Source organism: Ciceribacter sp. T2.26MG-112.2, assembly GCF_900492205.1.
Classification (GTDB): Bacteria; Pseudomonadota; Alphaproteobacteria; order Rhizobiales; family Rhizobiaceae; genus Allorhizobium; species Allorhizobium naphthalenivorans_A.
This window is the reverse complement of sequence record NZ_UEYQ01000006.1, coordinates 167702-211819: the sequence shown is the minus strand read 5'-3', so window position 1 is coordinate 211819 and position 44118 is coordinate 167702. Positions and strand designations below refer to the sequence as shown.

At 64.7% G+C, this 44118-nt stretch carries 42 protein-coding genes and 1 pseudogene (1 of these 43 running past the window's edge); 7 read left to right on the top strand and 36 right to left on the bottom strand.

Annotation, left to right across the window (positions count from 1 at the left end):
- From gndA to ccoN, 9 genes are all read right to left on the bottom strand, one after another.
- Positions 1–1405, bottom strand: a 1405-nt coding sequence (gndA, locus tag DYZ14_RS12430; protein ID WP_154720963.1) for an NADP-dependent phosphogluconate dehydrogenase, incomplete at its 3' end; no start/stop codon positions are given.
- Between the two features lie 104 nt (positions 1406–1509).
- Positions 1510–1665, bottom strand: a complete 156-nt coding sequence (ccoS, locus tag DYZ14_RS12425; RefSeq protein ID WP_115670047.1) for a cbb3-type cytochrome oxidase assembly protein CcoS — start codon at positions 1663–1665, stop codon at positions 1510–1512.
- The gene (locus tag DYZ14_RS12420) at positions 1662–3968 is read right to left on the bottom strand and encodes a cation-translocating P-type ATPase (RefSeq protein WP_154720962.1); all 2307 of its coding nucleotides are present in this window, start codon (positions 3966–3968) and stop codon (positions 1662–1664) included. The genes ccoS and DYZ14_RS12420 overlap by 4 nt, the downstream gene beginning before the upstream one ends.
- On the bottom strand, positions 3965–4462 hold the full coding sequence (locus DYZ14_RS12415) for a FixH family protein (protein ID WP_154720961.1): 498 nt from the start codon (positions 4460–4462) through the stop codon (positions 3965–3967). The genes DYZ14_RS12420 and DYZ14_RS12415 overlap by 4 nt, the downstream gene beginning before the upstream one ends.
- Positions 4459–6045 carry a cytochrome c oxidase accessory protein CcoG gene (gene ccoG, locus DYZ14_RS12410; RefSeq protein WP_154720960.1) on the bottom strand — a complete coding sequence of 529 codons (1587 nt, stop codon included), beginning with the start codon at positions 6043–6045 and terminating at the stop codon, positions 4459–4461. Before ccoG ends, DYZ14_RS12415 begins: the two co-directional genes overlap by 4 nt.
- A 270-nt stretch (positions 6046–6315) precedes the next feature.
- Positions 6316–7179, bottom strand: a complete 864-nt coding sequence (ccoP, locus tag DYZ14_RS12405; RefSeq protein WP_154720959.1) for a cytochrome-c oxidase, cbb3-type subunit III — start codon at positions 7177–7179, stop codon at positions 6316–6318.
- A gap of 3 nt (positions 7180–7182) precedes the next feature.
- Positions 7183–7335 (bottom strand): cbb3-type cytochrome c oxidase subunit 3, encoded by a 153-nt coding sequence (locus tag DYZ14_RS12400; RefSeq protein WP_115670052.1) that lies wholly within the window; start codon positions 7333–7335, stop codon positions 7183–7185.
- Positions 7336–7347: 12 nt separating this feature from the next.
- Positions 7348–8079: a cytochrome-c oxidase, cbb3-type subunit II gene (ccoO, locus tag DYZ14_RS12395; RefSeq protein ID WP_154720958.1), complete on the bottom strand. Its 732-nt coding sequence runs from the start codon at positions 8077–8079 to the stop codon at positions 7348–7350.
- 14 nt (positions 8080–8093) lie between these two features.
- Positions 8094–9722 (bottom strand): cytochrome-c oxidase, cbb3-type subunit I, encoded by a 1629-nt coding sequence (ccoN, locus tag DYZ14_RS12390; protein ID WP_154720957.1) that lies wholly within the window; start codon positions 9720–9722, stop codon positions 8094–8096.
- 286 nt (positions 9723–10008) lie between these two features.
- Here ccoN and DYZ14_RS12385 point away from each other — a divergent pair, with 286 nt between their 5' ends.
- Positions 10009–10533 (top strand): hemerythrin domain-containing protein, encoded by a 525-nt coding sequence (locus DYZ14_RS12385; protein WP_232365522.1) that lies wholly within the window; start codon positions 10009–10011, stop codon positions 10531–10533.
- A 65-nt stretch (positions 10534–10598) separates the two neighbouring features.
- Here the strand turns inward: DYZ14_RS12385 and DYZ14_RS12380 are convergent, their stop codons facing one another.
- From DYZ14_RS12380 to hemN, 8 genes are all read right to left on the bottom strand, one after another.
- Positions 10599–11333: a PAS domain-containing protein gene (locus DYZ14_RS12380; RefSeq protein WP_154720956.1), complete on the bottom strand. Its 735-nt coding sequence runs from the start codon at positions 11331–11333 to the stop codon at positions 10599–10601.
- 280 nt (positions 11334–11613) lie between these two features.
- On the bottom strand, positions 11614–12543 hold the full coding sequence (locus DYZ14_RS12375) for a lipid A biosynthesis lauroyl acyltransferase (protein WP_154720955.1): 930 nt from the start codon (positions 12541–12543) through the stop codon (positions 11614–11616).
- A 2-nt stretch (positions 12544–12545) separates the two neighbouring features.
- Entirely contained in the window at positions 12546–13574 is a 1029-nt protein-coding gene (locus tag DYZ14_RS12370; RefSeq protein WP_154720954.1) for a zinc-binding dehydrogenase, read from the bottom strand.
- A 58-nt stretch (positions 13575–13632) separates the two neighbouring features.
- On the bottom strand, positions 13633–14919 hold the full coding sequence (locus DYZ14_RS12365) for a beta-ketoacyl-ACP synthase (RefSeq protein ID WP_154720953.1): 1287 nt from the start codon (positions 14917–14919) through the stop codon (positions 13633–13635).
- 12 nt (positions 14920–14931) lie between these two features.
- The gene (locus DYZ14_RS12360; protein ID WP_154720952.1) at positions 14932–16137 is read right to left on the bottom strand and encodes a beta-ketoacyl-ACP synthase; all 1206 of its coding nucleotides are present in this window, start codon (positions 16135–16137) and stop codon (positions 14932–14934) included.
- A 104-nt stretch (positions 16138–16241) separates the two neighbouring features.
- Positions 16242–16715 (bottom strand): 3-hydroxyacyl-ACP dehydratase FabZ family protein, encoded by a 474-nt coding sequence (locus DYZ14_RS12355; protein WP_154720951.1) that lies wholly within the window; start codon positions 16713–16715, stop codon positions 16242–16244.
- Positions 16716–16740: 25 nt separating this feature from the next.
- Positions 16741–17019 carry an acyl carrier protein gene (locus DYZ14_RS12350; protein WP_003502893.1) on the bottom strand — a complete coding sequence of 93 codons (279 nt, stop codon included), beginning with the start codon at positions 17017–17019 and terminating at the stop codon, positions 16741–16743.
- A 105-nt stretch (positions 17020–17124) separates the two neighbouring features.
- Positions 17125–18474 (bottom strand): oxygen-independent coproporphyrinogen III oxidase, encoded by a 1350-nt coding sequence (hemN, locus tag DYZ14_RS12345; protein WP_154720950.1) that lies wholly within the window; start codon positions 18472–18474, stop codon positions 17125–17127.
- Between the two features lie 201 nt (positions 18475–18675).
- Between hemN and DYZ14_RS12340 the strand changes: the two genes are divergently transcribed.
- Entirely contained in the window at positions 18676–19404 is a 729-nt protein-coding gene (locus tag DYZ14_RS12340; protein ID WP_154720949.1) for a Crp/Fnr family transcriptional regulator, read from the top strand.
- A 51-nt stretch (positions 19405–19455) separates the two neighbouring features.
- On the opposite strand, the gene DYZ14_RS12335 is transcribed toward DYZ14_RS12340, so the two are convergent.
- The 5 genes from DYZ14_RS12335 to cobA form a co-directional block, all read right to left on the bottom strand.
- On the bottom strand, positions 19456–19884 hold the full coding sequence (locus tag DYZ14_RS12335) for a L,D-transpeptidase (protein ID WP_154720948.1): 429 nt from the start codon (positions 19882–19884) through the stop codon (positions 19456–19458).
- Positions 19885–20028: 144 nt separating this feature from the next.
- Positions 20029–21012: an adenosylcobinamide-phosphate synthase CbiB gene (gene cbiB / locus DYZ14_RS12330; protein ID WP_154720947.1), complete on the bottom strand. Its 984-nt coding sequence runs from the start codon at positions 21010–21012 to the stop codon at positions 20029–20031.
- Complete coding sequence (gene cobD / locus DYZ14_RS12325) at positions 21009–22013, bottom strand: threonine-phosphate decarboxylase CobD (protein ID WP_154720946.1); 1005 nt, start codon at positions 22011–22013, stop codon at positions 21009–21011. Before cobD ends, cbiB begins: the two co-directional genes overlap by 4 nt.
- A complete protein-coding gene (locus DYZ14_RS12320; RefSeq protein WP_154720945.1) occupies positions 22010–23317 on the bottom strand; it encodes a cobyrinate a,c-diamide synthase in 1308 nt (435 codons plus the stop codon). Before DYZ14_RS12320 ends, cobD begins: the two co-directional genes overlap by 4 nt.
- On the bottom strand, positions 23314–24156 hold the full coding sequence (gene cobA, locus DYZ14_RS12315; RefSeq protein WP_154720972.1) for a uroporphyrinogen-III C-methyltransferase: 843 nt from the start codon (positions 24154–24156) through the stop codon (positions 23314–23316). Before cobA ends, DYZ14_RS12320 begins: the two co-directional genes overlap by 4 nt.
- Before the next feature lie 20 nt (positions 24157–24176).
- Between cobA and DYZ14_RS12310 the strand changes: the two genes are divergently transcribed.
- Positions 24177–25379, top strand: a complete 1203-nt coding sequence (locus tag DYZ14_RS12310; protein WP_232365521.1) for a cobalt-precorrin-5B (C(1))-methyltransferase — start codon at positions 24177–24179, stop codon at positions 25377–25379.
- A complete protein-coding gene (locus DYZ14_RS12305) occupies positions 25369–26052 on the top strand; it encodes a cobalt-precorrin-6A reductase (RefSeq protein ID WP_154720971.1) in 684 nt (227 codons plus the stop codon). The genes DYZ14_RS12310 and DYZ14_RS12305 overlap by 11 nt, the downstream gene beginning before the upstream one ends.
- On the opposite strand, the gene DYZ14_RS12300 is transcribed toward DYZ14_RS12305, so the two are convergent.
- The 9 genes from DYZ14_RS12300 to DYZ14_RS12260 all read right to left on the bottom strand — a co-directional run bounded on the left by DYZ14_RS12300 (position 26053) and on the right by DYZ14_RS12260 (position 35185).
- Positions 26053–27015 carry a nucleoside hydrolase gene (locus tag DYZ14_RS12300; RefSeq protein ID WP_154720944.1) on the bottom strand — a complete coding sequence of 321 codons (963 nt, stop codon included), beginning with the start codon at positions 27013–27015 and terminating at the stop codon, positions 26053–26055.
- Positions 27016–27091: 76 nt separating this feature from the next.
- The gene (locus DYZ14_RS12295; RefSeq protein WP_154720943.1) at positions 27092–27547 is read right to left on the bottom strand and encodes a GFA family protein; all 456 of its coding nucleotides are present in this window, start codon (positions 27545–27547) and stop codon (positions 27092–27094) included.
- Between the two features lie 84 nt (positions 27548–27631).
- Positions 27632–27928, bottom strand: coding sequence for a DUF1905 domain-containing protein (locus DYZ14_RS12290; RefSeq protein WP_154720942.1), 297 nt, complete (start codon positions 27926–27928; stop codon positions 27632–27634).
- A 14-nt stretch (positions 27929–27942) separates the two neighbouring features.
- A complete protein-coding gene (gene cobM / locus DYZ14_RS12285) occupies positions 27943–28725 on the bottom strand; it encodes a precorrin-4 C(11)-methyltransferase (protein WP_154720941.1) in 783 nt (260 codons plus the stop codon).
- Between the two features lie 60 nt (positions 28726–28785).
- Positions 28786–30738, bottom strand: a complete 1953-nt coding sequence (cobJ, locus tag DYZ14_RS12280; protein WP_154720940.1) for a precorrin-3B C(17)-methyltransferase — start codon at positions 30736–30738, stop codon at positions 28786–28788.
- Entirely contained in the window at positions 30735–31484 is a 750-nt protein-coding gene (gene cobI / locus DYZ14_RS12275) for a precorrin-2 C(20)-methyltransferase (protein WP_154720939.1), read from the bottom strand. Before cobI ends, cobJ begins: the two co-directional genes overlap by 4 nt.
- 241 nt (positions 31485–31725) lie before the next feature.
- Positions 31726–32973: a precorrin-6y C5,15-methyltransferase (decarboxylating) subunit CbiE gene (gene cbiE, locus DYZ14_RS12270; RefSeq protein WP_154720938.1), complete on the bottom strand. Its 1248-nt coding sequence runs from the start codon at positions 32971–32973 to the stop codon at positions 31726–31728.
- Positions 32966–33601, bottom strand: coding sequence for a precorrin-8X methylmutase (locus tag DYZ14_RS12265; RefSeq protein ID WP_154720969.1), 636 nt, complete (start codon positions 33599–33601; stop codon positions 32966–32968). The genes cbiE and DYZ14_RS12265 overlap by 8 nt, the downstream gene beginning before the upstream one ends.
- Before the next feature lie 171 nt (positions 33602–33772).
- Positions 33773–35185: a sirohydrochlorin chelatase gene (locus DYZ14_RS12260; protein ID WP_154720937.1), complete on the bottom strand. Its 1413-nt coding sequence runs from the start codon at positions 35183–35185 to the stop codon at positions 33773–33775.
- Positions 35186–35522: 337 nt separating this feature from the next.
- Here DYZ14_RS12260 and DYZ14_RS12255 point away from each other — a divergent pair, with 337 nt between their 5' ends.
- The 3 genes from DYZ14_RS12255 (at position 35523) to DYZ14_RS12245 (ending at position 37595) form a co-directional block, all read left to right on the top strand.
- A complete protein-coding gene (locus tag DYZ14_RS12255) occupies positions 35523–36308 on the top strand; it encodes a TSUP family transporter (RefSeq protein ID WP_154720936.1) in 786 nt (261 codons plus the stop codon).
- Positions 36309–36420: 112 nt separating this feature from the next.
- Complete coding sequence (locus DYZ14_RS12250) at positions 36421–36783, top strand: nuclear transport factor 2 family protein (RefSeq protein ID WP_154720935.1); 363 nt, start codon at positions 36421–36423, stop codon at positions 36781–36783.
- On the top strand, positions 36780–37595 hold the full coding sequence (locus DYZ14_RS12245; RefSeq protein WP_154720934.1) for a helix-turn-helix domain-containing protein: 816 nt from the start codon (positions 36780–36782) through the stop codon (positions 37593–37595). The genes DYZ14_RS12250 and DYZ14_RS12245 overlap by 4 nt, the downstream gene beginning before the upstream one ends.
- A gap of 12 nt (positions 37596–37607) precedes the next feature.
- Here the strand turns inward: DYZ14_RS12245 and cobO are convergent, their stop codons facing one another.
- The 5 genes and pseudogenes from cobO to cobW form a co-directional block, all read right to left on the bottom strand.
- Positions 37608–38237 (bottom strand): cob(I)yrinic acid a,c-diamide adenosyltransferase, encoded by a 630-nt coding sequence (gene cobO / locus DYZ14_RS12240; protein ID WP_154720933.1) that lies wholly within the window; start codon positions 38235–38237, stop codon positions 37608–37610.
- Positions 38238–38253: 16 nt separating this feature from the next.
- Positions 38254–38523 carry a Txe/YoeB family addiction module toxin gene (locus DYZ14_RS12235; RefSeq protein WP_154720932.1) on the bottom strand — a complete coding sequence of 90 codons (270 nt, stop codon included), beginning with the start codon at positions 38521–38523 and terminating at the stop codon, positions 38254–38256.
- Positions 38520–38780: a type II toxin-antitoxin system Phd/YefM family antitoxin gene (locus DYZ14_RS12230; protein ID WP_154720931.1), complete on the bottom strand. Its 261-nt coding sequence runs from the start codon at positions 38778–38780 to the stop codon at positions 38520–38522. Before DYZ14_RS12230 ends, DYZ14_RS12235 begins: the two co-directional genes overlap by 4 nt.
- 48 nt (positions 38781–38828) lie before the next feature.
- A pseudogene (gene cobN, locus DYZ14_RS12225) lies at positions 38829–42907 on the bottom strand (cobaltochelatase subunit CobN).
- A gap of 281 nt (positions 42908–43188) precedes the next feature.
- On the bottom strand, positions 43189–44118 hold the 3' portion of the coding sequence (gene cobW / locus DYZ14_RS12210; protein ID WP_154720930.1) for a cobalamin biosynthesis protein CobW. 144 nt of this gene lie beyond the right edge of the window; only the last 930 of its 1074 coding nucleotides appear in the window; the start codon falls outside the window, past its right edge — the gene reads right to left on this strand; it ends in the stop codon at positions 43189–43191.

Here is a 44118-nt window from a genome sequence, read left to right as displayed (position 1 = left end):
GCCCGTGGTGGATGGGAAGGCCGTCGATGCGGTCGAAGCCGTGGGCGCCGAAGAAGTCGCGCTGCGCCTGGATGAGGTTGGCGGTTCCGCGAGCCTGGCGGTAGGCGTCGAAATAGGACAGCGCCGAAGAGAGCGCCGGCACCGGGATCCCGGCCATGACGGCCGCGGCGACGATGCGGCGCAGCGACGGCAGACTTTCCTTCACCATGGCGGAGAAGGCCGGCGTGACGATCAGGTTGGCGACGTCGGGTTGCTCGGTGAACGCCTTGGTGATCTCGTCGAGGAATTGCGAACGGATGATGCAGCCGGCGCGCCAGATGCGGGCAATGGTCGGCATGGGGAGAGACCAGGCGAATTCGCGCGAGGCCTCGGCCATCACGGCAAAGCCCTGCGCGTAAGCCGCGATCTTGGCGGCAAACAGCGCCAGTTCAAGGTCTTTCAGCAAGGGTGCACCGTCGGCCATGGGGAAGGCGTAGCGCGGTGTGCCGAAGATCGCCTCGGCCGCCTCACGTTCGGCTTTCATCGACGACAAGCTGCGGGCGGCGACGGCGGCCTCAATCGCGGTTGCCGGAACGCCCATCTGCTGCGCCTCGATCACCGACCACTTGCCGGTGCCCTTCTGGCCGGCGCGGTCGAGGATCATGTCGACCAGCGGCATTCCGGTTTGAGGATCGGCCGCGGCGAGCACCTTTTCGGTGATCTCGATCAGGTAGGAATTGAGCCGGCCGGTGTTCCATTGGCCGAAGATTGCGCCGATATCGCCGGCCGACTTGCCGAGCCCGTCGCGCAGGACGCCGTAGATCTCGGCGATCATCTGCATGTCGGCATATTCGATGCCGTTGTGGATGGTCTTGACGAAATGCCCTGCCCCGCCCTCGCCCAGCCAGGCGCAGCATGGATCTCCTTCGTAGCGGGCGGCAATCGAGGTGAGCACCTTCTCGACGCGGGCATAGGATTGCCGGGTGCCGCCGACCATGATCGAGGGACCGTGCCGCGCGCCCTCTTCGCCACCGGAAACACCCATGCCGATGAAGGTCAGACCGGTATCCTTGAGGCGCTCGAAGCGCGCGATGGTGTCGCGGAAATTGGCGTTGCCGGCATCGATGACGATGTCGCCGCCGGACAGCAGAGGCCTCAGCGCATCGATCTGCTGGTCGACCGCCTCGCCGGCCTTGATCATGATGATGATCGGCCTCGGCGGACGGATGGCAGCGACGAAGGCTTCGATCGTCTCGCAGCCGACGATATTTTCCGCCAGCGATCCGGCTTCGGAGACGAATTCCGCCGTGCGCGACGGCGTGCGGTTGAACACCGCGATCCGGCTGCCCTTCTCGGCGATGTTGAGCGCCAGGTTGGAGCCCATCACGCCAAGACCGATCAGTCCGATTTCCGCAAGTTCCGTCATGTGTTCCTCGTCGCATGCTATAGATGAGGAACACCTTTTGGCACTCCCAAACGACGCGGACAAGCCGCCGGCGATTGACGGAGGTCAAAATTCCGTGGGCGATATCAATCGCCCGGCTTGTCGTCGTCGTCGGAGAGCACCCGCCAGGCCGCGCCGTCGAGATCCTCGTATTGGCCGCTCTTCAACGACCAGAGAAAGGCGAACAGTCCGAGCCCGCCCAGGAAAAGGGCGATCGGGATCAGGTAGATCAGCATGTTCATGAGGCAAGCCTCGCATTCGGGGCGGCAAAGCTGCCACCCGCCGCCGGCTGGACGACGCCTGCATCCTCCTTCAGCGCCAGCCGATTGAGTCGCAACGCGTTGACGACGACGATGATGGACGAGGTCGACATGGCGACGGCGGCAATCAGCGGCGTTGCATAGCCAAGAATGGCGACCGGCACGGCGATGACGTTGTAGCCGATCGCCAGCGCGAAGTTCTCGCGAATGAGGCGGCCGGCACGGCGCGAGGCTTCGATGGCGAAGGCGACCGAATCGAGGTTCTGCCGCATGAAGACGAAGTCCGCCGCCTGGCGGCCGATATCGGCGGCCGTCGCCGGTGCGATCGATACATGGGCGGCGGCAAGCGCCGGGGCATCATTGATACCGTCGCCGACCATCAGCAGCTTGTGGCCCTCGGCCTGAACCCTGGTGCAGAATTCCGCCTTGTCGCGCGGCGCAAGCTCGGCCTTCCAGTTGTCGATGCCGAGGCGGTTGGCCAGCGCGGACACGACACCGACGCGGTCGCCGGACAGGATGCCCAGCGAGAACCCCTCGCCCTTGAGCCGCGCGATTGCCTTTTCAGCCCCCGGTCGCAGCGTGTCTTCGAAACGGAACGCCTGGAGTTCGCGGCCGTCCAGCGAAAGCACGACCTCGGAATAGCCGTGATCGCCCGCCTCGCAGGCGGTTTCGGCGCAGGCGAACTTGCGGCTGCCGAGGCGGTAGACGCCTTCCGGACCTTCGGCCTCGACACCGGCGCCGGGAATTTCGCGAACGGAATCAATCATTCGCACGGGTCCGGTTGCCGCGCGCCACAGGGCTTGCGACAAAGGATGGCGGGAATGTCGGGCAAGTCCGGCGGCGATCGCGAAGGAGGCGGCATCGATCGCGGAGGCGTCGACGAGTTGCGGCCTGCCGAGCGTCAGCGTGCCGGTCTTGTCGAAGGCGATCGAATCGATCTCGGCCAAGCGCTCCATGGCGGAGCCGTCCTTGACCATGATGCCGGCCTTGAACAGGCGGCCGGCCGCAACGACCTGCACCACCGGCACGGCGAGACCCAGCGCGCAAGGGCAGGTAATGATCAGCACCGCCACGGCCACCAGAAGCGCATGCTTCCAGTCGCCGTCGTAGAAGCCCCAACCGAAGAAGGTGAAAAGCGCGGTCAGATGCACGGCGGGCGCATAATATTGCGCGGCGCGGTCGGCGATCCGGCGATAGCGCGCCCGGCCACCTTCCGCCGCCTCCATCAGGTTGATGACCTCGGCCAGGAAGGAATTCTTCGCCGTCGCCGTGGCCTCGATGACCAGGGAACCGGTGAGGCTCAATGTCCCCGCCTGGACAGGATCGCCGATGGCGACCTGCTGGGGCGCACTCTCGCCGTTGATGATCGACACATCCATGTCGCTGGCGCCGATGACGATCATGCCGTCAACCGGGATACGGTCGCCGGCCGCGACCGCGACGCGATCTCCCACGCGCACCTCTTCCAGCGCCCGGTATTCGCGCGAACCGTCTTTGGCCACGACCATGGCGCCGCGTGGAGAAAGCCGCGCCAGACCGCTGATGGCCGAGCGGGCGCGGTCGCGCATGATGTGGTCGAGCGTGCGGCCGATCAGCAGGAAAAACAGCAAGGAGGCCGTCGCGTCGAAATAGGCGTGCTCACCGTGGTGGATCGTCTCCCACAGCGAGATGAAATAGGAGAGCGTGATGCCGATGGCGATCGGCACGTCCATGTTGCTGCGGCCGTGTTTCAGGGCATTCCAGGCGGACTGGTAGAAGAACCGCCCGGCATAGATCAGGGCCGGTGCAGCGATCATCGCCGAAATCCAGTGGAACATGTCGCGGGTCGAGGCGTCGGCGCCCGACCAGACCGAAACCGACAAGAGCATGATGTTGGTCGCGGCGAAACCCGAGACGGCGACGGCGCGGATCAACTGGTTGCGCAGCGAGTCGGAGGCCTCCTCCGCCGCGGTGAACAGATGCGATTCATAGCCGGTCGCCGCGATGGCACGGGCGAACTCGACCGGGTCGGTCGCGGCTCCCTCCATCTGATCCTTCCAGACGACGGAGACGCGCTTGGTCGACAGATTGACCCGGGCGCGTTCCACTTCCGGCCGGGCGCGCAGCGCCCGCTCGATCGTGCTGATGCAGGTGCCGCAATGCACGGCGGGAACACTGAGGTCGGTCTGAAGCAGCCCCTGCCCCAGATCCCGGCTTGCAAGCCTCAACTCCTCCGCCGTCGGAAGGGCATGGCCCGCACGCTCCATGTCGAGCGCGCCTTCGGTTCCCGCTGCGCAGCAGCTCATTTCCCCTCTCCGATCACAGCGATGCGGTTGGCTTCGTGCATGATGGTCTCACCATCCTTGACGGCGATGATCTCGACGATCCAGTGGCCGGGCAGGATCTGGCGAGACGCCTCGTAGATGCCCGCGCCGGCCGGTTCGAGCTCCGTGACGAAATCCTGATGCTCGCCGACCGGCCGCTTGAAGTGGGCGGTCACCTTGTCGGCCAGCACCGGCGCATCGCCCGGCATGGCGAGACCGTAGCGGATGTTGTCGCCCGTGACCTCGAGCGTGCCCTTGATGCCCGTGGACAGCATGGCGCGGATGCCCGCCGCCTTGCCGTTGAATTCCTGGCTCGCGATGTAGGTGTTCTTCACCACCAGCCCGCTCCAGGTCGAGGTCGCGAGGTAGGCCATGGTGAAGTTGACGGTGATGATCGTGCCGAAGAACAGCAGCATCGCCGCCAGCATGTGCCAACCGGTGAAGACGAAGGATGGCTTGTCGCTCTGCATGGTCATTTCCTTGCTGCCGGGCCGAAGAAGACGGCGTCATAGGTGTCCTGCTCGTCGCCGCCTTCGTCCTTCACGACGAATTCGAAGTCCTCGGCCTGCTCCTCCAGCCGGCCGGCCGGAAGGGTGACGAAGACCTTGAGAGTGGTGGCCTGGTCCGGTTCGGCCGAGACCGAGAACGTGCGGACCTGTTCTTCCGTCACACCATTCACCTTCATCGTCGCATCCGGCAAACCATCGAGCGACACGCTGATAGTGCGCGGTTGCGGGATCATGTTCAAGATGCGGACGGTGTAGCCATTGCGAATGGAACCATCGGACTCCAGCACAAATTGCGGGTTGCGGTCGTGCAGGACATTGACCTCGAGCCGGTCGCGGCTGAGCAGCGCCACGAGCAGGCCGATACCGACCGCGCTCCAGACGCCCATGTAAAGGAGCGTGCGCGGGCGGAAGATGATCTTCCAGTCGAAGTGACGAATGGTATCGACGAAGTTGCCGTTGGCGTCACGCACCTTGTGCGGGTCGATCGGCGTGGTGCCGCCGGCGGTGGCGAGCGCCATATTGCCCTGGTATTCGTCGAGTGTCGCATAGGCGATCAGACCACGCGGCTTGCCGATCTTGTCCATGACGCTGTCGCAGGCGTCGATGCACAGGGCGCAGGTAATGCATTCGAGCTGCTGGCCGTCGCGGATGTCGATGCCCATCGGACAGACGGCCACGCAGGCATTGCAGTCGACGCAGTCGCCGACGGCAAGGCCCGCGGCCGCCGCCTTCTTCGACCCGCGGGTGCGCGGCTCGCCGCGCCAGTCGTTATAGGTGACGACCAGCGAATTCTCATCCAGCATGGCCGCCTGGATGCGCGGCCAGGGGCACATGTAGACGCACACCTGCTCGCGCATCAGACCGCCGAAGACATAGGTCGTGGCCGTGAGCACGGCGACGGTGATGTAGGCGACTGGCTGCGCATAGCCGGTGGCAAAGTCGACGGCCAGCGTCGGCGCATCGGCGAAATAGAAGATCCAGGCACCACCGGTGGCGACCGCGATCACCAGCCATATGGCGTGCTTGGAAACGCGCTTGGCGATCTTGTCGAAGGTCCAGGGCGCGGTCTCCAGCTTCATCCGGGCGTTGCGATCACCTTCGATGGCACGTTCCACCACCAGGAAGAGATCGACCCAGACCGTCTGCGGACAGGTATAGCCGCACCAGGCGCGGCCGACGGCGGAGGTAATCAGGAACAAGCCGAAGCCCGCCATCACCAGCAGGCCGGCGACGAAAAAGAACTCCTGCGGCCAGATTTCGATGAAGAAGAAGTAGAAGCGCCGGTGGGCGAGATCGATGAGGACCGCCTGGTCCGGAGCATAGGGGCCACGATCCCAGCGCAGCCACGGCGTCAGGTAGTAGATGCCCAGCGTGACCAGCATGACCAGCCACTTGAACTGGCGAAAACGCCCCTCGGCCCGTTTCGGAAAAATCTTCTTGCGCGCCTCGTAGAGCGGGCGGCGCACCTTTGCCGACATGACCGGTTCGGCCTCGTGGCGCTCGACTTCGACGGGTTCGCCCGCCCTGTTGTTCTCAGATTGAAGATTCATCGATGGACCTCTATTCCTAGGGCTCTTCTCCCATGCGCCACCATACCCTACCTTGACTTATATCAAGCAGCGGCGAAGCGTCGCAATGCGAACTGTTTGCATTAAAAATCACGGTTCGTGGGCTGTTCCTGCCCGGATCTGCGGGCTCGGCTCTTTTATCCGGGTGTTTATCCGCGAAACAAAAGACCACGCCGGCCGGCGTGGTCGATTGCGGCATATTGCCCGGCGGTCGAAGGACGACGGCCTCGAAAGGCCGTCGCCCGTGTCGCTTTATTCGCCGCCGCCGAGCGAGTGAACGTAGACGGCCAGCTGCTTGACGGTCGCATCGCCGAGGCGGGCGCCCCAGGCGGGCATGACGCCATGCTTGGGAGCCGCGACCTGCTGGGCAATGCCGGCCTCGTCGCCCACCCTCAGCCAGATGGCATCGGCGAGATTGGGCGCACCGAAATCGCGACCGCCCTTGGCGTCTTCGCCGTGACAGGAGGCGCAGTTTTCGGCGAACACGGTCTTGCCGGGTTCGACCATGGCGGCATCGGCCGGCGTACCCGTCAGGCTGATGACATAGGCCGCAACCTGCTTGATCTGCTCGGCATCCAGAATGTCGGCAAAGGCCGGCATTTCGGAGACGCGCGTGTCGGCATCGCCTTCATAGCGAATGCCATGGGCAAGCGTGGTCTGGATCGCTTCGAGATCGCCACCCCACAGCCAGTCGTCGTCGTTGAGGTTCGGATAGCCGGCACCGCCCTGCGCGCCCGAGCCGTGGCACGGCGAGCAGTTGACCTTGAAGGCGGCAGCGCCGCCGGCCGTTGCGAACTGGGCCAATGCCGGATCAGCAACGATCTCGGCAAGCGGCATGGCGGCGATCTTCTCCAGATAGACCGACTGGGCGGCCTTGGCATCGCCAAGCTCGGCTGCCACCTCTGCACGGCTGGAATAGCCGAGCAAGCCCTTGGTGTTTTCCTTGAGCAACGGCCAGGCCGGATAGGCGATCGTGTAGCCAATCGCCCAGACGATGGTCATGTAGAAGGTCCACACCCACCAGCGCGGCATCGGGTTGTTGAGTTCGCGGATTCCGTCCCACTCATGGCCAGTGGTTTCGACGCCACTGATTTCGTCAATATGTTTCTCAGACATCTCTTAGTCCTCCTTGAGGGGGATGCTTGCCGCTTCGTCGGCGGATTTCTTGCCGCCGGGCCGGAAGGTGAAGACGATGACGCCGACAAAGAACAATGCCATCGCCAGCAGGCCCCAGCTGTCCGCGAAGTGACGCATGGCCGTATAGGTTTCCATGTTCGTCCCTCCTCAGCGATAGCCGGTGGCGTCGTCATAGGTGGTGAAATCGACCAGCGTGCCGAGCATCTGGAGATAGGCGACGAGCGCGTCCATCTCCGTCAGTGCGGCGGGATTGCCGTCGAAGTCGCCGACCTTGGCCTTCGGATAGCGAGCCAGCAGGCCCTCGGTGTCCGCGTTCGGATCGGCCTGGGCGGCAAGGTCCGCCTCGGCATTTTCCAGCATCTCGTCGCTATAGGGTACACCGACGGTGCGGTTGGCCTTCAGCTCCATCTGGACGTTGGAGATCTTGAGCGGCGTCGTCTTGAGGAAGGCGTAGCTCGGCATGATCGATTCCGGCACGACGTCGCGCGGCTCGGTCAAGTGCTGGACGTGCCACTCGTTCGAATAGCGATCGCCGACACGGGCCAGATCCGGACCCGTACGCTTGGAACCCCACTGGAACGGATGGTCGTACATCGATTCCGCGGCCAGCGAATAGTGACCATAGCGCTCCACTTCGTCGCGGAACGGACGGATCATCTGGCTGTGACAGACGTAGCAGCCCTCGCGGATGTAGATGTTGCGGCCGGCCAGTTCGAGCGGCGCGTAGGGTCGCATGCCCTCTACCTTTTCGATGGTGTTCTCAAGGTAGAAGAGCGGTGCGATTTCCACGATGCCGCCGATCGAGACGACCAGCAGGGAGCCGAGAAGGAGAAGGCTGGAGTTCTTCTCGAGGATTTGGTGTTTATCAAGAATAGACATGGATAGCCTTCCTCTCATTCAGCCGGCTGGACGGCGGCGGGGGCGACGGAGCCCGGGATCGGCGATTCCTGACGCTCGTAGCCGAGGATCGTCATGAGCACGTTGTAGGCCATGATGATCCCACCGACGAGGTACATGGCACCGCCGACGGCGCGCAGCACGTAGTAGGGGTACATGGCGGCGACCGACTCGGCGAACGAATAGACCAGGAAGCCCTGCTCGTCGTATTCACGCCACATCAGACCCTGCTGGATGCCGGCGACCCACAGAACGGCCGCGTAGATGACGATGCCGAGGGTTGCGAGCCAGAAGTGCCAGTTGACCATGCGCATCGAGTAGAGCCGGTTGCGGTTCCACAGCTTCGGCGTCAGGTAGTAGACGGCACCGAAGGTGATCATGCCGACCCAGCCGAGAGCGCCGGAATGGACGTGACCGATCGTCCAGTCGGTGTAGTGGCTGAGCGAGTTGACGGCCTTGATCGACATCATCGGACCTTCGAAGGTCGACATGCCGTAGAAGGCGATGGCGATGACCATCATGCGGATGATCGGGTCGGTGCGGATCTTGTCCCAGGCGCCCGAGAGCGTCATCAGACCGTTGATCATGCCGCCCCAGGAGGGCATCCACAGCATGATGGAGAAGACCATGCCGAGCGTCTGCGCCCAGTCCGGCAGAGCCGTGTAGTGCAGGTGGTGCGGGCCGGCCCAGATGTACATGAAGATCAGTGCCCAGAAGTGGATGATCGACAGGCGGTAGGAATAGACCGGGCGACCGGCCTGCTTGGGCACGAAATAATACATCATGCCGAGGAAGCCGGCCGTGAGGAAGAAGCCCACCGCGTTATGGCCGTACCACCACTGGGTCAGCGCGTCCTGAACGCCGGAGAAGGCCGAGTAGCTCTTCACGCCGAGGAACGAGACAGGGATCGCCAGGTTGTTGACGATATGCAGCATGGCGATGGTGACGATGAATGACAGGTAGAACCAGTTGGCCACATAGATGTGGCTTTCGCGCCGGGTCATGATCGTGCCGAGGAAGCTGATCAGGTAGGCGACCCAGACGATGGTCAGCCAGATGTCGACATACCATTCCGGTTCGGCATATTCGCGGCTCTGGGTAATGCCGAGAAGATAGCCGGTCGCCGCCATGACGATGAACAGCTGATAGCCCCAGAAGACGAACCAGCCGAGCGAACCGCCGAACAGCCGCTGGCGCGAGGTGCGCTGCACGACATAGAAGGAGGTGGCGATCAGCGCGTTGCCGCCAAAGGCGAAAATGACGGCCGAGGTGTGCAGCGGACGCATCCGGCCGAAGTTGAACCACGGCTCGAGGTTGAGATCCGGGAAGGCGAGTTGCAGCGCCACCACGACGCCGACAAGGAAGCCGACCACGCCCCAGAACACCGTGGCGATCACGCCGTACTTGACGACTTCGTCAAAGTATTCCGACTTGATCTGTGCGGTAGTCTTGACGTTGACCGGTGCGAACTTCATGCGACGAAGCATGACGATGGTGCCGGCGGCCAGCACGAAGAACGCGACCCACATGTGAGCCGCGAACAGGCTGTCGTGGGCAAAGGCGACCCCGAGCAGCGCGGCGAAGGCAAGAACCGCCATCACCATTGTTTCTAACGTGTAATTCATTGTTGGTATCCCCCAACGCTTGCTGATCATTCACGAACGGACCCCCCGCAGGGATTCCCTCCGCTTCGTGTGCAGAGTTCGCATTCCGGCTGACAATCCACCTTGATCCAAATCAATGCAAGCGGGGACTGAATTACGGAACAATGCGATTAAGCTTTCCAATCTGCGATTTGCAGCCTCGATACCATGCGTCATCACATCGCATCCCGAGGGGACAGACTATTTTTGGGCAGGAGCGTCCGGCGGATTCCGACCCGGACGAGAACGAAAGCTCGGGAGAACGGCAATGCAGGCGAAATCAATGGACAAACACCCGGAAAACATCGCGAAACAGTTTGTTCCGGACGGCATCGCCAATCCCTGCCGCCGTTCCCTTGCCTGGCTGCGCGGGGCGCACGAGGAGCAGTTGGCGCTGTGCGGCGAGCTGGAGGAGATCGCCGATTCACTACCGGCCAACGTCAACAGGCAAAAATGCATCTACGCGGCAAAATCGCTCGGCCCGCTGATCAAGGGCGTGCATCACTATGAGGAGAACATCCTCTACCCCTGGCTCGAAAGCTCCAGCCAGAACCTGGACCACCTGCGCGAGACCCTCGACCGACTGAAATTCGAGCATTTCGAGGACGAATGTTTCGCCGAGGAACTGACCGACGCCTTGTTGAAACTCGGTTCCGGCAGCGCCGTGAACATGGAAGCCGTGGGTTACATGCTGCGCGGATTCTTCGAGGGCATCCGGCGCCACATCGCCTTTGAGCGCGAATACCTCCTGCAGCGCCTGCCAGACGATATCGGGCTTAACGGCCAAAACTGACCTTAATACCCTCCCCCGAAAAAGTGCTTGTCCCAATGGCGAGCGCGAATCCCCGGCCCGCAGGCTCAGGCAGCGATGCCGTCCGCCAGGCGATGCTCGTCCAGCAGCGTCATGATCGCACCGATCACGTCGCCCCGCGGTGAGCGCAAGGGCGCGGCGCGCCCCTGAACGGCCAACCCCTGTCCAACCTCTCTCCACCCAAAGGAGACTTCCGACCGTTCACCGGAGAAGCACCGGCCGAGCTGTTGGCGAATTTCCTGGGCAACCGTCCCATCGTCGACGAAATCGAACAGATTGCGCCCGACCAGTTCGAGTTGGGTCGCCGCCAGCAGGTCTGCATGGGCGCGATTGGCATAGAGATAGCGATAGTCGAGCGTGACCACCGCGACACGGTCGGGCATGCTGTCGAGAATCGACTCGTTGAGGTAACCGTCCTCGCCTTCCAAACGCGCGGTGAAACCGACGTTTTCCGCCGCAGTTTGCGGTAGCGCCTGCCGCTCGCTGTCGCCGAAATAGCGATCCAGAAGAATGGAAAGTACGGCCGCGTGCCGCTGGACGCAGGATCGGTCGTCGGCGTCCTCGCGAATGAGGTTCCCGACGAAGCGCAACTGCATATGGATCTCCGCCATGTCGCGGGCGTGATAATCGACGACGGACGCGATCAGCGGATCAAGTTCCCGGTCGAGGAGCCTGACGAGATGATCGTCACCGACGCGGATGGCCTGCTGAAGCTGCGCGTTCTTCAGGGAAACCGCCTCGAACAATGGAAGAAGATTGGGATAAGAGAGGTCGGATGCCACTTTGACAGCTGTCCTGTTGAACGCGAACGAAGACATTCGATATCGGCAGCCGTCCGGACATACAGCCACGACGCGTATCGACATGGAAACATTGCCCGGCTGGTAACATGAATGACTCTCACATTCAATCACCTAACTTTCAGGTATCAAAGTCACCATGCGCCCGCAGAAGCGCCAATATCGGGGAAATCTGCCGTCAAAACCGCCGTATTCGGAAGAAGTGCCTACCATCGCCGAACGCATGCCCGGAAAGTACCAATAAAAGTCGGCACAACCGTAACTACAGTTCGCGCTTGATGCTCCAGCGGTCGTGATACCAGAGCCATTGCTCCGGATATTCCCTGACCCAGGCTTCGACCTTGTTGTTCAAGAGCTGCGCGGTCGCGGTGACGTCGAGCTGTCCTGCCGCATTGCGCGGCAGATCGACCCGCGGCTCGATCTCGAGACGGAAGCGGTTGCCCGGCAGGCGGATGCAGCGCGCCGGGTAGACGTCGCAATCGAACTGACGCGCCAGCTTGGCGAGCAGAGGATTGGTCTTGACGTCACGCCCGAAGAACTTGGTCGACACACCCTTCTTGAACTTCTGGTCCACCAGCACGCCGACGCCCCCGCCGGCTTCCAGCTGGCGGGCCAGCGCAAAGGACGAGCCGGCATGGGACGGTACGAGCTTGCCCATGCGCTTGGCGCGGAATTCGAAGACCTTCTCGCCGATATAGGGGTTGTTCGGCGGGCGGAAGAGTACGGAGACGTACAGCCCGAAGGCGGCGCCGGCCACGGGCAGCAGCTCGAAATTGCCGGTATGGGCGGAAAAGACGATGAACGGGCGCGGATTGTCGCGCAGGTCGAGGAACAGAGGAATGCCGCTGACCTCGATGCGCCCCTCGCCCGGCTTGTCCGGATCGAAATCAAACAGGCGGTCGAGAAAGACATACTCCGCCGCAAGCCGCCCCATATGGCCCCAGCTGCCGAGCGCGATCGCCTCGATCTCGGCCTCGCTCTTTTCCGGGAAGGCGTTGCGCAGATTGGTCAGCATCAGCGTATGACGCTTGGTCTTCGGTCCGACATAACGCATCAGACGATCGGCGAAATTGATCGCCGGATCGGCCGGAAAGATTTTCAGCAGCGTCAGGAAGCCGAAGGCCAATTGCGCCACCGCCCACTGCGAGAAGTGGCGAGACTTTAGGACGATCCGGGTGATGAAGAGCTTCACGCTCAATCCATCCTGAGGATGATCTTGCCGAACACCTGGCGGCCTTCCATGCGCGACAGGGCCCGGTCGATGTCTTCGAAACGCACCTCGGTGTCGATCACGGGATGGACGATGCCGCGCGCCATCTTCTGCATGGCGTTCGCCATGTTCTCCATCCGGCAGCCGAACGAGCCCAAAAGCTTCAGCTGCTGCTGGAACAGCATCATCAGGTTCATGTCGGTCGAGACGCCGGACGTCGAACCGCAGGTGACCAGGCGGCCGCCGCGCTTCAGGCACAGCATGGAACCGGCCCAGGTGTCCTTGCCGACATGTTCGAAGACGACGTCGACCCCCTTCTTCTTGGTGAGCTTGCGCACCACGCCCTCGAAACGGTCGGTGCGGTAGTTGATGACGTGATCGGCACCGAGCGCCTTGGCGGGCTCGATCTTGTCGTCGGAACCGACGGTGGTGATGACGGTGCAGCCGATCTTCTTGGCGAGCTGGATCGCCGCCGTACCGATGCCCGAGCCTCCGGCGTGGACGAGGATGGTTTCACCGGGTTCGAGCTTGGCATTGTCGAACAGCATGTGCTCGACCGTACCGAAGGTGACCGGAGCAAGGGCGGCCGCGACCGCATCGACGCCCGGAGGGGCCGGCACCAGAAGGCGGGCCGGCAGATTGATCTTTTCCTGGGCGAAACCGTCGAGGTGGAAGCCGTGCACGCCCGAGACGTTTTCGCAGAGATTGTCGCGACCCTCGCGGCAGGGCTTGCACAGGCCGCAGGTGCGCGCGCCATAGACGGCAGCGAGCTGGCCGGGCAGGATGTTGCCGACACCGGGGCCGATCGCCTCGACGACGCCCGAGGCTTCCGCGCCGATGACGAGCGGCATCTTGCGCTTGGCAAATGCCATGCCGCGCCAGCCCCAGACGTCGATGTGGTTCAGCGCCACGGCCTTGACGCGAAGCGTCACTTCACCGGGGCCCGGTGCTTCCGGCTCCGGAAGATCGACGATTTCGAGCTTGCGGTCTTCGACGAGTTGCAGTGCGCGCATTGGTCTTTCCTCGCCCTCAAGGCGTTCATTTCACGGTGACTGGAATTCGATCCGTCGCTTAAGCCGGTTCTCGCGTCATGACAAGGCTGGCATTCTGCCCGCCGAAGCCGAACGAGTTCGACAGGACGGCCGAGACATTGGCCGAGCGCTTCACGTTCGGCACCACGTCGAGTTCCATCGCCGGATCCGGATTGGTATAGTTGATGGTCGGCGGCAGCGTGCCGGTCAGCATGGTCTGGATCGAGAACACCGCCTCGACCGCGCCTGCCGCCGTCAGCGTGTGGCCGATCATCGACTTGTTGGACGAGACCGGAATGCTCTTCAAGCGCTCGCCGAACACCGCAAGCATGGCGCCGTATTCCATCTTGTCGTTTTCCGGCGTCGAGGTGCCGTGGGCGTTGATGTAGCCGATCGCGCCTTCGGAAAGGCCGGCATCATCGAGGGCCGCATGGATGGTGGCGATCGCCGGGCCGCCGTCCGGCGAGGAGCGCGTGCGGTGGAAATGGTCGGCCTTTTCGCCGCAGCCCTGGACGATGCCGAGCACGATTGCCCCGCGGGCGATGGCTGATTCCAGCGATTCCAGCACCAGCGTGGCCGCGCCTTCGGCGATGACGAAACCGTCGCGATCCTTGCTGAACGGCTTGGAGGCCTTTTCCGGCGGGTCGTTCTGGGTCGAGAGCGCCGACAGAAGCGAAAAGCGGATGACCGATTCGGCGCTGACGGAACCGTCAGTGGCGATGGTCAGCGCCCGGTCGGTGCGGCCCTGGCGGATGGCTTCGACGCCGAGCTGGATGGCGGTGGCGCCGGAGGCGCAGGCGGTCGACAGCGTCACCGGCAGGCCGCGCGTACCGAAGCGGTCGGCGAGCCGTTCCGAGATCGAGCCGAACTGCACGGCCTCGAGGAACACCGGATCGGCCTTCTGCCGCATGGCGGTGAGGAAGCGCTCATAGGCGTCGCCGGGATGGCTGGCCGGCGGCGAGCGCTCGGCAAGGGCGAAGCGGTCGGCCCATTCGGGTTCGACCGGCGGGGCGGCGAGGAAGAGCGGGCCGTTGAAGTCGCCGGTGAGGCCGGCCTGGGCCAGCGCCTCGATCGTGGTTTCGCGCGCCATGGCGTAGGAGCGCTCGACCGAATTCGGTGCCGGAATGTCGATGAAGTCGACGGTGCCGCCGATGCGGGTCGACATGCCCTCGGTGTCGAAGCGATTGATATAGTGGATGCCGGACTTGCCGGACGTCAGCGCGTCCCAGTTGTCGGAGAGGCCCTGGCCGAGCGAGGTGATGACGCCCATGCCGGTGACGGCGACGATCGGGCGGCCGAGATGGTCTTTGAAACGGTTGTCAGTCATGCTCTCAACTCCTCACGCATCGGCCGAGACGAGGGCGATGCCCTCGCCGCGCGTATAGCCGACCGTGGTCACGACGGCGTGGCGGGCGGGCGCGGTCATGGCGGCTTCGTGCGCCGGATCGAAGGGCGGCACCTTCGCGCCGGAATCGATGGCGAGCGCCGCAAGCGCCAGACCGAGCGGGAACTGGGCCTCAAGCCCGTGGCCGGTCGAGCCGCCGTAGCCGCGGACCGGCATGCCGGGGAATTTTTCCGCCAGCACGGCCTGTTCTCTCACGGCCAGGTCATGCAGGCCGCTTGAACCGGAAAACACCACCGTGTCTGCGGCGCTTACGTCGTCGGCGAGCTTGGCCAGGCGGCCGAGCCGCTTCTCCAGACCGCCCTCGTCCCGCTTGCCGCGGTCGCCTTCGACAGCTTCGAGAACCGCATAGATATGGGCACCGCGCGCTTCGGCATGGGCCCGGCTTTCCAGCATGAGGAAGGCGCCGACCGTGCCGAGGACCATGCCGCCGCCCTCGCCCGACTGCCGCGACCACAAGGGCTTCCATTCGCCGGTCGAATGGGCCTGGATGCCTTCGACCAGAAGCAGGATGTCGGCACGTTCGGCGATGAAGGCGCCGCCGACCAGGGTGTGCGTCGACTGGCCGGCGCGGATGCGGGAAAAGGCCGTCTCGATCGCCGAAATGCCGGCCGATTCCTCGCCCATGAAGGTGCGCGACGAGCCGGTGACCTTGTGGACGATGGAAATATTGCCGGCCATGAGGTTGGAGAGCTGGGCAAGGAACAGCGTCGGGCGCAGCTCGGTGGTCAGCTTCTCGATCAGCAGGCGCTCGCGGTCATTGCGCTTCAGCGCCTCGTCGACGATCAGGCTGTCGACCGCGATGTCGCGCTCGCCGCCGCCAGCCGCCACGATCAGATCCATCGATCCGCACGCGTCCAGGTCGTCCTTCATGCCGGCGTCATCGAGGGCCAACCCGGCTGCATAGACGCCGAGGCGCTGCCAGTTCTCCATCTGCCGCTGATCGCCGCGCTTGGCGATCTGCTGCGACCAGTCGATTTCCGGCAGGCGGTGCACCGGATAGGGCTTGAACTTTTCCATCTCGAGCACCGGCGGCGGCGCCACGGCGGAAGACAGGAGCGCCACATGCGCCTCCTTGCCGGTGCCATGGCAGGTTACGATGCCAACTCCGGTGATCACCACATCGTTCGGCTTCTTGATCATTTGCTGTCCTCTCGCCGGCGACACGGCCAGCGCATCGAACCCTTATGCGGGCTCGCATCCATCAGAATAAAGGTCTCAGAGCCGGGCGCTCCGATGCCGCAGTCTTAGCGGGCGGCGGCGATGGCGTCCATCAGGCCGACTTCCCCGGCGCGCTTGCGCACGATATCGGCCAGCGGCACTTCGCTGAATGGCATGGTTCGCAGCTTCAGCTGCGCGTCGCAGATCTTCTTGCCGGCCGAAACGATCTTCGTCTTGGTCACGGCGAAACCGGAGCCGTCATGTTCGAGCTCGGCCTCGATCTCGAGCACAGCGCCCGGTTCGACGAAAGCGCGCATCTTGGCGCCGTCGACCGACATGAGGAACGGCATGGCCGAAAAATCCTTGACGGCAAGCACGAGCATGCCGGAGGCCTGGGCCATGGTCTCGATCAAGAGGACGCCCGGAACGAGCGGCATGCCGGGAAAATGGCCTTCGAAAACCGGGCTCTTTTCCGGCACGACGGAGCGGGCCTTCAACGTGCCGCGGTCGAGGTCAACGGCCTCGACCTTGTCGATCATCTGGAAATATTCGAGCAGCATGAAAGACCTTCGCCCTGCCGGCGGTTCAGCCCTTGGCTGCCCGCAGTTCGTCGATCTTGGCGCAGAGGTTCTTCAGGACGAAGTATTCCTCGGTCGAAACCTTGCCTTCGTTGACTTCCTGGGTCCACTGCTCGAGCGGGATCTTGATGCCGAATTCCTTGTCGATCGCAAAGACGATGTCGAGGAAGTCCAGGCTGTCGATGCCAAGGTCGTCGATCGTATGGCTTTCCGGCGTTATCGTCTCGCGATCGATTTCGCTCGTCTCAGCAATGATGTCGGCAACTTTGTCGAATGTAGCGGTCACGCCAATTACCTCATGTATCGAGAATCTTGGTTCCACATAGGGAAAACGTTTCCAAATGCCAATGGTAAGTTTGGCCGCCTAAGAAAATTGCTGCCGAAGTGTTGCTCAAACAGCAATCGAATGGCGGCCCTTTCCGGTCGCCAGATAGCTGTCGAAAACCGCGGCGACACTGCGGGCAAACGGTTTGCCGGCTTCGGTGAGGCGGAACTCGTCGGCGACGATTTCGCAAATGCCGTCCGGATTCGAGGCTGCGTACTGCCGCGCTTCGGCAATCACCGTCTCACCGATGCCGGGATAGAGCTTGCGCACGGTGGCGAAGGAGAAGGCGAAGCCGCACATGATCTGCTCGATCACATGGGCGCGCAGCCGATCGTCGTCGGTCAGTTCGATGCCTCGCACCACGGTCAAGCCATCGGTATCCGCCAACCGCTGATACTCTCCCGTGGCCGGCATGTTCTGCACATAGCCCTGCGGCAATTGCCCGATCGAAGAGGCGCCGAAGCCGATCAGGGCTTCTGCGGCATCGTCGGTGTAGCCCTGGAAGTTACGACGCAGCTTGCCGTTGCGCGCCGCGACCGCCAGGCGGTCGTCGGGCCTGGCGAAATGGTCGATGCCGATCGGTTCATAGCCGGCAGCGACCAGCATGTCGGCGGCGCGGGTCATCTGGGCAAAGCGCATCTCGACGTCGGGCAGCGCCTCTTCCGGAATCATCGTCTGGTGCTTCTTCATCCATGGCACGTGCGCATAGCCGAAGAGTGCGATTCGGTCGGGCGACAAAGAGACGATGTCGTCGACCGTCGCCTCCAGCGTTTCCATCGTCTGGTAGGGCAAGCCATAAAGAATGTCGCAATTGACGGAGTGAACACCCCTCGCCCGCACCGCGTCCACCACGGATTTCGTCTGTTCGAAGGTCTGGATGCGGTTGATGGTCTTCTGCACCTTGGGATCGAAGTCCTGCACGCCGAGGCTTGCACGCGTCATGCCGATCGCCGCCAGGGCATCATAGCGCGGCTCGTCCAGATCGTTGGGGTCCATCTCGACGCTGATCTCGGCATCGTCACGGAAATCGAAGGCTTCGCGAAAGGCCTTCATCAGGTCGATCATGTCCTGTGGCTTCAACATGGTCGGCGAACCGCCGCCGAAGTGCAGCCCGCTCACCTTCGCCTCGCGGCTGACCAGGCTGCCGACCTTGGCGATCTCCTTCTTGAGCGAGGCAAGATAGGTCTCGATCGGCTCGTATTTCAGCGTGTGCTTGGTGTGACAGGCACAGAACCAACAGAGGCGATCGCAATAGGGAATGTGAACATAGAGTGACAAATCGTGTTGGCTGCCGAGTTCGCCCAGCCACTGCGCATATTTGCCGCAGTGCACACCCTCATGAAAATGCGGCGCCGTCGGATAGCTGGTGTAACGTGGAACGGAGCCGGAATACTTGGCCAGCAGGGAGTTTTGCATGTCATACGCCGCGTTTCTGAAAGTCATCCTAGACATGTTGGTAACGCTTCGACTGCAGAGCGCCTTTGACTTCGATCAATTTCTTGATAGATTTGTCGTGCAGTCCCTATGCACCTGTCGCGTGCGTTGTCGATAAGGACCAGGACGAGTGAAATCGAGACTTGACCTAAGGGCAGATTGGCGTCAGACGGGGGCGAAATCATGGACGCACATAAGAAACACATAGGCGAATGCGAAGCTCCGGCCGTCTGCAAGGCTTGCGAGGCTCGTAATGGCGGCATTTGCGCCACGTTGAGCTCCGCCCAGCTCGCCGAACTCAACAAGCATTCCACGCGCCGCAAGGTCGAAGCTGGCAACGAGGTCATCGGCCAGGGTGAAAACGTCGGCAGCTACAGCAATATCTTGAACGGTGTCGTCAAGCTGTCGAAGATGATGGCGGACGGTCGTCAGCAGATCGTCGGCCTGCAGTTCGCCCCGGACTTTCTCGGCCGGCCGTTCCTCACCGAGAGTTCGGTGACGGCGGAAGCGGCGACGGAAACAGAGATCTGTTGTTTTCCCCGCCCGATCATCGATCGCATGGTCGCCGAGGCACCGAACCTGGAGCGCAAGCTTCACTCGCAGTCGCTCAAGGAACTCGACGAAGCCCGCGACTGGATGCTGACGCTCGGTCGCAAGACGGCCCAGGAAAAGGTGGCGAGTTTTCTCTACCTGATCGCCACCCATATCGATCCGGAGCGGAACGGCAATTCGACCACCTTCGATCTGCCCCTGTCACGCGCCGACATTGCCGACTTCCTCGGCCTGACCATCGAGACCGTCAGCCGACAGATGACCAAGTTGCGCAAGGACAACATCATCGTCATCGAGAACAATCGCCATGTGATCGTTCCCGAAATGCGCCGCCTCCGCTACGCAGCCGGCAACGACTGACGCGCCGACGGTCCGGCGCGCTGTATCAATTCCACTTCCCCGAAATTCCCGTCAGCGCGTGACGATGATCTTGGTGTTCTTCAAGCCGTTGTGCGTCGCCATGGAGAAGAACTGCGCCGCATTGTCGGGATGCAGCCGCACGCAGCCGTGCGAGGCGGGCCGGCCGAGGCGCTTGAGATCATAGGTGGCGTGGACCGCATAGCCGCCGTGGAAGAAGATCGCATAGGGCATGGGCGCATTGTCGTACTTGCGTGAACGATGGTTCTTCGAGGCCCATTTGGCGCGGTAGTTGCCGAGCGGGGTGACGTAACCCTTGCGGGCGGTCGAGACCTTCCAGCGATGCTTGACGACGCCGTTCTGCGTGACCGTCATGGTCTGATTGGAAATGCTGATGCTGGCGACGAGATTGCTGGCCGAGGCCACCATCGGCTGAACCAGCAGGCACAAGGAGGCCGAAACGGCCAGAAGCAGTTTACGCATGATATTCCCCCAGTTTCCTTGTTCTCCGCCCCCCAAGGCGGCTGTTTACCGGGGCATCATAGTATAAATTCGAATAAATGCGATTAAGCGACACGGAAAAGATTGTTTTAACGGAATATGTTCCGCAGGCCGACGCCGCGACCTCTAGACGAGCAGGGCGACGGCCAGCACAAGCCCGGTCACAACTATCAGCACAGTGCAACTCATATAGAACAGCTCGACGCCCGCCTCTATGTCGCGGGGCGTGGCAACCGGCCGGCCGGAACCGTTGATCATCGGTTCGCTGACGCGCTCGCCGCCATAGATGCGCGGGCCGGTCAGTTGGATATCCAGCGCCCCGGCCATCGCCGCTTCAGGCCAGCCGGAATTGGGTGAGCGATGCAGGCCGGAATCGCGCAAGGTCACCGACAGCGAACGCCGCGCGGCGGGCACGCCCTGCCGCAGCCAGGCCGCCGCGGCGATCAGCAGACTGGACAGGCGTGCGGCCGGCCAGTTGGCGAGATCGTCAAGCCTCGCCGAGGCCCAGCCGAAATCCCGGTACGTGTCGCTCTTGTGGCCGATCATCGAATCGGCGGTGTTCAGCATCTTGTAGGCGAAAATGCCGGGAAGACCGGCGAGCGCATACCAGAGCGCCGGCGCCACGACGCCATCGGCGAAATTCTCCGCCAGGCTCTCGATCGCCGCGCGGCAGACCCCGGGTTCATCGAGCGCCTGCGGATCGCGACCGACGATCATCGAGACCGCGCGTCGTCCGCCTTTCAGCCCGTCGGTCCGCAGGCCCAGAGCCACGGCCGCGACATGGTCGCCAAGGCTCTTCTGGGCGAGGAATATGGCGACGACCAGAAGTTCGAGAACAAAGCCGACGAAACCGAGGGCACGAAGAAGACCGGACAGCATGAGGCCGATGGCTACCGACAGGGCCAACAGCAGCAGGATCGCCATCACACCATTGCGCCGCCGCGTCACGGGTGCGAGCGTGTCCCGGTTGAGCCGGCGGTCGAAGAAGGCAATGGCATGGCCGAACAGCACGACGGGATGCGGCAGGCGCGCCCAGAGCGCGGGCGGATCGCCGACGATACGGTCCAGAACGAGCGCGCCAAAAAGTGCAGCGAGGATCCAGACCGTCATCCTTTGCTCCACGTGGCGAGTGCCGCCGCCAGCCACTGGTCGGATACCGGGTCAGGTGACAGCCCGAAGCGCAACCACGTCGGCGCGTAGTCGAACTTGCGGGTGAGGATATGCGCCCGGCAAAGATGCGTATGCAGTTCGGCGGCGCGGGGGTCGGTGACAAGGGCGAAGAGCGGCGTTCCGCCTTCGACGCGCAAGTCTGCATCTGCGAGCACCTGCCCGAGCCCCGCCCGACGATCAGCGATTTTCCGGCGAAGCGGCTGCGGATCGGCCGACAGCAGATCATTGGCCACCGAAAGCGCCGGACCGGACACCGCCCACGGCCCCAACCAATCGGCAAAGCGCTCGAGGATACCATCCTGGGCGATCACGAAGCCGAGGCGCAAACCGGCCAGGCCGAAAAACTTGCCGAACGAACGGAAGACGATGAGATTCGGCCGCGTCGAGACAGCGCCGGCGAGGCTCGTCTCCGGCGTGCAGTCGCCAAAGGCCTCGTCGACCACGAAGAACCCGCCCTGCCCGGCCAGCTGGTCGGCCAGAGACAGAAGGTCAGCAGGCGCATGCAGCCTGCCGGTCGGATTGTTGGGGTTGACGACGACGACCAGCCCGGAGCCGGGATCGACATCGTTTAACGTCGCCACCGCATCGACCGTAAGGCCGCTGGCCGAGAGCACGCGGCCATATTCGCCATAGGTCGGCGAGAGGATCGCGGCACGCCTCTCCCGATCGGCGAGCCTGGGCAGCAACTGGATCACCGATTGCGTGCCGGGAACGGGAAGCGGCAGGATGTCACTGGTGCCATAGAAGGTCCGGGCGGCGTGACGCGTTTCGTTCAGCAGGTCCTGGTCCGGCAGGCGGTGCCAGATGCGGTCGGGGATGGCGGGCAAGGCCGGCGGACAGGGATTGAGACCGGTCGACAGATCCAGCCAGTCCTCGGGCCGTCCGCCATAGAGCGCCGCCGCCGCGCCGATGCCGCCGCCATGGACGATCCTGCCGCTCATGCAGCACCGTCCCGGATGTCGATCAGGTGCATGAAGGAGCCGGCGACATTGCCGCGCCGGAGGCCCACGTCTCCGAGCGACGTGCCGAGCGCGTCTTCGGCGGCGAACAGCCGATCGGCGGCGCCTTCCGACACGATCGAGGCATAGTGGAACTCGTGCGCCGTCATCGGCGTGGCGAAGAATGTGGCGTCGACCGGCGTGATGCGGCGATAGCCGAGATGGCGCTTGCGCGTTGAATAGCTGGTGACCAGCGGCAGGAGACCGAGCATGGGATGGACGGCGCCCTCGGCATCGATCAGGGCGTCGCCCAACACCATGTAGCCGCCGCACTCGCCAAAAATCCTTGCGCCGCGCATATGGGCGTCCAGCATGCCGGTGCGGAAGGTCGCGGCGGCGGCCAGCGTTCCGGCATGCAGTTCCGGGTATCCGCCCGGCAGGTAAATCGCGTCGGCATCGGGCGCCGGCGCCTCGTCGGCAAGCGGCGAGAAGAAGGCGATCTCCGCCCCCGCCTCTTGCCACCCGCGCAGGATATGGGCGTAGGAGAAGGCGAATGCGATGTCGCGCGCGACGGCAATCTTCTGGCCGAGCGGCGGCAATGGAGCCACGGCTGGTGAAACGACAGCGCGGGGCGAAGCTTCCGCCGCGTGCAGCAGCGCGTCGAGATCGCAGCCGTGCTCGATGACGGCGGCGGCGCGCTCGATGAAGGCCTCGAGTTCGCCATGCTCGCCGGCCTGGACCAGGCCGAGATGGCGCTCGGGCAGATGCAGGCTGGGATCGGTGCGCACCACACCGAGCACCGGCATGGCGATGCCGGTCAGCGCCTGGTGCAGCATGGTCTCGTGGCGGTCGCTGCCGACGCGATTGAGGATGACGCCGACCACGCGGGTGTCGGTGCGGAAATTGGCAAAGCCGCTGACCAGGGCGGCGACCGAATGGGACGCCTTGGCGCAATCGACCACCAGCACGACGGGCAGGCCAAGGAGTGCGGCAAGATCGGCAGCCGATCCTTCTCCGTCCGCAGCACCGTCGAACAGGCCCATCATCGCCTCGACCACCAGCACCCTGCCCTGCGCCGCTTGGCCGGCGGCATTGGCGCGCAGCAAGCCGTCCCGCATGGCCCAGGGATCGAAATTGAGGCAGGTTTCTCCGCTTGCAGCCGCATGGAAGGCAGGGTCGATATAGTCAGGACCGGCCTTGGCCGGCGCGATTGACACGCCACGCTTCTTCAGCGCCCGCAAGAGCCCGAGCGTCACCGTCGTTTTGCCCGAGCCGGATGACGGCGCTGCGATCAGCAGGCCGTTCATGCGCTGTCCTTCTTGGCGTCGGAGGCGAAAGGATCGGGCAGCAGCTTGCGGCCGGACAGCGCGCCCAGCCAATCGAGCGAGGGACGAAGCCGCACCACCTCGCCGACGACGACGATGGCCGGCGGTTCGAGCCCGGAGGCGAGCACGTCGGCCTCCGCTCGGCCGAGCGTGGTTTCCAGCACCTGCTGCGAGGCGGTCGCGGCATCGCAGACGAAGGCGACCGGCTCGTCGGGAGAGCGGCCCGCGGCGATCAGATGGGCGCTGATCGTGGCGATATGCTTCATCGCCATATACATGACGATGACCGGCGAACCGCGGCCGATGGCGTCCCAGTCGATCCGGTCGGGTACGACGCCGGTACTGTCATGGCCGGTCAGGAAGGTGACGGCGTGATTGATCTCGCGGTGGGTGACCGGGATGCCGGCATAGGCAAGCCCACCGATCCCGGCGGTAATGCCGGGCACGATGCGGAAGGGAACGCCGTGGTCGATCAGGGTCAGGGCTTCCTCGCCGCCGCGTCCGAAGACGAAAGGGTCGCCGCCCTTGAGACGCAAAACCCGGTGGCCGGCCTTGGCGAGTTCGACCAGGCGCAGCGAGATATCGCGCTGCTTGGCCGAGGGCTTGCCGCCGCGCTTGCCCGCATATTCGAGAAGCGCGCCCGGCCGGGCGAGCTTCAGGCATTCGTCGTTCACCAGCGCATCGTGGACGATCACGTCCGCCTCGCCCAGCGCCTTGGCGGCGAGCAGGGTCAGCAGGCCGGGATCGCCCGGGCCCGCGCCCGCCAGCCAGACATGGCCGGGCATGATCGTCGCAAGCTTGGAAAAGGGATTGAAACTCATGGACATGCTCTAGGCTCCGCATGGCGAAATTGCAATCGCGAAGGCCGCTGACGGCGCTTCCGGATGGCCTCGCGCTCGCCTATAACGGGACCATGAGCCAACCCGACAAAACCGACGCGCCCGCGGCCGACGAAGGCCGCATCGCCAAGCCCGAAGGACCGCTCCGGACCGGCTGGACGACGGGCGCCTGCGCGACGGCAGCCACCAAGGCGGCGCTGACGGCGCTGATCACCGGCGAGTTCCCGGATCCCGTGACGATCCGCCTGCCGCGCGGCGAGGAGCCGGCCTTCGCGCTTGCGCTCGAGGCGCTTGGCGACGGTTATGCGATGGCAGGCATTGTCAAGGATGCCGGCGATGATCCGGATGTGACGCATGGAGCAACCGTAGTCGCCTCGGTGCGTGCACTTGCGCCCGGAAGCGGTATCCGCTTTGCCGCCGGCGACGGCGTCGGCACCGTGACCCGGCCCGGCCTGCCGATCGGCGTCGGCGAACCGGCCATCAATCCCGTGCCGCGCGCGATGATGACGGCCGAGGTCGAGGCACTCTGCGCGCAGCACGATCTGCCGGCCGATGTCGAGATCACCGTGTCGATCCCCGGCGGAGACAAGATCGCGGAAAAAACCTGGAACCCGCGGCTCGGCATCGTCGGGGGGCTCTCCGTGCTCGGTACCACCGGCGTCGTGCATCCCTTCTCCTGCGCGGCCTGGATCCACTCGATCCATCGCGGCATCGACGTCGCCCGCGCCGAGGGCATGCAACACGTGCTGGGCGCCACCGGCTCGACATCGGAAAAGGCGGCGCAGGTCTTCCACGACCTGCCGGATGGCGCGCTGCTCGACATGGGCGATTTCGCCGGCGGCCTGCTCAAATATCTGCGGGTGCATCCGGTCCCGCGGCTGACCATTGCCGGCGGCTTCGCCAAGATGGCGAAGCTGGCCCAAGGCGCGCTCGACCTGCATTCGTCCCGCAGCCAGGTGGACAATGCGGCACTAATATCGCTGGTCGAAGGGGCTGTGCTCGCCGAGCCTGTTCGGCAGCGAATGCTTCACGCGAATACCGCATTAGAAATACTTGAATTAGCGAATGAAAATGAAATCGACGTGGCCTCCGCGGTTGCCCGCGCCGCGCGCGCGACAGCGATCGCTACCTTGCGCGGCGCGCCGGTCGAAGTCGACGTGATCGTCACGGATCGTCAGGGGAAGATCATTGCCCGTGCCGCCTGACGCCAAGCCGAAAGTGCTGATCCTCGGCGGCACCGCCGAAGCGGCGGCCCTTGCGGAGCAGCTCGTGGCGCGCGGCGACGTCGCCGTGGTCACCTCGCTTGCGGGTCGCACGACCAGCCCCGTCCTGCCGCCCGGCGAGGTGCGCATCGGCGGGTTCGGCGGCGCGGCGGGATTGGCGGCCTATATCCGAGAACAAGGCATTTCGCGCGTGATCGACGCCACACACCCCTTTGCCCGACGCATCTCGGAAAACGCGATCCGAGCGACGGCGGAGACGGGCGTGCCGCTCGAACATCTGGTTCGTCCGGGATGGGAGCCTGTGCGTGGTGATCGCTGGCGGGAGGTCGGATCGCTCGAGGAGGCCGCCCAGGCGCTGCCGGCCGGCGCGACCGTGTTCCTGGCGCTCGGGCGCCAATATCTCGACACGTTCTTGCACCGCACCGACTGCCGCTTCGTCATCCGCATGGTCGACGCGCCGGCCGAACCGCTGCCGTTTTCCAACCATACGCTGATCCTCGGCAAGCCGTCGGCCGATCCGGCAGACGAGGCCGCATTGTTCGCGAGACATGGCATCACCCATCTCGTCTGCCGCAATTCGGGAGGTGCCGCGAGCTACGGCAAGATCGTCGCGGCGCGGGAGATGGGCCTGCCGGTTATCATCCTCGGCCGCTGATCAGTCCTCCTTCACCGCCACGATCGTATCGTGGATCAGCGTCAGCACGCTTTTGGCGTCGATGCCCGTGCAGATCTTCTGGCTCGGCAGGTGATCCCATACGCTCGGGCCAAAACCCATATAATCCGGCTTCTGGATCGTCTGGCCGTCGGCGATGCCGCCGCAGACCACGCGGACCGAACCGGACCGCGTCTTGAACAGGTGCGGTGCCACGACATAGGCGCAGGCGCAGCTGTCATGCACCACCATGCCGTCCGGCACGCGGCTCTCGTAGAACTTGATGTAGAACTGCGACAGGTCGAACAGCAGGCGGGCGCGGCTGGTGCCGGCCGCATCGCGGATGTCGGCGAGCTGCCGGCGGGTCATGACCGTCTGCGTCGTCACGTCGAGGCCGACGATCACCACCGGCCAGTTGGCGGTGAAGACCATGTCGGCGGCTTCCGGATCGCCGTGGATATTGGCCTCGGCCGCCGGCGTGACATTGCCGTTGACGTCGAAGGCGCCGCCCATGATGACGACTTCCTTGACCAGGTCGACGATGCCCGGATCTTCCTTCAGCGCATTGGCGAGGTTGGTCATGCGGCCGACGGCGACCAGCGTCACCTCGCCCGGATTGGCGCGGATCGTCTCGACGATGAAACGATGGGCCGGGCGCGGGTCCAGCGGCAGGTCGATGACATCCGGCACGCCGATATTGCCCAGCCCGTCGTCGCCGTGGATGAATTTCGGCGGCTCGTGGCTGACCCGATGCGGAATGAAGGTCTCGCCGGCACCCCGGGCGACCGGAGAATCGATCTTCCACTCGCGCTTCAGAAACAGCGCGTTGCGGGTCGTCGTCTCGATCGACGCATTGCCGAACACGGTGGTGATCCCGACAAGATCGATCTCGTGATGATGGTGGAGGAAGAGCAGCGCCATGGCGTCGTCGACGCCGGGATCCGTATCGAAAATGACCTTGTGCATGTGACCGCCGGAATGCTGTTGCAATGAAAAAACGAAGTGCCTGTCTTAGCGCATGTGCCGCCGGATGGCCAAGCTGTCAGCCGCCGCTTTCGGCGAATTCGCCCATCAGGCGCGGGAAGTCCTCCATCGGCGGAAACTGCGGATAGCTATGCCGGGCCGGCGTCTGCACCCAGGGCAGTTTCTCGCTGACGCAGGTTTCCATGAATGGGGTGAAGCCGGCCGAATCGTCCAGCATTGTCGAGCGCACATTGACGAAGGGTCCCATGGCGTCGAAGCGGGTGAACATCCAGCTCAGGCAATGCGGGCAGAAGAAGTGGCGCAGATCGCCATGCAGGCCGCCGATCACGGGTTCGGGGCCGCTCACCTCGACATTGTCTTCCGGATAGAGCGAACTCAGCGAAAAGGCGCTCGCGGTCATCTTCTGGCAGCCGGTGCAGTGGCAGACCATGGTCATCACCGGCCGGCCCCTCACCTTCAGCTGCACCTTTCCGCCACGGCAGCCGCCGCTCGTCACATCACCGTTCAACGTCATTGGACTCTCCCTGGTCTCTTGCCAGTACGATAGCGTCCGGGCGTGAAAGAACAATGGCGCGCCACCGCGAGATCGGATCGCAACTCACGGCAGGAGGGCGATCCTGACCTTTAGGCTGTCACCGGCCTTCAGTCGTGCCGCCTTGCGGACGGCGGCCTTGACCGGCAGAAGGTAGCTCGACGATGCCTTTTCGGGAAAGAGCGAGGTCCGGAATTCGACGCTGGCGATTTCCGCCGTCACCGCCACCATGCCCCAGCCGGAACGGCTGCTCTCGGTGGCGCAGCGGATGGCAAAGGCGACATCCGCCGGCAGGGTGACGAAATGCCAGGAGCCCTTGCCGTTGTATTCGAAGAGATCGGCTTCGAATTCCCAGGCTTCCATCACCTGCCCCCGGATTACACGTCGGCCTTCTTTTTCTTCTTCCCCACATTGCGCAGCACGTGGGAGAACTCGGAATTGTAGAGGTCGCTGTCGCGGAATTCGACATGGCCGAAGACCTTGCCGACCATGATGAGGGCGGTGCGGGTGATCTTCGCCTTGCGCACCTCCTCGGCCATGTCCTTCAGCGTCGTGCGGATCAGGAGTTCGTCCGGCCAGGTCGAGCGATAGGCGATGATCACCGGGCAGTCCTCGCCGTAATAGGGCGTCAGCGTGTCGCGGATATGGGTGAGGTTGCGGATCGACAGGTGGATGGCGAGCGTCGCCCGCGACTTGCCGAGGATCTCCAGCGTCTCGAATTCCGGCATCGAGGACGCCTTCATCTCGGTGCGCGTGACGATCACCGTCTGGGCGATCTCGGGAAGCGTCAACTCGGACTTCAGCCGCGCGGCGGTGGCGGCGAAGGCCGGCACGCCCGGCACGACGTCGTAAGGGATGTTCAGCGCGTCGAGCCTTCGCATCTGCTCGGCGATCGCGCCATAGATTGACGGATCGCCGGAATGGACTCGAGCCACATCCTCGCCGCGGGCATGGGCGGCTTCCATCTCGGCGACGATCGCGTCGAGATGCATCGGTGCCGTGTCCTTGACGATCGCACCCTCGGGCGCCGCCTGCACGATCTCTTCCGGCACCAGCGAGCCGGCATAAAGGCAGACCGGGCAGCGCTCGATAAGCCTCAGGCCCCGCACGGTGATGAGATCCGGGGCGCCGGGTCCGGCGCCGATGAAATAGACGGTCATTTCGCTGTCCTCAAGTTGTGCCGCGGGTTACCAAGGACCCGACGGTCGCGGCGATACGGCTCATGCCTTCATCCCGCTCTCCGCCTTCCCCGAATAACCGCGCGGGGTATAGACCCAGGTCTTGCCGTCACCGGTCGTGACCGTGCGGCTCTCCGACGAGCCGACGACCACGACCGTCAGCATGTCGACATCGTCGACATTGAGCGAGCCGAGCGGCACGGTGCGCACATGCTCGCCCGGACGGCCGAGATTGGTGGCGAGGATGACCGGCGTCGAGGCCGGGCGGTATTCGAGCAGCTTGTCGCGGGCGTAAGCCAGCTGGGTGCGGCGCTTCATCGACACGGGATTGTAGAAGGCAATGACGAAATCGCCCTCGCCCGCGGCCTTCACCCGCCGTTGGATATGCTCCCAGGGGGTCAGCAGGTCGGAGAGCGAAATGGTGCAGAAGTCGTGGCCGAGCGGCGCGCCGATGCGGGCGGCGGCGGCCTGAAGCGCCGAAATGCCCGGCGAGACCTGCACTTCGATGCGCGACGCCGCATCCGAAATGCCGCCCTTGTCGAACAGTTCGAACACCAGCGTCGCCATGGCATAGATGCCGGCATCGCCCGAGCAGACGAGGGCTACGGTCTTGCCCGCGCCCGCCAGTTCCATCGCATGGACGACGCGTGCCTCCTCCTTGCCAAGGTCGAAATCGTGGCGGGTCTTGCCGATGGCGAGCGGACCGAGCAGGTCGAGATAGAGCGAGTAGCCGACGAGATCGGTGGAAGCCATGACCATGGCCGAGACCTCCGGCGAGCGCCACTGGTCGGCGCCGGGGCCGATGCCGACGACGTAGAGGGTGCCGCGCGCGCGGCCGATCGTGGCTGGATCCACGGTCGCGGCACTATGGGCGATCGCGGCGGTCACGCCCTTCGACTTGATCTTGGGGAAGACGAGGTCGCCGGACGGGCCGACGCCGGCGAGCGCCGCACCTTCGGCGACGCCATGGCAGCCGACCTCGGCAAAGACGACGTCCGACGGGTTCTGCAGCCGCGGCACCTCCTCTTCCAGCCGTGCCGCGGGGAAGAAGCGGGCCGGCACGCCGAAATGGGCGGCGACATCGTGGATCGCGGTTTCATCGGCCTTGACGTCGATCGAGGCTATGGCGGCGAGGCTCTGCCAAGCCAGATCGCCGTCCGCCAAAGCCTGTTCGGCGAGCGCAATCGCTTCCTCGCTCGATGCATGGCGTTCACAACCCATGCCCAGCACCAGCGTCTTCGGATGATAGACCAGTTCGAGCGGACCGGCGTGCTTGGGGCGATCGGTGACCGTCAGCGTGACCGTGCCGTCCTCGGCGAAGGGGATGCGAGAGGAGATGAGCCAGCTGGCGAGCGGCGGGTTTCCCTTCTCCCCGGCGGGGAGAAGGTGGTCCGAAGGACCGGATGAGGGGGCCGATGGGCTGGCCTTGTCGGGTGCCGCCCCCTCACCCGGCGCTATCGCGCCACCCTCTCCCCGCTGGGGAGAGGAGATCACGAGTTGCGCCTTCGCCCCGGCCAGCAGTTCCGCCATCACCGCCTTGGCGTCGGCCGGATTGGCGAGCACATAGCCCTGCGGCGGCTGGTCGAGGGTGACGCCGAATTTCAGGTCGCCGGCGGTGGTCACCGCGGCATGGGCATCGAGGGCTGCTGCGATGCTACGGGCAAGATCATTGGCGCCATGGTGGCCGCCGAGCAGCGGGACGACCGAGGCGCCATCCTCGGAGACCACGACGACGGCGGGTTCCGTGTGCTTGTCGGCGAGCAGCGGCGCTAGGATGCGGATCAGCGCGCCGGAGGCCATCACCGCGACGATCGGCCGGCCGGCCGAGAAGAGCGCCGCCAGATGCGCCTTTGTCTCATCGAAGGCGACGTCGACATCCGCAGTGCGGGCGCGGGCGCCGTGGAGTTTTCCGCCGATCGCATCGGCAATCCTGCGGCCGAGCGCGTGGCTCGCCTCGGAAAGGATGACGACGGCGGGTTCTGATGCGAGAGTCATGGGGTCATTCCGTTATGGCGGGCCGTTGCGGCGGCAAGTGATGCATTCCAGCCCTCCCCGCCCTTGTAGATCAGGATCATCGAGAAATAGGGCGCGACGTCTTCCGCCACGGCGGACAGCGGCAGGACGCGCTGTTCGGGCAGGCTGACGCGCTCGACATAGCCGGCGCAAGCGGTCAGCCCCATGGCCTCGATCAGCGTGCGGATGCGGTGAAAATGGCGACCGACCTTGATGATGGCGACGGCGGCAGCGGCCTCGATCCGGCTCCTCAGCGTCTCGTCGTCGAGCGGCCCGGGTACGACGGAAAGAACGTCGTTGCGCGCGGCCAGCGGTCGCCCGAGGGCGGCGGCGGCCGCCATCATCGACGATACGCCGGGCACGATCTCGGTCTCGTAGCGGCCGGACAGCCGCTCGAACAGGTACATGAAGGAGCCGTAGAAGAAGGGATCGCCCTCGCAGAGCACGGCGACGTCGAGGCCGGCATCAAGATGGCGCGACAGCGTCTCGGCGGCTTCGTCGTAGATCTCCTGCGCCGGAAACCGCTCGACCCGCATGGGAACGACGATCGGAACTTCCACCTGGTGGAAGCTGAGATAGGCGGCGACGATCTGCCGGGCAAAGCTCGGGCCGGTATCGGGCGCCGGATAAGCGACGACGGGGGCAGCACTCAGGATGCGGTGCGCCTTCAGCGTGATCAGTTCGGGGTCGCCGGGGCCAAGGCCGAGGCCGTAGAGTCTACCGGTCATGAGGATCGCCCCTCGCTCTTCTGAAAAATACCCCCTCTGCCCTGCCGGGCATCTCCCCCACAAGGGGGGAGACAGGCACGCGGCACTGCTCGCGCCTTCAGAGGGTCATAGGTCAATGCCCAGTAAGAAATGTCAGCGCGGAGAGACCGGCCGGCGCCTTGCACGTTGGCGGCACGGGTCTCTCCCCCCTTGTGGGGGAGATGGCCGGCAGGCCAGAGGGGGTCTTGAAAGGCGAAAACGGTCACGCGTTCTCCCCCTTCGTCACCGACCAGATGGTCACCGGCATCAGCGACTTCCAGCCGCAATAACGGCCGACCGGGGCGGCGCGGGCAACCGAGAGGCGGATCAGTTCGCCGCCAAAGGCGCCGCGCAGGTCGGCAAGGCGCGCCTCGCCTTCGATCGTAACCGCATTGGCGACCAGGTGGCCGCCGGGCGCGAGTGCCTCCCAGCAGGCTTCGAACAGGCCTTCGTGATTGATCCCGCCGCCGATGAAGACGACGTCGGGAGGATCGAGCCCGTCCAGCACCTGCGGGGCTTCGCCCTCGACGATCTCCAGATCCGGCACGCCGAGCGCATCGGCATTGGCGCGGATCATCGCGACACGTTCGGCCTTGCCCTCGATGGCGATGGTCCGCGTGGCCATGCCGGTGCGCATCCATTCGATGCCGATCGAGCCGCAGCCGGCACCGACATCCCAGAGCAGCGCGTTGGGAAACGGCTGGAGCTGCGACAGGGTGACGGCGCGGATCTCGCGCTTGGTCAGTTGTCCGTCATGACGGAAGGCTTCGTCCGGCAGGCCCGGCACCGGCGAGAGCAGCGGTGATTCGGAGGCACAGTCGATCGCCAGCGTGTTGAAGTCGGACAGCGGCGGCGTGTTTTCCAGCATCTGCTGCGCCGTCATCACGGTGATCCGCTCGGCATCGCCGCCCATATGCTCGAGCACGGACAGCATCGAGGCGCCGAAGCCGCGCTTGACCAGCAGGGCCGCGACGGCGGTTACCGTGGCGGCATCCGAGGTCAGCGCGAGGATACGGGCGCGCGGCAGAAGATGGCGGTTCAAGTGCGTGAGCGGGCGGCCATGCAAGGAAATCTGCGCCACCGACTGCAGCGGCCAGCCGAGCCGCGCGGCCGCGAGCGAGAAGGCCGAAGGCGACGGCAGGATGGCCATTTCCTCGATCGGAACATATCGCCTGAGCGTCGCGCCGATGCCGAAATGCATGGGATCGCCGGTGGCAAGGATGGTGACCGGGGTGCCGCGCATCCGCAGCACCTCACCAAGGGTCTCGCGAAAGCCGGCACTCCAGGTGAGGATGCGCTTCAGGCCCGGCAGGTGGGCGCCTTCCAGAACGCTGTCCAGCCGTTCGCCCAGCACGATCGTTTCCGCCTGCCAGAGCAGCGCCTGGGCCTGCGGCGTCAGGCTGGCAAGCCCGTTGTCGCCGATGCCGATGATGGTGAGCCAGGGCGTCATTTCGGCCGTTCTGTCAGTCATTGGCGCCGAGCCCCCCGGCCAGTGCGTTGACGGCGGCGGATGCCATGGCCGACCCCCCTCGCCGGCCGCGAACGGCGATGAAGGGAATGCCGCGACTGTCGGCGATCAGGGCGTCCTTGCTTTCGGCGGCGCCGACGAAACCGACGGGCAAGCCGAGGATCAGTGCCGGCTTCGGCGCACCGGCGTCGAGCCGCTCCAAAAGGCGAAAGAGCGCGGTCGGCGCATTGCCGATGGCGACGACGGCACCGGCGAGATACTCGTCCCACAGATCGACCTGGGCGGCCGAGCGGGTATTGCCGATCGCCTCGGCCTTGGGGCGCACGCGCGCGTCGTTGAGCAGGCAGATCACCTCATTCTCCGCCGGCAGCAGGCGGCGAATGATGCCGTGGCGGACCATTTCCACATCGCAGAGCACCGGCGCGCCTTTGGCCAGCGCCGCCGCTCCGGCCTCGAAGACGCCGGCGGAAAAGGCGATGTCGTCGGTCAGATCGGGCATGCCGCAGGCATGGATCAGGCGGATCGCCAGATTTCTCATGCCGCCGGAAAACCGTGACAGATCCGCCTCCGTGCGGATCGTCTCGAAGGACTGGCGATAGATCTCGGCGGGATCGCGGATGTAGTCGAGGATCGTCATGAACCGCCCCTCATCCGGCTGCCGCCACCTTCTCCCCGCTCGCGGGGAGAAGGGACGCATGGCACCGCCCGTGCCCCGACCTCCTTCTCCCCGTCAGTACGGGGAGAAGGTCCCGGCAGGGGGATGAGGGGCAGAGGCCCGCCAGCGATTGTGCCACCTTCCCCATCACTTCTTCTTCTGCATAGACTTCGGGCCGAGCGGATGGTCGGCATGCGGGTAAGGGGCGTGATGGTGGTCGTGGTGGCCGTGATCATGGGAATGGCCGCCGGCATGATCGTGGTCATGGCCGTGACTGTGACCATGGTCGTGGCCGTGCTCGTCACCGTGGCTACGTCCGTGCGCATGGGCGTGACCGTCGTGATCATGGCCATGGCCATGATGGTGGTCGTCGTGGCCATGCTCGTGCCCATGGTGGTGGCCGCAGCCGCAGTTCGGACCGTGCTCGTGGACATGCGGCTTGCCGCTCGAGGGCGCGCTCATCACGGCCTCGAGTTCGGCGTCTGGAGCCGCGTTCATCAGGTGGCCATACTTGCCGCCGAGCGTGGTCGACGGCGCGTAGTCGAAGGCCGGCTCGAGGTCGTTCGGCTCGGCATGGGAATGAACGGGCGTCCAGGGCAAGCCGTGCTCCTTGCAGAAATCGGGGTCGCGGCAGGAGGCGTCGCAATCGCCCTTGCACGGACAGTTTTCCAGGCCGCCGCCAATGCCTTCGACATGGTGGTGATGGCTCTCCTGCGGCTGGCCGATATCGGCCTCGAAGCCGAGAACCTGTTCGCGGTACTTGCACATCTGGCAGTTCATCACCGCCGCGCCCTCGAGGATTTCCTTGACCCGGTCCTGGAAGGCGTCGAGCACCAGCGGGTGATCGTTGAGATAGCTCGCCTTGACGAACTGGATCTCCGGGTGACGCGCCGCCACTTCGTCCGTGTAGGAATAGATGCGCTTCACCAGCACGCCGGTGAAGAGGAAATACGGGAAGACGATGATGCGCTTGTAGCCGAGCTTGGCCGCATGGGTGAGCCCCGGCTCGACCAGCGGGAAAGTGACGCCCGAATAACAGGTCTCGCCCCAGCCGAAGCCCATGCCCTCCCAAAGCATGCGCATGACCTTGGTGGCGTTGGAATTGGCGTCCGGATCGGACGATCCGCGGCCGACCACCATCAGCAGCGTGTCGTGTTTGTCGACGAAGCCGAGTTCGGCATTGGCGGCATCGACCGCCTGCTGGATGCGGTCGCCGGCGGCGCGGATCATCTTCAGGTCGATGCCGAGTTCGCGGCCATAATTGATGACCATGCCGGGGTTCTGGGCCTGGTAGGTGTTGAGCACGGAAGGGATGTCGTTCTTGGCGTGGCCGGCGGCAAAGAGCATGCCCGGCACGGCGAGCACGCGGGTCACCCCTTCGGCGCGCAGCTTGTCGAGACCGGCCGAGATCACCGGATTGCAGAATTCGAGATAGCCGTATTCCACCGGCATGTCGGGGTTTCTCGCCCGCAACGCCTCGGCGATGATGGCGAATTCGCGCGCCGCGTTCTGGTTACGGCTGCCATGGCCGCAAACCATGATTCCGAGTTTTTCCGACATGAACAGGCCTCCTGCTTCGTTTTCCTCATGTACGAAGCGCCAGAGCTCACGTCCCGAGGGGTGGACTCCATGGCCTTTACGGACAGCTCCGGACTTGGCCCCCTGCTTGGGTCGGCCGCACCGGACTATTTCCAGCCTGTCGAACAGGCGCCGTCGCACATGACAAGAGCTTTAGCGAAGGCGACAGGGGCGGTCAAATCCGTTTGCGCCGGATTGTGTGTGGGATGCGGCGAAGGTTACGGCCGGGTGTCACAATCCTGTTTGCGGCGTGTTGCCCCGACCCGCGACATGGTGCAGAACTGCGCCTTCTTGCCCATCCGCCTTAGCCGGGGTCATCGTGGTCGAACTTGCCTTTCAGAGCCTGCTTCTGTTGTTTCTCGCCGCCTTTATTGCCGGCTTCATCGATTCGATCGCCGGCGGCGGCGGGCTGATCACCATTCCGGCCATGCTGATCGCCGGCATACCGCCGCTCCAGACGCTCGGCACCAACAAGCTGCAATCGATGTTCGGCGCGGCCTCGGCGACGATCGCCTATGCCCGCAAGGGCCATGTGGACCTGCGCAGCCAACTGCCGATGGCGGCGCTCGCCGGACTTGGCGGGGCCTTGGGCGCGGTGCTTGCGACCGTGGTGCCGGGCGACGTGCTGCGGGCGCTGATGCCCTTCCTGCTGGTCGCGATCGCGCTCTATTTTGCCCTGAAACCCAACCTCTCGGACGTCGACCGCCACCAGCGCATGACGCCCTTCCTGTTCGGCCTGACCTTCGTGCCGTTGATCGGCTTTTACGACGGCGTGTTCGGCCCCGGCACCGGATCCTTCTTCATGCTGGCCTTCGTCTCGCTTGCCGGCTTCGGCATGCTGAAGGCCACGGCCCACACCAAGCTCCTCAACCTCTCCTCCAATCTCGGCGCCTTCCTCGTCTTCCTGGCGAGCGGCGTGGTGCTGTGGAAGGTCGGGCTGCTGATGGGCCTCGGCCAGTTCCTCGGCGCCCAGGCGGGCTCGAAGCTCGCCATGAAGAACGGCGCCAAACTGATCAAGCCGCTGCTGATCGTCACCTGCGTGGCGCTCGCCACCAAGCTGCTGATGGACCCGACCAATCCGGTGCGGATGTGGGCGGGTTTCTGAGACGCCGCGAGAAAAGCGCCCTGCGATTACCTCCGAGGTAATTGATGCTATGACGCTCCTTGCCGATGATCGGGCTGCCTGGACGAACCGGGCACCCACAAGGAGCAAGATCATGGACACTGCAAACACCATCGCCGAACGCTATATCGCCGTCTGGAACGAAACCGACGCCGCCCGGCGCCGTGCGCTGATCGCGGAAAGCTGGCTCGACGGCGCGACCTATGTCGATCCGCTGATGGCCGGAAAAGGCCATGCGGAGATCGACGGACTGGTCAGTGCCGTCCAGCCCCGCTTCCCCGGCTTCCGCTTTTCCCTGCTTGCGGCGGACGGCTACGGCGACCGCCTGCGCTTTTCCTGGAAGCTCGGCCCGACCGACAATGACGATATGATCAAGGGAACCGACTTTGCCATCGTCGAGGACGGCCGGCTGAAAGAGGTCAACGGCTTCCTCGACAAGGTCCCGGCGGCCGCATGACCGCCCGGAGCCTGGGTGACATCCTGCGCGAATGGCGGCGGCGCCGCCATTTGAGCCAGCTCGACCTGGCGCTCGACGCCGAAATCTCGCAGCGGCACCTGAGCTTCATCGAAAGCGGGCGCGCGGCACCCAGCCGCGACCTGCTGCTGCATCTGACCGAACGGCTGGGCGTGCCGCTGCGCGAGCGCAATCCGATCCTGATCGCCGCCGGCTATGCGCCGGTCTTTGCCCAGAGATCGCTGGGCGATCCGGCCCTGATGGCCGCCCGGGAGGCCATCGACCTTATTCTCAAGGGGCACGAGCCTTTCCCGGCGCTCGCAGTGGACCGCCACTGGACGCTGATCTCCGCCAATGCGGCCCTTGCCCCCCTGCTTGCCGGGGTCAAGGACGAAGGGCTGCTTGCGCTGCCGGTCAACGTGCTTCGTCTCAGCCTCCACCCCGATGGCCTCGCCCCCCGGATCGTCAACTTTGCCGAATGGCGCAACCATCTGCTGGAGCGGCTGCAGCAGCAGATCGCCGCCAGCGGCGACCCGGTGCTGCGCGCGCTTCTGGACGAGCTCATCGCCTTGCCGGTACCGCCGACGACGCGGCGGGCAATGGCGGGCGTCCCGCGCGATCTCGGCGACATCGCCGTGCCGCTGGAGGTCGAGACCGAGGCAGGCGTGCTTTCATTCCTGTCGATGACGACGGTATTCGGCACGCCGCTCGACATCACGCTGTCGGAACTGGCGATCGAATCCTTCTTTCCCGCCAATGCGGAGACGGCGGCGATCCTGAAGGCGATGCCCCGTCCGCCCGGCGAGCGGAGCTAGAGCCCCCCCGGTCTAGAACTCCACCCCGATCTGCGCCTTGATGCCCGAGCGGAACGGGTGTTTGATGAGTTCCATCTCGGTCACCAGATCGGCGATCTCGATCAGCTCGTCCTTGGCGTTGCGTCCGGTCAGGACGACATGCGTCATCTCCGGCTTCTCGCTCTCCAGGAACTCGACCACCTCGGCGATGTCGACATAGTCGTAGCGGATCGCAATGTTGATCTCGTCGAGCAGGACCATGGAGTTCGACGGATCGCGGATCAGCTCCTTGGCCTTTTCCCAGGCGGCCTTCGCCATGGCGATGTCGCGCGCCTTGTCCTGCGTCTCCCAGGTGAACCCCTCGCCCATGGTGTGGAATTCGCACAGGTCGGAAAAATGCTTGAGGATCAGGTCGCGCTCGCCGGTCGACATGGCGCCCTTGATGAACTGCACGACGGCGCATTTCCGGCCATGGGCGATATGGCGGAAGATCATGCCGAAGGCGGCGGACGACTTGCCCTTGCCCTTGCCGGTGTGGACGATGATCAGCCCCTTCTCGCCGGTCTTGGTCGCCATGATCTTCTCACGCGCGGCCTTCTTCTTCGCCATTTTCTCCGCGTGGCGGGCGAGATCGGCTTCGCTGCCTTCGTGTTCGTCGCTCATCGCATGTCTCCCAATTTCAACGGTAGTGATAGCGGCACGCCGCGATCTGTAATTCCTGTGTCTCGCCTGAGCCGGTGACGCGATAGACCAACCGGTGTTCACCGGTGATGCGCCGGGACCAGAAGCTCTGAAGCTCTCCCTTCAGCGGTTCGGGTTTGCCGGTGCCGGAAAACGGAGTGCGCATACACTCCCGGATCAGGATATTTATCTTGTCGAGCATGGCCCGATCCGCCTCCTGCCAGTGGAGATAGTCCGCCCAGGACCTCTCCGACCAGACGAGCCTCATTGCTTCTCCCCGGCAAGCTGTCGTTCAGCGCCCTGCCCGGCATCGAGTTCCGCAATCGATGCCCGCAGATGTTCTGCATTGATGGGGCTGGCGAGCAGATGCAGGGTCTCGACCATGCTTTCATACTCTTCTTCCGACAGCACGACGACGGACTTGCCCTTGCCTCGAGTGACGACGAGCGGTGCACGGCTGTCGGCCACCTCGTCGAGATGCGAGGCCAGGTTCTGGCGAAATTCGCTGACATTCACATGAGCCACCGGGACACCTCCATGTACATCTTTATGTACATCTTTTCACCACCCGCTTCAAGCATCTGCACGACCTTGCGCGAGCCGCGTAAGGTCGAACATCGCCGAATTGCTACGCGGCGTCCACAACCCGCGGTCGATCGCCTCGATCAGCCGTTCGGACATTTCCTTGAGCGCCGCCGGGTTCTTCTCCGCCATGAAATCGCGCACGCGCTCGTCCAGCACAAAGGCCTGGTAGACCGCTTCGAAATGGTGGTCGCGCACGGCACCGGTGGTGGCGGAAAAAGCGAACATGTAGTCAACGGTGGCGGCGATCTCGAAGGCGCCCTTGTAGCCGTGGCGCATCACGCCGTCGATCCACTTCGGGTTGACGACGCGGGCGCGCACCACCCGGCCGATCTCTTCCTCGAGCGTACGGATCACCGGCTTTTCCGGCCTCGAATGGTCGTTGTGATATACGGTCGGGCGTGCGCCCGCGACGTGCTCGATCGCCGCCGTCATGCCGCCTTCGAACTGGTAGTAGTCGTCGCTGTCGAGCAGATCGTGCTCGCGATTGTCCTGATTCTGCACGACCGCCTGGACGGTCCTCAACCGTTCCTCAAACAGGCCACGCTCGGCCTTGCCGTCCTCCCCGGCGCCATAGGCATAACCGCCCCAGACGAGATAGGCTTCGGCGAGATCGCCGCGACGCTCCCAGCCCTTCTCGTCGATCAGCGCCTGCAGGCCTGCGCCATAGGCACCGGGCTTGGATCCGAAGACGCGGTATCCGGCACGACGGGAAGCAGCCTTGTCGTCCAGCCCCTCGGCCATCAGCCGCGCCGTCTCGGCCCGCACCCGGGCGGCAATCGGGTTGTCGCCTTCGTCCTCATCAAGGGCGGCCACCGCGCGCACGGCCTTATCGTAAAGGGCGATCTGTTCCGGGAAGGCATCGCGGAAAAAGCCGGAAATGCGGAGCGTCACGTCGACGCGCGGGCGACCGAGGATGGCCTGGGGCAGGATCTCGTAGCCGGTGACGCGGCGCGAGGCCATGTCCCACAGCGGCTTTACCCCGATCAGCGCCAGCGCCTGAGCGATGTCGTCGCCGCCGGTGCGCATGTTGGACGTGCCCCAGGCTGTGAGGCCGAACGAGGTCGGCCACTCGCCGTGGTCCTGCACGTAGCGGGCGATCAGAAGCTCGGCGGATTTCTTGCCGAGTTCGTAGGCCGCCGGCGTGGGTACGGCGCGGCTGTCGACCGAATAGAAGTTTCGGCCGGTTGGCAGCACATCGGGGCGGCCGCGCGTCGGGGCGCCGGAGGGACCGGGGGGCACGAAGCGGCCGGCAAGGCCGGTCAGCAGGCCCTCGATCTCGGCCGGACCCGAGCGAATGATCGACGGCTTGAGGCGGGTTTCGATCTCGTCGAGCACGGCGCGCGTGGCTGGCCAGTGCGGGGAACAGGCGATGGTGCCGTCCACCAGTTGGGCGGCCAGAAGCTCGATGCGCTCGACCGTATCGCCCACCGTACGCCAGGGGGCGTCGGTGAGGTCGGCGAGGATGGCGGGTTTCGGGCCGGTCCAGGGATCGGACATGATGCAATCGAGGGGATCGAAGGCAAACATCCGCCCGGAGCCGCCTTCGTGCGCCGTATTACCCCCCTCTGCCCTGCCGCCAATCCGGCGTCTGCCGCGATCGCCCGCTGCAAACTCCGGTCGCCGCCCTCGCCGAGTGCGCGCGGGACGCGGGCCAGCGCGACGGTGAGATCGGTCAGCAGCCGGCCTTCGGGCGCAAGGCCGAAAATGTGCAAACCGTCGCGGATTTGCATTTCCTTGAGGTCGCAGAGATAGGCGTCGAGTTTTTCGAGCGCGGTCTCCTCCGCCTCGTCGCGGGCGATGCCGGCATCCTGGTCGAGGCCGATGTCGGCGACGAGGTCAAGAATCTGTTTCTTCAGCAGCTTCAGCCGGCGTGGATCGCCGCCCGCGGCCTCGTAATATTCGTCGACCAGCGCCTCCAGGTCCTTCAGCGGCCCGTAGCTCTCGGCGCGCGTCAGCGGTGGGGTCAGGTGGTCGATGATGACCGAGGATGTCCGGCGCTTGGCCTGGGTGCCCTCGCCCGGATCGTTGACGATGAAGGGATAGAGATGCGGCAGCGGGCCGAAGACGGCTTCCGGATAGCAGGTCTCCGACAGCGCCAGCGCCTTGCCCGGCAGCCATTCCAGATTGCCGTGCTTGCCCATGTGAATCACAGCATGGGCACCGAATTGCTGTCTCAGATAGGCATAGAAGGCGAGATAGCCATGCGGCGGCACCAGATCCGGCGAATGATAGGTCTCCTTCGGGTCGATATTGTAGCCACGCGCCGGCTGGATGCCGACCACGACATTGCCCAGCCGCGACAGCGGCAGGGCAAACCGGCCGTCAAGAAAGAAGGGATCCGTCTCCGGCGCCCCCCAGCGCGCGGTGACGTCTTGTTGAACCTTTTCAGGAAGATTTTCGAAGAAGCTAATGTAACCGCTTGCTGATAGCGTTTCGCGGAATTCGCGTCCATCGGCCGCCGCATTGGTCGGCCCGGCCATCAGATAGGCCATCAGCGCGTCGCCATCGGCCGGCAGGGCATCGAGCGCATAGCCATCCGCCGCCATGGCGCGCAGCACCTCGACGGTGCCGGCCGGCGTGTCGAGGCCGACGCCATTGCCGAGCCGGCCGTCGCGGTTCGGATAGTTCGCCATGATGAGCGCCACCCGGCGCTCAGAGGCCGGCGTCAACCTGAGCCGCGCCCAGTTGGCGGCCAGCCTTGCAACGAAGGCGGCGCGGCCGGCATCGGGTTCGTGGGAGACGATATTGGTTTCGACGCGGGCATCGAACCGCGCGGCCGCCTTGAAGGAGACGGCACGCGTCATCACGCGACCGTCGACCTCCGGCAGCGCGACGCTCATGGCGAGATCGCGGGCGGTGAGGCCCTGCGACGAGGCTTCCCAGGCCTCCCGCGTGGAGGATGAGAACACGGCCTGCAGCACGACCGCGCCGCCCTCGTCCAGCACGGTCGAGACGCGCTCGGCGCCCGGCGCCGAGACGGCAAAGCCGGTGGCGTTGATGACGACGGCGGGCGGGGCCTCGGCGAAGATCGCGCGCAGCGTCTCGACCGAGACGGTATCTTTGAGGCTGGAGACGAAGACCGGCAGTGCGGCGAGCCCTTGCGTCTTCAAGGCGTCGATCAGCGCCTCGACCGGTCTGGTCTCGCCGCTTTGCATGAGGGCGCGGTAAAAGCAGATGGCGGCGACGGGTGCGGGCTGGCGTTCACCCCCCTCTGGCCTGCCGGCCATCTCCCCCTCAAGGGGGGAGATCGACTCGCGGCAAGCGCCCCCAGCTTCATCCGGCGCCAGGCCTTCAGAATCCCTTTCCGCAAACACCAAAGCTGGAGGTGGCGCGGCGTGGCCTCCGCGTCCGATCTCCCCCCTTGAGGGGGAGATGGCCGACAGGCCAGTGGGGGGTATCGCCGAACCAGGCGACACAGAGCCAGAATACCCCTTCTCCCCGTTCAACGGGGAGAAGGTGCCGGCAGGCGGATGAGGGGCAGCCGCCGAAGCCTGCCTCCACTCTCCAACCCCGATCGCCCCCCTGCCCGGCCACCAGATGCCGGCTTTCAGGAGGGGCGCGGCGGGTGCCGGTTTCTCGCCGTGACCGATCAGGGCGCAGGCATAGTCGACGAAGGCCCGTGCATTGGCGTCGCCGCCCTCGATCAAATAGGCCCAGAGTGCGGACAGGTCGTCGGCCGGCAGGGTCGAGAATTCGGCCAGTCCCTCGTCCCGCTTGTCGTCGCCCGGTAGCACGGCGATGGCCGCGCCTGTGCGGCGGGCCGCGGCATGCAGCGCTTCGAGCACGTAGTGGAAATAGCTCGCTCCGCCGAGCGCCCGGACGACGATCAGCTTCGCATGCCGCGCCGTGCGCTCGACATAAGTGTCGACGGACATCGGGTGCTTGAGGCTCATCAGGCTGGCGAGGCGGAAACTCGGGCCTTCGGGACGTGCGGCAACCGCCGCCGCAATCGCGGCCAGTTCGGTATCGGCCGCCGAGAGGAACAGGATGTCGCCCGGCGTCTGGCCGAGATCGACGGCCTCTTCACCGTCGGCGATCGAGCCTTTCTGGGCTAGGAGAAAATGCATGCGCGTGCGGCATGGGTAACATGCCCCTCATTCCTGCCCTGGAGCGTGGCGGGTACCCCCCTCTGCCCTGCCGGGCATCTCCCCCTCAAGGGGGGAGATCGGAATGCGGCCACCGCGAAGCCATCACGGATACCCTGCAACAGTGCCATTCCCTGGAAAAGCGAGAAAGGAAGGCACCCCAGAGCCAAGCGGTATCGGCTGGGACGATCTCCCCCCTTGAGGGGGAGATGGCCGGCAGACCGGAGGGGGGTGAACCGCGCGCTCATGGGCTCAACCAAACCTCAAGCCGCCTTCTCGACGGCTTCGACCACCGCGCCGAAATCCCAGTCGTGCAGGCCGATGACGACGAAGCGGGTTTCGCGGGTTTCGCCGGAGGCCCAGGGGCGGTCGAAATAGGTGTCGATGCGGGAACCGACCGCCTGGATGACGAGGCGCATCGGCTTGCCGGGCACGTCGATGAAGCCCTTGAGGCGCAGCACGTCATGGGTTTCGATGACGCTCTTCAGCCGATCGACGAAGCCGGACGGATCGGCAATCGCGCCGAGCTTCATCACGAAGCTCTCGAATTCGTCGTGGTCGTGATGATGGTCATGGACCTCGCCGCTTTCGTGCAGCGCCTCGTGCTCCAGTTCGTGGTGCGACTTGCGGTTCTCGATATCGTCCTCGGTCCCCGCCCCGATGCCGAGCAGGACGAGCGCCGGCACGTCTCCGTTCCTCGCCTCGATCAGCGTCGGCTTGCGGTGGATGCGTTCGGCCACTTCGGCCCGCACCCTGGCGATGCCCTCGGCGTCGAGCAGGTCGGTCTTGTTGAGAATGATGAGGTCGGCGCAGGTCAGCTGGTCCTCAAACAGTTCTTCCAGCGGACTGGCGTGGTCGAGGCCCTCGTCAGCCGCGCGGGCGGCATCCACCTTGTCATGGTCGTCGGCGAAGCGGCCGGCGGCAACGGCGGCGCTGTCGACCACAGTGACGACGCCGTCGACGGTGACGCGGGTGCGGATGTCAGGCCAGTTGAAGGCGGCGACCAGCGGCTGGGGAAGCGCCAGGCCGGAGGTCTCTATAACGATATGGTCGGGCTTCGCGTCGCGTTCGAGCAGTTTCTGCATGGTCGGAATGAAATCGTCGGCGACCGTGCAGCAGATGCAGCCATTGGTCAGTTCGATGATGTCGTCCTCGGTGCAGTTGTCGGCGCCGCAGCCCTTCAGCACGTCGCC

Bases quoted from the DNA above. Each gene is read 5' to 3' on its own strand.
- DYZ14_RS12310 (WP_232365521.1), top strand. From the start codon at position 24,177: ATGGCGAAATTGCAATCGCGAAGGCCGCTGACGGCGCTTCCGGATGGC.
- DYZ14_RS12290 (WP_154720942.1), bottom strand. From the start codon at position 27,928: ATGGAAGCCTGGGAATTCGAAGCCGATCTCTTCGAATACAACGGCAAG.
- cobM (WP_154720941.1), bottom strand. From the start codon at position 28,725: ATGACCGTCTATTTCATCGGCGCCGGACCCGGCGCCCCGGATCTCATC.
- DYZ14_RS12360 (WP_154720952.1), bottom strand. From the start codon at position 16,137: ATGATCAAGAAGCCGAACGATGTGGTGATCACCGGAGTTGGCATCGTA.
- DYZ14_RS12415 (WP_154720961.1), bottom strand. From the start codon at position 4,462: ATGACCATGCAGAGCGACAAGCCATCCTTCGTCTTCACCGGTTGGCAC.
- DYZ14_RS12355 (WP_154720951.1), bottom strand. From the start codon at position 16,715: ATGCTGCTCGAATATTTCCAGATGATCGACAAGGTCGAGGCCGTTGAC.
- DYZ14_RS12420 (WP_154720962.1), bottom strand. From the start codon at position 3,968: ATGAGCTGCTGCGCAGCGGGAACCGAAGGCGCGCTCGACATGGAGCGT.
- cobJ (WP_154720940.1), bottom strand. From the start codon at position 30,738: ATGACTCTCGCATCAGAACCCGCCGTCGTCATCCTTTCCGAGGCGAGC.
- DYZ14_RS12300 (WP_154720944.1), bottom strand. From the start codon at position 27,015: ATGCACAAGGTCATTTTCGATACGGATCCCGGCGTCGACGACGCCATG.
- DYZ14_RS12385 (WP_232365522.1), top strand. From the start codon at position 10,009: ATGCAGGCGAAATCAATGGACAAACACCCGGAAAACATCGCGAAACAG.
- DYZ14_RS12365 (WP_154720953.1), bottom strand. From the start codon at position 14,919: ATGACTGACAACCGTTTCAAAGACCATCTCGGCCGCCCGATCGTCGCC.
- ccoP (WP_154720959.1), bottom strand. From the start codon at position 7,179: ATGTCTGAGAAACATATTGACGAAATCAGTGGCGTCGAAACCACTGGC.
- cbiE (WP_154720938.1), bottom strand. From the start codon at position 32,973: ATGACTGACAGAACGGCCGAAATGACGCCCTGGCTCACCATCATCGGC.
- cobA (WP_154720972.1), bottom strand. From the start codon at position 24,156: ATGAGTTTCAATCCCTTTTCCAAGCTTGCGACGATCATGCCCGGCCAT.
- DYZ14_RS12335 (WP_154720948.1), bottom strand. From the start codon at position 19,884: ATGCGTAAACTGCTTCTGGCCGTTTCGGCCTCCTTGTGCCTGCTGGTT.
- DYZ14_RS12250 (WP_154720935.1), top strand. From the start codon at position 36,421: ATGGACACTGCAAACACCATCGCCGAACGCTATATCGCCGTCTGGAAC.
- cobI (WP_154720939.1), bottom strand. From the start codon at position 31,484: ATGACCGGTAGACTCTACGGCCTCGGCCTTGGCCCCGGCGACCCCGAA.
- cobD (WP_154720946.1), bottom strand. From the start codon at position 22,013: ATGAGCGGCAGGATCGTCCATGGCGGCGGCATCGGCGCGGCGGCGGCG.
- DYZ14_RS12245 (WP_154720934.1), top strand. From the start codon at position 36,780: ATGACCGCCCGGAGCCTGGGTGACATCCTGCGCGAATGGCGGCGGCGC.
- DYZ14_RS12400 (WP_115670052.1), bottom strand. From the start codon at position 7,335: ATGGAAACCTATACGGCCATGCGTCACTTCGCGGACAGCTGGGGCCTG.
- DYZ14_RS12295 (WP_154720943.1), bottom strand. From the start codon at position 27,547: ATGACGTTGAACGGTGATGTGACGAGCGGCGGCTGCCGTGGCGGAAAG.
- cbiB (WP_154720947.1), bottom strand. From the start codon at position 21,012: ATGACGGTCTGGATCCTCGCTGCACTTTTTGGCGCGCTCGTTCTGGAC.
- ccoO (WP_154720958.1), bottom strand. From the start codon at position 8,079: ATGTCTATTCTTGATAAACACCAAATCCTCGAGAAGAACTCCAGCCTT.
- ccoN (WP_154720957.1), bottom strand. From the start codon at position 9,722: ATGAATTACACGTTAGAAACAATGGTGATGGCGGTTCTTGCCTTCGCC.
- DYZ14_RS12340 (WP_154720949.1), top strand. From the start codon at position 18,676: ATGGACGCACATAAGAAACACATAGGCGAATGCGAAGCTCCGGCCGTC.
- DYZ14_RS12260 (WP_154720937.1), bottom strand. From the start codon at position 35,185: ATGTCGGAAAAACTCGGAATCATGGTTTGCGGCCATGGCAGCCGTAAC.
- DYZ14_RS12235 (WP_154720932.1), bottom strand. From the start codon at position 38,523: ATGAGGCTCGTCTGGTCGGAGAGGTCCTGGGCGGACTATCTCCACTGG.
- cobO (WP_154720933.1), bottom strand. From the start codon at position 38,237: ATGAGCGACGAACACGAAGGCAGCGAAGCCGATCTCGCCCGCCACGCG.
- DYZ14_RS12370 (WP_154720954.1), bottom strand. From the start codon at position 13,574: ATGCGCGCACTGCAACTCGTCGAAGACCGCAAGCTCGAAATCGTCGAT.
- ccoS (WP_115670047.1), bottom strand. From the start codon at position 1,665: ATGAACATGCTGATCTACCTGATCCCGATCGCCCTTTTCCTGGGCGGG.
- DYZ14_RS12320 (WP_154720945.1), bottom strand. From the start codon at position 23,317: ATGAACGGCCTGCTGATCGCAGCGCCGTCATCCGGCTCGGGCAAAACG.
- ccoG (WP_154720960.1), bottom strand. From the start codon at position 6,045: ATGAATCTTCAATCTGAGAACAACAGGGCGGGCGAACCCGTCGAAGTC.
- hemN (WP_154720950.1), bottom strand. From the start codon at position 18,474: ATGCAAAACTCCCTGCTGGCCAAGTATTCCGGCTCCGTTCCACGTTAC.